The following is a 48,057-nucleotide window of genomic DNA, read 5'->3' as shown; positions in this document are numbered from 1 at the left end:
CCGGTAAGCACTTGAAATACATCTACGTGACCCACGGACATGGCGATCACTGGTTCGGCACTGAACAGATCCTCGAGCGGTTCCCAGGGGCCACTGTATATGCCACCGAAGGCACGATCCGGCTCATGCACCAGCAGGCCACTGTCGGACGCGAAAAGGTATATGACGTGACCGTGTTTGGCGAATGCGTGAGCGTCAACACGAAGACCACGCAACGGCACCTGGACTCAGACGTTGACCAGAAAAGAACCGTTCCATGTCTCAGTCGAATCAACAAAAACGGCCGTTTTCTGCCCTTCATGACTGACTGCTTTGGGTTACTGCCCGTCACGACAGGCAGCAATCGGCCGATTCTGTTGAAAAAGTCGGCCATGGTTTCTACGGCAGAAAAGTACGCGTTTGAGATTGAAAATCTTTAATTTGAGCAGAGGATTCCGCGCTCAGATTTCGCGTAGCAACGCGCAAAAAAGGCGTTTTCTGCGGTCAGTATGCAGGCAGTCTGGATGGACCGACTTTTTCAACACAATCGACCAGAAGCGGACATTCGCCTGCCGCTTTGATGTCCTGCTCCGGACTTTACTGGAGTTCCCTATATGGACTATCACTCAATTAGTTCGCTTCGCTGACCGAGCTTGGTTACAGTTGCGGGCAAAACTTAATCGTCATATTTATGAGGTTATATGCAAGCTGGAGACATAGTTGCCACAACAGGAAATCGCTTTATTCAGGTCTATACGATAAGCAATGCAGGTGAATGCCAATATATAAAACAACACAAAGCATCCTAATTAAAAGCTGATTAAATATTATTTTTATTTCCAACTTACCATTCGTCGTCACTCGAAAAAAAATTCAAACTTTTCAAAAGCGGGTGACTCTCAATAATACAGCCATAAAGGCTGCATATACATTTTCTGATTGATTGTTGATTGTTGATAGGAGATAGCAATGAACTATGAAGATCGCGATACCTATGGCATGTACAAAACCAACCTCCTACGAGATTCCGGCTCCGAGGAACAGGGGCCTGGGCCCGACCTGATGGGTGCAGACACGCTCATTGGAAATGATGTTTATAACCATAATGAAGAGGACTTGGGAGATATTAAGGAAATCATGCTGGATGTTCGCAGCGGTAGAGTGAGTTATGCCGTTCTATCCTTTGGTGGCTTTCTTGGCATGGGAGAAAAACTGTTTGCGGTACCTTGGAATGCATTGTCACTCGATACACTCAATAAGCGCTTCGTACTCAATATAGAGAAAGAGCGCTTGGAAAATGCACCAGGCTTTGACAAGGACAGTTGGCCTAATATGGCCGACAAGTCTTGGGCAACAGAAATCCATTCTTTCTATGGAACTAAACCTTTCGATTACGATACTGTCCAGAGACAAAGTATCGACAGGAGCTAACCGTCCCTATCCAAAACGAAGAGTGATGCGCGCCGAGCAAAACAACGACATGCTTAGGCTGGCGTTGGGGGTGCCAAACCCTAAGGCGCGCATTGCGGTGACAAATGGCTCTGTCGGCAGCAACAAGGGTTAGGGTGGATTCTGCTGACCGCCGCCGAATCCAAGGCTCGGTCCCAGCCAGCGCCAGTTCATAAAACGCACCACTGGCGTGCTCGCGCCTTGCGCCGTAGATGTTCGATACCGGTCTGTTCGATCCGATCATTCGCAAATTCATCAAGCTGATCAACGGCGACCCGATGAAGGCCGTGGTTTTTGCCGCGCTGCTGGCAGGTCTAGTATTCCTGGATGGTGACGTTCAATGACCTACATGATTACCGTCACCGCGATGCTGCCGTTGTTCAAGCGCCTGCGACTCGCCGTTATCACTCACCTGTGTGGTGATACTTGCGGCGAGCGTGACCAATCTGTTGCCGTGAGGCGGTCCACTGGCCCGTGCCGCAGCGTCCTTGCAGGTTGATACCTCCGAACTGTTTGTCCCGCTGATTCCGGTCATGGTGGTGGGCTTCCTGGGGGTTATGGCGCTGGCTTACTTCATCGGTATTCTTGAGCGTCAACGCTTGGGCACGCTGCGCTTATCGGTGGGCGCTGCCGCCACCGTGTTTGACGATGAGGCTGACGACGAAGGTCTGCCATCCATGTCAGATGAAAGTGCCGAACTGCGCCGTCCAAAGCTGTTCTGGTTAAACCCCTGTCTGACGGTGGGCTTGATGGCTGGTCTGGTAACAGAGGTGTTGCCACTCTCCATTTTGTTCATGGTCGCATTCTCCGATCAACTAACTGCACATGCATGATCAACGTCGCCGAATTTCTGCCCACGCGCCGACGGCCTTGAATCAGATCGCGATCTTCCTCGCGGCCGGCATCCTGGCAGGCATCCTGTCCGGAACGGGCATGGCCAATGCGATGCCAGCAAGCTTCCTGCCAATGCTGCCAGAGACCTGGGGCCCATACATGGCTCCGATCACTGCGGTGGCGAGTATTCCGGGCACCTTCTTCATGTCCAATGACGCCTTCTACTATGGTGCCCACTTAAATTTAAGTGCACACCATGTCTTGGCTTTGCGGGGCTTGGAAGGTGACTTGGCCGGACGGATACGCTTTACGCGAGAGTGGTGAGGTTTTGGGAAAAGCTTCCGTGAGGTAGCGCGTGCGCTTGACCAGGATTCTCAAGGTGAACTCTGCGGCACCGTCAGAGACAAGTCAGCTCAAACCTTTTTCGCGCTGTCAAGACTGGTGAAGGTTAGTCGACAGCCCCCATGTAGGCACTACCGCACCAACACTCTCAACGATCAGTACACCGAGCTGAAAATGCGGTCAGCAAAGGGAAAAATCCTTAACTGGACGACATTGCAGATGAACATACCCGGGCCCTACCAGCTTTCTTCGCTTCATAGAGTTGCTTGTCCGCAGCCTCTATCAACGTGTGAAATTCATGGTCGTCAGTGGGCGTCAATGTGGCGACGCCTAGAGAAAGAGTTACCACACGAGCTACATCAGATGCAGAATGCTCGATACCCAGCGCCCGAATATGCTCTTGCATTTTTTCTGCCAGTTGGACCGCTCCGCAAAGATCTGTATTGGGTAGGATGCAGGCAAACTCTTCGCCACCATACCGAGCGACCAGGTCGTAGGGGCGTCTAACCGTTTCAGACAATGCTTGGGCAACAGATTTCAAGCAGCCATCCCCAGCCTGGTGCCCATATTGGTCGTTGTAGCGTTTGAAAAAGTCAACATCCACCATGATGAGCGACAGCGGCTTTTGCTCTCGAAAGCACTGGCGCCAATCCGCCAATATGTCCTCATTGAATTTGCGTCGATTAGCCACTCCAGTAAGGCCATCCATTAATGCCATGGAACGCAGCAGATCGTTCTGTAGTTTCAGAGTCAGGTGTGTTCGCACACGGGCTCTGACAATGATTGGGTTGATGGGTTTGCTGATGAAATCCACCGCGCCAAGTTCCAGACCTAGTACCTCATCCGACTCCTGCTGCTGTGCGGTAATGAAAATGATAGGGATGTCCTGGGTCGCAGGGTCAGCCTTGAGTCGACGGCATACTTCATGCCCGTCCACGCCCTCCATAACCACGTCCAACAGAATCAGATCGGGTGATTGGGTCTGGCATACCGTGATCGCCTGCTCACCGCTGGTGGCCATGAACACATCACAGTCCTCACGAAACAACTCATGGAGTACCCGGATATTAATCGTTTGGTCGTCAACAATGAGGAGTTTTGGGCGGTTATGGGGATGTGGTAACCAGGTTTCCATCGATTGTTCCATCAGGCAGATCTCAACAGTTCACGACCAATCGGCATCGCAGCGGAAAAGTCTAGTGACTGCACCATGACAACCAGTTCGTCGAACTGTGGGCGCAGGGATGGCGGTGTTTTTGACGCCAATGCGTCTGCCAGCTCTATGGCTTGAAGGTTACCCGCGTCCAGCAATAGCAAAATCTCCTCAAGGGATTCTCGCCATTGCGTGAGCGACATCAATTCGGAGTCAACACAGACCTTTGCGCTCGGGCTCTGACCAAAGTCGACATTCATCTGCTCAAGGCTTTGTTGCAGTAATCTGCTCAATTCGTCAAACCATGTTGCGTCAGCAAAGAGGCTCGCTACAGACTCTGCATCGCCGTGTTTTAGTGTGTGCTCCAGGTCGCCGGCCAGTAGCGACACCGCCTTGGCACCCATGGTCCCGCTGCTGCCTTTAATGGAATGGAGCACGAAAGCGGCCCCCGATGCGTCTTGCCGCTGGATCTGATCGTGCAACCGGACAAGCTGTTTTTCTAGCTCCGGGCCAAAGTTACGCAGTACGTTGCGGATCAACTCGAGGTCACTGCCAAAACGATCAATGATCGATGCACGAGACTCGATGACGCCTTCTCCTATCTTGGCTTCCCTCAAGGCTAGAGATGCCTGGCTATCCTCGCGGCCCACCTGAAACAGCAGCGTTGCGACAAGTTGTTCCAGATCTATAGGCTTGCCGACATGCTCGTTCATCCCCCCAGCAAGACAGGCCTCACGGTCGGTATTGGAGGCATTGGCGGTCATCGCCACAATCGGCAGCGCTGCAAAGCGTGGATTCGATCGAATGCGACGGGTCGCCTCCAAGCCATCAATATCCGGCATCTGAATATCCATCAACACGGCGTCGAAGGGCACCTTCTCAGCCATCACCCTGCTCACACCTTCCAGCCCACCTTCAGCCAGCATCACCTGAGCGCCTTCCCCTGTCAGTAACTCATCGGCAACCTGCCGATTAAGCATGTTGTCTTCCACCACCAATAGCCGCAGCCCAGCCAGACGCTGCGGCCTGCCAGTTGACTTGGACGGGAGGGGCTGCGCAAGGCCTTTGCCGTTGAGTGCTCGCTGAACAGCGTCGGCTAACTGCTTAGGCGTGACAGGCTTGGTGAGAAACCCCACGAAGGGAGCGTCTCCCATCTCGCTTGCGTCGGCCAACACTTCACGGCCGTAAGCGGTAATCATAATGATCATTGGAGGAGGTACGCCGTTGCCCTGCTGATGGATCAATTGCGCAGCGCTCAGTCCATCCATATCGGACATCCGCCAGTCCATCAGTACCACGTCGTAGGCTTCGCCTCTCGCCTGGGCGTTTTTCACCCATTCCACAGCTTGCGTGCCACCACTCACGTGGTCGGCCTGCCACCCTAATGCATGAACGGTTCGCAACAGCAATTCACCCGCCATGGCGTTGTCGTCGACGACCAGTATCCGTATGGACACATCGACTCCAGGGCTGTCAGATCTCAGCAGCGAACTGGGCGCTACATCCAGGGTGATATCGAACCAGAAGCGGCTTCCCATACCCCGCTGGCTCTCCACCTGAAGTTCACCGCCCATCAAGCTGACCAACCGCTTACAGATCACCAAGCCCAGACCGGTGCCGCCAAAGCGGCGGGTGGTTGAAGCCTCGGCCTGAGTGAATCCTTCAAAAATGCGCTGAAGTTGCTCCGGGCTGATACCGATACCGGTATCAGAAACGGCGATGCGCAAGCTCACAGAGTTTTCCGTGCGCATCAGTTGCTCGACGCTGACCACGATCTGGCCTTCCAGGGTGAACTTGAGGGCGTTACCCGCCAGGTTGATCAGCACCTGTTGCAGCCGCAGGCTATCGCCGATCAGGTCGTTGGGTAGATTGGAGTCCAAGTCGAACATGACCTCGACTTCTTTCTCACCTTGGTTGCCGGCCAGCACTACGGAGAGGTCACGCATGAGCGGTTCGAGTTCGAACGGGTGCACGTCGAGTTGCAGCTTGCCGGCCTCAATCTTGGAGTAATCAAGGATGTCATTGAGCAAGCCCAGCAGGGATTTCGCAGCAGACTGTGCTTTGGTCACATAGTCGAGTTGACGACCATTCAGGTCAGTGTTCTGCACTAACTGCAACATGCCCAGCACGGCGTTCATCGGCGTGCGTATTTCATGGCTCATGTTGGCCAAGAAGGCAGACTTGGCCGCACTCGCGGTATCGGCCTGTTCCTTGGCGTAGAGCAGGTGTGACTCCAGCTCGCGTTGGGAGGTGATGTCCCGATTGATACCCGTCACACGCAGCGCCGCACCGCTCGGACTGCGTTCGACCTGCGCACCTGCCTGTATGAAGCGGATCTGGCCGTCCGGGCGGACGACACGGAAAATGGTGTCGTACACACCACTCCCCTCGACGGCGGCACTCAGCTTTTCAGCCGCTGACACCGCATCGTCGGGGTGAACTCGCGAATACCAGTGCTGATAACTCAGTCCATTATTGCGCAACGTCAGTGGCTGACCGTAGAACTCGAACATGCGGTCATTCCACTGCAAGGCATTGTCCGCCAACGTCCAGGACCAGACGCCCAGTTCGGCTACTTCAGCAGCCATCAGCAACTGATCATGAATCGCCATCAGTTCACTACGTTGTTTCTGTGTCGTCTCCAGGCTCGCCGCCAGCTCCCTTTCCGCCGCTTTACGTTCTGTGATGTCCACCGCGATGCCCAGGTAGCCGCTCAATTTCCCGTCGCCATCACGCATGGAGGTGACCACCAGCGTGACAGGAAACCGCGAGCCGTCCTTACGTATGTAAGTCCACTCCCGGGTTTCTGCACCTTCAAGCTCAGGTTTATGGGTCAACACACGGAAACCGTCGATGGCCTGAGCGTACTCCTCGCTCAGTTCAACGCCGCGAGCAGCGACTTCCTCTGGTACATGGATCGATTCAGGTGTGTGCTGACCCAGCAACTCATCGGCGTCATAACCCAACAAATGCTCGGCACCTTTGTTGAACACACGGATAACGCCATCGAGATCCGTCGCAATGATCGAAACCTCGGTGGCCGAGCGCAGCACAGTGCCCAACAACAGATTGAGATGCCGCAACTCGGAAGTTCGTTGCGCAACCTGTTCCTCCAGGTTGGAATTGAGTTCGAGAATTCGGGCCTCTGCTGCTTTTTTCGCCGAGATATCCCTTAACGTCTTGGAGGCGCCAATGACGCGACCACCCTCGCCATAAATCGGTGAAATGCTGGCGGAGACATCGATCAGCCGGCTATCTTTGCGACGGCGTTGAGTATCAAAGCTGGCGATACGCTCCCCGGCCCTTATGCGCGCAAGGATATGATCTTCCTCAGCGACACGCTCCTCAGGAACAACCAGACTGACCAGTGTCTGGCCCACAGCCTCCTCGGCGGTATAGCCAAAAAGGTGCTCGGCCCCTTTGTTCCAGTTGGTGACGATGCCATCGAGTGTTTTTCCGATAATGCCGTCGGCCGAACTTTCGACGATGGCAGCCAGTCTTGCCTGCTCGGCGAATATCTGCCGCCGGCGTTGACGGCTGACACTCACGACACTAGCCAGCGTAGCCAGAAGTAGAGTAAGCAAACCACCCATCAACAGGACGACCTTTGGTGAAACCTGATGCAGGCGCTGGATGAACAACGGGTGCGCGCTGAGTTCAACTTGCCATCGCCTCCCGTATACCTCGCGCTCCACCTGGTGGGTCATCAGCGTTTCATGGCTAGTCGAGTCGTCCGTGCTTTCATAAAACAGCTTCTCTCGCCCTGGGACGGTGATATCCCTCAGCCGCAGATGCACCGCCTCATTTTCTATGCGCAGGCCCCTCAGTACCTGCTCTGTCCGCAACACGACATAGCTCCAGCCAAACGCTGCGGCCTCTCGCTCAACAGCGGTCGCCGGTGTCTCTGCGCCGCGAAAGATGGGCATCAACACCAGGAAAGACTGCTGCGGTTTCCCTGTGTCCTGCACTAGAGTGATGGGCCCGGTAATCCGTACCCTACCGCTTTGTATCGAGGATTGGGCAGCCTCTCGCCGTGCGGTTTCCGACGCAATGTCCAAACCAATTGCAGCCTGGTTTCCCTCAGCCGGTGCGACATACTGGATAACGTAACGCTCGCCTGAATGGGGTGAGAGTTGACGAATGGAGAAATCGGCTTTGCCATCGGCCCGAGCGTATTTGAGAAACTCGCGTTCATCGCGCTCCGGTACTCGCCTGATAAAGCCCAAAGCACTTGCGCCGGGGAACTCGGCAGCGAGGTCGCGCGTTTGGTGATATTGGTCAAAAACTTCGCGGCTGATGCCATGCTCACCCGCTGTCAGCACCGCGCCACGAGCGCCACGCAATCCGTATTGGTAAAGACCGAGGCGAGTTAAAACCAACTCCGCGGCTTCCTCGGTGGCGGCGGCGATCGCTTCTTGAGCCTGCTGCTCGTTGATGCGTTCGAGGATCCAGCCACCCAGAATGCTTACCCCTAACCCCACCACCAGAGTGATGGTTACGCCCCAGCTCAATGCAAAAAACTTATGTTTTCTCACCCGCATTGTCCCATTACAGAAGACCTTCAAGCCTTCAATATTAAAATTAGAACCCTGTTGAGAGCGTCTGCAACTTAGTTCGTATGCATCACATTAACCCTGAACCCCGTGGATAAAAATGTGCATATTTGAGCCAAGGGAATAGGACGGAAATATAGATAAACGTCTTGTCGCACATTCCTTTGGCCCTCGCAAATCCCTTGTATTTAATAACAAAAAATCCTCGCCCGGCTTTTCGGCGGTGAGATGTCCTGTTGGTGTCCCCGAATGCGCTCAGGCCAGGCCCGCCAATCGTTGCAGTCTTTTGAGGTCCGCTTCAGGCTCTCCATTATTCATAGCAGCCCCAAGGCGCATGACCACTTGTTCGCGGCGTATCTGCATGGGAGGCAACGCATAGATCGCACCTATCAACTCACGCAGTGCTTGAGGGAGTCCCCAGGCGGCTTTCAACTTGATGGCAAAGGGGGCGGCGAAATCACGCAGGGCATGGGTGAGCAGTTCTTCATCCACCCTATGCCCCTGGCCCTCCCACTTCTGGATTTGGTAAAGCACACAAAGCTCGCCCATCCGGTGCAGCAACGCAGCACTCTGTAGTGGCGTCGGATCCAGCTTGCATCGTCGAGCCAGGAAAACAACCTGTTCAGCCAGACCCTCGGCATCATCCAGATAAGACTGCATGCAGGTCATCAGCACCCCATTGGTTTGGGTATTGGTCTGTCGCAGGGCCTGGCTTAACGCCAGATTCACACTGGTAAGCCCGCCCAATCGTTTAATGGCATCGATCAAACTGGTGCAGGGTTGGCCCACCCCGTGATACGCCGCGCTGTTGGCTGCCGCAATCAGATGAGCGCACAGCGCCGGATCATGCTGCCAATCCTGGACCAAATCGCGAATATCCAGCTGCTCTCCCCCATATCCACGCTGGAGTTTTTCCTTCACCTGAGCGAGTAACGGCAGATCCAGCCCATGGGTGGATAATCCACTGAGATAGTCGATCAGGTTTTCATCAATAACAGCGGGCACTTGCACAGCCGTATCGGCAGGAAGGAGCGCTTTGAGGCAATCAACGACACGCGACACTTGAAACGGCTTGGTAAAAAACGCGCTGATCCCGAGAGACTTGACTGCCAAGACACTTTCTCGATCGGAACGTCCGGTGATCATAATCAGCGGTATTTTCAGATCCTGTGCACGAATCGTTTGCAACAGGCTTACACCGCTGGCATCCGGTAGATTCCAGTCGGCCATGACCATCTGGTAGGCACTCTGCTGCCAGGCATACAAGGCACTGGCAACATCGCCAAAGCAATCGACTTGCGCCAGCGGACGGATGCTCAAAACCAGCTGTTCCAGAAGGTTTGCTATCCAGGGGTCATCATCCAGAATCATCACGCGCATTCGGTCACCGCACTGGATTGATGCACCATTTCGCAAGGCTTAGCGGCCCGGGCTTGTTGGACGACGAAGTAGAGGTCGCTGGCGTCAGGAGTGCAGTTCTGAACGAGCAATCGGAATTGAGTCACGGCGATATCCATTTCAATTTTGAGTGTGAAAACGCTCAAAACCGAATCTATTCCTCACCGGCGAACTAAACAAGCAAGCAAACAGCTCGCAGGTAAATAGGCAGGCGGGGATTCATGAATGCTGCGATAGCGGAATTGCTCGAGTGGTTCCGTCCTGCTGCTCCCTGCTCCCGGCCCCTAAAATATGCTGGATTCAAATGGTATTGCCTACCGGCCCGAGCGACACTCGACCCATTTTTTCCGAATGGTTATATTTCAACGCCCGAGGGATTGTTCTGACCCCTACTGAGGGGGCCGTGTCGAATGGACACAAATCATCCTGCTCCAGCATCAATTGACTCCCTTGAAAGGACAGGAAAGTGAATTTATCTTCAGGCCTTTCGTATTCAATTTGGAACCCCCGTCAGGCAGCACGACGCGCAGCACGTTTGCTTCTTTGGGGCCTTGCAGGTAGCGGAAGTACTCAATCCGGGTGAGGTGGTTGGACGTGATAATTCCTTCGTCAGGTGTGTATAAGCACCTTCGCGAACCATTGCTATGATTTCTGAGGACTTCAGCGCGTTCCGACCGCGATCAGCTCACCCAATGGCCAAGCAGGCCCGCGAGGCGATGGCGTCAGAAATGCTGTCGGTAGTGGCTGACCGCGGTTACTTCAAAAGCGAGGAAATCCTGGCTTGTCACGACGCTAATATCACCGCCTATGTGCCCAAGCCAATGACCTCAGCAGCCAAGCCGACGGGCGTTTTAACAATGATGCCTTCATCTACGACGCTTCAAAAAATGAATACATTTGTCCGGCTGGCCAGGCATTGATTTGGCGTTTCTCCAGCGTCTTTTTGACGTCAATGTCGATATTCACAATAAATCAAATCCGCGTTATGGAATTGAGAAGGGGTTGCTGGCGTTCTTCGAGAACTCGTTCGCGCAACGTATCGAGAAACAGTTTGAGCACCGGCGAGTCATCGTCTGCGCGGTAAGTGACGTACAACGGCACTTCCGGCAACGCTGGGGTCAGGCGGCGGAACACCAGGCCGGCTGGCGCCAGCTGCTCGATGGACGCTGGCAATAACGCCACACCGAAACCGGCTTGCACGAGGCTGAGCAAGGTTTGAACCTCGATCACCTGTTGGCGGATTTGTGGGGTAAAACCGGCCTTGATGCAGCACTGATAGAGAAAATCAGCAAATCGCGACTGCTTGAGTTCCAGCGCCACAAAAGGCTCCTGTGCCAAGTCCGCCGGCGCCAGGCTTTCGCATCGAGCCAAAGGATGATCGACAGGCATGACCACGCGAATCGGCTCGTAGATCAGCAGTTCATTGCGCAACTGCGGATCGTCATAGCCGACCCGGAACACACAGGCATCGATGCGTTTCTCCTTCAACGCCATGACCTGTGCCGCCGGCGTCATTTCATGCAGCCGCCAGGACAACTGAGGATAACGCTCGCGGAAGAGGTGTAAGGCCCGCGGCAGCACGCCAACCATCACCGAACTGATCATGCCGATTTCCAGCTCGCCCAACTGACCACGACCGGTCTGACGCGTCAGGTCCAGCGCGCGGTTCAGTTGTTCGAACACCAGCGGCGCCTGTTCCTTGAGCATCTGTCCGGCTGCCGTCAGCTCGACCCGGTGATGACTACGCTCGAACAGCGGCGTACCCAGTTCCTCTTCCAGCAGACGAATCTGCTGGCTCAGCGGCGGCTGACAGATGTGCAAGCGCGTGGCGGCCCGGCCAAAGTGCAACTCCTCGGCAAGGGCCATGAAATACCGCAGCAATCGCAAGTCCATGACGGCTATCCCAGGGTCAGTGGCGTCGAGCGCTGGCGCACACCAGTCAAGCTGAACAGCGCATTGGCGATGGCCGGGACCACCGACGGGCTGCCCAGTTCACCGACACCTCCAGGTTTGCTCGGCTCGCCGTCAAGTACCAGAATATCTATCGCCGGCATGTCCGACATCCGGGGCACCCGGTAATCATGGAAGTTACTCTGCACCACCCTGCCCTGTTTAATGTCCATGCGGTCGAACAGCGCGTGGCCGAGGCCCCACATCAAGCCGCCGTAGATCTGCTCTTCGACACCGCCCGGCGACACCGCCAAGCCGCAATCGACCACGCAGGTGAGCTTATCGACCTTGATCACACCGTCTTTTTTCGAAAGTCTGGCGACCACCGCGATGAAGCTGGTGTAACCCTGATTGGTGGCGATCCCCAAGGCTGTCCCTTCCGGCAATGGCTGGCCCCAACCGGCACGTTCGGCGGCGTTCTTCAGCACCGCGACGTGCCGGGGCCGGTCTTGCATGTTGGCCAGGCGAAAGGCCAACGAATCCTGTCCCGAGCTGTGGGCCAGTTCATCCATGAAACTTTCCACGGCAAACACATTGGGAATGAAACTCACGGAGCGATACCAGCCGCTGGGCACGTTGCTTTCGTGCCTGACCCAGACCAGGTCCAGATTCGCAGGACGATAAGCAAAGTCCCACGCGGTGATAGCCTCGGTAGTGCTGTAGTCCATGTGGTCGGGGCGTTCGAAATAGCCCGGCTCCCACTGCTCCGGCGAGGCGGGCGACACCGCATTGAGCTGCAACGCGGTCAACCGACCCTGAGCATCCAGCGCACCTTTGACTCGATGCAGAGTCGCCGGGTGCATGAACAGCGCACGCATTTCGTCTTCACGGCTGTTCATCAACTTGACTGGCACCTTGGCCTGCTGCGCCAGGTATGCCACTTCGAACAACCAGTACTTGGCCTCCCGCGCCCCGAAGCTGCCACCGGACACCAACTCGTTGATGGTGACCTTGTCCTTGGCGATCTTGCACACCGTTTGCGCAGCTTCCAGCGCCGAGGATGGCACTTGAACGCCGCCCCAGTAGGTAATGGCGTCATTCTTCACCTCGGCTGTAATGCAGATCGGCTCCAGCGGGTTCTGCACCTTGTACGGCATGCGATAGTCGGCTTCGAGCAGCTTCGCGGCTTTCGGCCATTGAGCGCTTACATCTCCCGCCGCCATGGCTGACACCCGTTGTGTGGTCTTGTCGTCAATGGCCGCCGCTTGGGCCGTCGCCAGTTTATCGCTGTCGAATCCGGCCAGGGGCGAGTCGCTCCATTGCACCTTGAGCAATTCGCGGCCCTGATGGGCGGCCCAGTAGTTGTCGGCCAGCACGGCAACCCCCTCCTGATTACCGCCCAGCACGTCAGGTCTGCCAGGAATCGCAATCACTTTCCGCACGCCCGGCACTTGCAGGGTAGCGCTGGAGTCCAACGCCAGCACTTTCGCACCAACCACTGGCGTGCGCTGAATCACCGCCACCAGCATCTCCGGCAATTCCACGTCGATACTGTACTTGAAGCGCCCGCAGACCTTGGCCGCCGCATCGCGCTTGTGCCGCAGTTTGCCGATGTACTTGAACTGCGCCGGGTCCTTCAGAGTGATCTTGGCGGGTGCCGGCAAATGCGCGGCGACACCCACCAATTCACCGTAACCAAGGCTGCGCCGACTGGCGGTATGCACCACGCGACCCTCTTTTGTGTTGCAACTGTCCGGGCTGACTTTCCACTGTTTGGCCGCCGCCGCAATCAACAGTGCGCGGGCCGTCGCGCCGGCCATCCGCAAGCGATCGTATTCCAGCGACACGCTGGTGCTGCCACCGGTGGAATAGACTTTCCAGATCGGATGAATGTAGACCTCGAAGAACGGATTTTCCGGGGTGATCACCTGCACCGTCATCGGGTTGACATCCAGCTCCTCAGCCACACAAGCAGCCAATGCAGTCTGGGTGCCGGTGCCGGAATCGTGCTTGTGCACCACCAGTTTCACCGTGCCGTCGGGCAGCACGCGAACCCAGGCGTTAGGCTCGAATTCAGCCGCAGGTGCAGGCACTTTTGGATCCGTCGCCGCTAAGCCCGTGGGCAGATAAAACGCAATCGCCAGACCGGACGCGACTGTGGCGGCTTGCTTGAGAAAAATGCGGCGCGGCAGTTCGACCTGAGTGTCGTCGATAAAAGACATCACGCCTCCTTCGGCGCAGCAGCCGCGCGCTTGATGGCTTTGTTGATTCGCCCGTAAGTGCCGCAGCGGCACAGGTTGCCGGACATGGCGTTACGGATTGAGTCATCGGTGACCGCCGCCCCGGTGTTGAGCAGCGCGGCGGCGGACATGATCTGACCGGATTGACAGTAACCGCATTGCGGGACATCTTCGGCAACCCAGGCCAGTTGCAGCGGATGCTGTTCGGTGGGCGACAAGCCTTCGATGGTGGTGATGCTGTGCCCCGCCACGGCGGCGACCGGCAGTTGACAGGAACGTACCGCGACACCGTCCAGGTGCACGGTACAGGCACCGCACAGGCCCATGCCGCAACCAAACTTGGTGCCGGTGAGTTTCAAGTGGTCTCGCAACACCCATAACAAGGGCATGGAGGGCGATGGCTCTACCAACTCGTGTCGTTCGCCGTTTACCGTGAATTCGATCATTGTCAGGCTCCAAGAGAGCGGCCCGTCTTTGTGCGGGCCTGGTGATCGGATTATTGGGAGCCTTGAGAAATCGGGCCAGCGACGATTTCTGCCATCCTGTGTAAGTAGGACTAACAGCATGTACAAGCGATACCCGTCGGTGCAGTCCATGAGTGCTTTCATCCAGGCGGCCCGCAGCGGCAGTTTCTCCAGCGCGGCGCGCAAACTCGACCTCACCCATAGCGCCATCAGCCAGCAGATCCGCAGCCTGGAAGACTTCATCGGCCAGCCCCTGTTCGTCCGCGAAGGCGGCGGCAGCAACCTCACCGATGCCGGGCAACTGTTCGCCAGCGTGCTGTCCGATGGGTTGGCGCAGATTGATCGGGCCCTGTCCTCGGTGAAAAACCGCAGCGTCGCGCAACGGTTGACGATCGATGTGGACAGCGAGTTGGCCCAGAGCTGGCTCAATCCACGGCTACCGGAATTGCTCGATTTATTGCCAGACCATGAAGTGGTATTGCTGTCGATGCCGCGGTCGGATCGCAGTTCGTTCGAGCGGGTGGACCTGGCATTGCGCTATGGATATGGCGATTGGGAAGACTGCGAGATGTCGCAGATTTGTGGCGATAGCGTCCGGGCCGTGGCATCGCCTGCGTTGCTGGAAAGGCATGGTTTGCAGGTGCCGATTACTCCCGCGCAGGTGCTGGAATTACCTTTGTTGGGGTACACGCGCCGGTCGTGGATTCCCTGGCTGGATGCCGCGGGAATGACCCCGACAGAGCCGGGGGCGCGAGTGGTTTTTGATAATGCGGCGAACCTGATTGCTGCCGCCGAGGCTGGGGTTGGCGCGGGACTGGTGCGCGGGTTGCTGGCGGCGGATGCGTTGCGTTCGGGGCGGTTGGTGGAACTGAACGACGCGAAGATTGCGGCGCATTACAACCTCTACGCGGTGTGGCCGCCGGGACAGGCCGAGCGGGTGGCGCCGGTGGTTGAGGTGATCAAGACGCTGGCTCTGCAAACACTGATCTGACGCCTTCGCGAGCAAGCCCGCTCCCACATCTGGAATGCGTTTCCCTGTGGGCGAGCCTGCTCGCGAAAAAGGTCCGCACATCCACCACAAAAACCTGCCCGATATCGAACACGTATCAACCCCTCGCCCAATTAATATTGTACGAATCCGATCCCCCCTTCCAATACTCCTTCCCAAGCAGCCAGCGTCCCGAGCCGGGTGCGACCAGGCGAGGGAATGCGCAGCAATGCGCATAGAAATGGCCGATTGCCCGGGACATGGCTGCTGCGAACCGCAAGGTTCCCTTCCCCGCTATCAGGAGATCGACTTCAATGATCATCGATATCAGTTGCTATCCCACCGACCTGGTGGACCTCGCCTGGAGGCATGACGGTGACCCGTTCACCGGCGAGCGTCTGCTGGAGATGATGGATGGCCCCTACATGGTCAACGGCAAACCTCGCCGCATCGACAAAGCCTTCATCCAGCCACCACAAGGCAACACCATTTACACCTGGACCGACGGCGACCTCACCGGACGCGAGTCCATCGATGCCTACATGGCTTACACGCTGAAGATGGTCCAGACCTACCCGGATCGCTTCATTGGCTGCTTCGTCTACAACCCGCGCTGCGGTGTGGAAAACGGCGTCGAGGCAATCGAGCGCTACGTCAAGGAACACGGCTTCAAGATGGTCCAGATGCAGGCCAACATGCACGCCTATCGCCCGGATCGCGCGCTGGACTGGGTCCGTCCGGCCTTCGAGAAATGCGCCGAGCTGGGCATCCCGGTCAAGCTGCACACCGGCGACGGGCCTTACAGCATTCCGTCGGAATGGGTGCCGATGATCAAGGAATTCCCCAACGTCGATTTCATCATGGCGCACTTCGGGGTGCAGACCGGCGGCGTCTATGTGTTCGAACCAATGCAGTGGGCGATGGAATTGCCCAACGTCTACTGCGAATCGGGCTGGTGCCTGCAATCGCGGATCGTCGAGTTCGCCAAGGTCCTGCCAACCCACAAGATCCTCTTCGGCACCGACACCCCGCCGAACGAGCCGGGCATGTGGCTGCGGTTGCTTGAAGTGCTCTGCCATGAGCCGCCCCAAGGACTGAACCTCGACGAGGACACTCTGGAGGAATACTTGGGCAACAACACCGCGCGGATGATCGGCCTCGAGCCAACCCCGCCGCCGCGTTCCGTGTCCGAAGCCGAGGCGCAACTCAAGCGCCCAGTCACCACCCAATTGGCCAGGAGCTGAACCGATGATTATCGATACCCATCTGCACCCCACCAACCTGGTCGATGAGGCCTGGCGCCACACCGGTGAACCGTTTACCGGCGAGCGCATGCTCAAGCTGATGGACGGCCCGTACATGATCAACGGCAAACCGCGCCGCATCGACATGGGTTTCATCCAGCCGCCACCGGGCAACACCGGTTATCGCGACGGCAACCGCCGGGGCCGCGAAGGCGTGCGCGACTACATGTCGTACATCGCCGAGCTGTGCATGAAGTACCCGGATCGGTTCATTGGCAACTTCAACTTCAACCCGCGCTGGGGACCGGAAAACGGTGCGGCGGAGCTGGAGTTCCACATCAAGGAATACGGCTTCAAGATGCTCAAGCTGCACGCCAACATGCACGGCTATCGCCCGGACCGCGCGCTCGATTGGCTGCGTCCGGCAATGAAGGTCTGCGCCAAGTACAACATCGTGGTGCTGATCCATACCGGCGACGGCCCGTACACCATCCCGACGATGTTCTACCCGATCATCCGGGAGTTCCCGATGGTCAACTTCATCATCGGTCACTTCGGCATCCAGACCGGCGGCAACTACTCGTTCGAAGCGTTCTGGATGGCCATGGACACGCCGAACGTGTACTGCGAATCCGGCTGGTGCTTCCAGTCGCGGATCGTCGAGTTCGCCAAGGAGCTGCCGCGCAACAAGATCGTCTTCGGCACCGACTCGCCACCGAACGAACCGGGCATGTGGCTGCGGGAACTGGAAGTGTTGTGTTCGCCGGCACCGCAGGGCTTGGGGATCGATGAGGATCACCTTGAGGACTACCTGGGCAACAACATCGCCCGGTTGTGCGGCATCGAACCGACACCGCCACCCAAGGACCTGATCGAGGCGGACATTCGTCTGACCACGACTTACCTGTAACAACCGAAGCTTTTCAGGCGTACAGAAGAACCGGCGTTCGATCGACCGGCAGGCCAACGGCTTGTCGATCGAGCGTCGCCCTCAGCCCTGCGCGCCTGCTTTTTACGAGGTGAAACCATGACCCTCTCTACGCTCGGCGACACCCAGGACTTCCACGATTTCATCGACGCCTATCGCCGGCAATACCCGGACGATGTGCTGACCGTTCACCAATCGCTTTCGGCAGACCAGGACGTCACCGCCCTGGTCGATGCCTTGGCCACCCAAGGTCGCGATCCGCTGCTGATCTGCGAAAAAGTCGGCACGCTCGGCGTGCCGGTGGCCACCAATCTGTTCGCTTCCCGGACCCGCATCGCGCGGATCTTCGGCGTCCCCCCGGCGCAGTTGCACGAGACTTTCCAGACCCGCGCCAATCATCCGATTGCGCCCCGCTACGTGGAAACCGGTCCGGTGCTGGATGAGATTTTCGAAGGCGAAGCCGTGGACCTGGCGCTGCTGCCGATGCTCAAGCACTTCGACAGTGATCGCGGACCGTACATCACCAACGCCATCATCATTGCCGAAGACCCGGTCACCGGCATCGCCAACATGAGCTATCACCGCTCGATGCGTCATGCCCGGCAGACTCTCGCCACCAGCCTGCATTCGCGCGGTCACCTGTGGCGCATGCTGCAAACCGCCCGCGAACGCGGCGAAGAATTGCACGTGGCGATGGTGGTCGGCGCACACCCGCTGTTTATGCTTGCCGCAGCAGCACGTTTACCGTTCGGCAGCGATGAACGCGAAGTGGCCGGCGGCCTGTTCGGCGCACCGTTGGAGCTGGTCAAAACACCGCGCTATGGCATCGGCGTACCGGCCTATGCCGAGTTCGTCCTGGAAGGCGCCATCGACCCGGCGGCCTATGCCGAGGAAGGTCCGTTCGGCGAGTTCAGCGGCTACTCCTCGGACCGTTCGACCAATAATGTGCTGCGGGTCGACACCCTGATGCGTCGCAAGGACGCCTGGCTGGTGGACGTGGTCGGCGGGCGTTACGCCGAACACCTGACCCTGGCGCGGCTGCCCCGGGAAGCGGAGATGAGCGAGAAACTCAAGGCACGCTTCCCCGCCGTCACCGCCGTGCACTACCCCAACTCCGGCACGCACTTTCATTGCTACGTGGCGCTGGATCAAAGCCGCGACGGTGAGGCGCGGCAGATCATGCTCGCCCTGCTCGGCTGGGACCCATACTTGAAAACCGTGATCGCGGTGGACAGCGACATCGACATCACCGACGACAGCCAAGTGCTGTGGGCGTTGGCCACGCACTTTCAGCCGCATCAGGATATGTTCGTCATCGACGGTTTGCCCGGCAGTCCGCTGGACCCCTCGTCCTCGGTCAACGGCACCACCTCGCGCATGGGGCTGGATGCCACGCGCGGTTCGGGATTCGACGGGATCAAGGCGCAACTGGATCAGGACGTGGTCGCGCGTGCACTCAATCTGCTGAAGAGTTATCCGTCATGAACCGCCAGCGCCTGGTGGTCGGCATCAGCGGCGCGTCGGGGTTCATCTACGGCGTGCGCCTGCTGGAATTGCTCGCCGAGTTGAACATCGAAAGCCACCTGATCATCAGCCGTGCCGCGCTGCTGACCATGGCCCATGAAACCGACTACAAACTGGCGGACGTCACCGCGCTGGCCAGCCACTACCACCGCGCCGACGACGTGGCCGCCGGGATCGCCAGCGGTTCGTTTCGCTGCCTGGGCATGGTGGTCGCGCCGTGCTCCATGCGCACATTGGCGGAGATTGCCACCGGCACCTCCTCGGGGCTGATCGGCCGCGCTGCCGACGTCACCTTGAAAGAACGCCGGACCTTGGTGTTGATGGCCCGGGAAACCCCGCTGACACTCGCCCACCTGCGCAATATGACCGCCGTCACCGAAATGGGCGGGATCATCGCCCCACCGGTGCCGGCCTTCTACGCCCGCCCGCAAACCCTTTCGCACATGGTCGATCACAGCCTCGGCCGTGTCCTCGACCTGTTCGGCCTCGACGCCGGGACCGCGCTGCGCTGGGGTGAACCCGGCCCATCGGCCACCGGCCATTTCGCAACAACAAAGGAGCTCGCATGAACAGCCCATTCAACGCCCCTGCCCCGAACCGCAAAATTCCCGTGACCATCCTTACCGGTTTCCTCGGCGCCGGCAAAACCACCCTGCTCAACTACATCCTCAAGGAGAACCACGGCCGCAAGATTGCCGTGATCGAAAACGAATTCGGCGAAGTCGGCATCGACGGCGACCTGGTGCTCAGCTCCGAGACCGAAGAAATCTACGAGATGGTCAACGGTTGCGTGTGCTGCACCGCCGAGGTGCGCGAGGACCTGGTGCGCATCGTCCGCGAACTGGTGGCACGCCCGGTGCGGCTGGATCACATTTTGATCGAAACCAGTGGTCTGGCCGATCCGTACCCGGTGGCGCAGAGCTTTTTTATCAACGACCCGATTGCCGATGAAGTGGAACTGGACGCCATCGTGACCATGGTCGACGCCAAGCACATCGCCCAGCATCTGGAAGACCTGCAACTGGATGGCGTCGATAACCAGGCGGTGGACCAGATCGTCTGTGCCGACCGGATCGTCATCAACAAGATCGACCTGGTCAGCGAGGACGAGGTGGAGGTGCTGCGCGGCAAGATCCGGGGTCTCAATGCCACCGCAGATCTGGTGACCTCCAGCTACGCCGAGATCGATCTGTCGAAGATCCTTGGTATCGGTGCTTTCGAGTCCACGCAAAAACTGATGGAAATCGGCTCGGAGCACGATCACCACGCCGATGAACATCATCACGATTTGGATCATGACCACGACCCCAGCGTGTCTTCAGTCGGCATCGCCGTGGACGGCGCGGTGAACCTGGGCGCGTTCCACCGCTGGATAAGCACGCTGCGCACCGAGCAGGCCGACAACCTTTACCGCATGAAAGGCGTGCTGGCGGTCGTGGATCAGGATCAGCGCTACGTGCTGCAAGGGGTGCACAGTCTCGTCGAGTTCCGTGCCTCCACCTCATGGGGCACGGAGCCACGCTCCAGCAAGATTGTGTTCATCGGCCGCGACCTGGACCGCGCGGCGTTGAACCAAGGCTTTGCCGCCTGCCTGGCAGGCTGAACAAGGCCCGGAGTCGGTGGATGGCGGCTCCGGGAACACAGTACGAAATGCCTGAGGCCAGGTGCAAAACCTGTGGGAGCGGGCTTGCTCGCGAATGCGGTGGGTCAGTCGACATCATCGTTGCCTGATCCACCGCTTTCGCGAGCAAGCCCGCTCCCACAGTGGACCGCAGTGTTCAATCCGTCGCGGCCTGGCATCAGAACGAATGCCCCTCTCTACAGCATAAAAACAGCAAGAGGTGATTCTCCATGTCGTCAGCCACTACCCCTTCCACGGTCCACCCGGTCGACCAGATTCTGCCGGTCCGCCAAATGCTCACCCTTGGCCTGCAACACATGGCCGTCTCATACATCGGCGCCATCGCCGTGCCGTTGATTGTCGCCAGCGCCCTGAAAATGTCCCAGGCCGACACCGTGGTGCTGATCAGCACCACGCTGTTCTGCTCCGGTATCGCCACTCTGTTGCAAACTGTCGGCTTCTGGAAATTCGGCGTGCGCCTGCCAATTCTGCAAGGCGTGGCGTTCAGCAGCGTCGGCCCGGTCATCGCCATCGGCACCAACCCGGAGGTGGGGTTCGCCGGGGTCTGCGGGGCGGTGATCGGCGCGGGGATCTTTACGATGCTCGTCGCGCCGTTCGTGGGCCGATTGCGCCGGTTTTTTCCGCCGGTGGTCACCGGTTGCATTGTCACAGTGATCGGTTTACAGCTGTTCCCGATTGCCTATGAGTGGGTCGGTGGTGGCCGCAATGCCAGCGATTTCGGGGCGCCGTCGTACTTGGCCGTCGCCGCCGTGGTGCTCGCGACCATTCTGTTGGTCAACCGCTATGGCAGCCCGCTGATGCGCAACATGGCGGTGCTGGTCGGGATGCTGGTGGGTGCGGGACTGGCTTACGGTCTGGGCATGGGCAGTTTTCACAGCGTGCAGGAATCGCCCTGGCTTACCGTGCCCTACCCGTTCTACTTCGGCCTGCCGACCTTCAGCCTGATCCCGATCGCGACCATGGTGGTGGTGATGATCGTGCAGATGGTCGAGTCCATGGGGCTGTTCGTGGCCATCGGCGACATCGTCGACAAACCGGTGGAAGAAAAACAGGTGATCAACGGCCTGCGGGCTAACGGACTGGCAAGCACCATCGCCGGGATGTTCGCAGCGTTTCCGTTCATTGCCTTCATGGAAAACGTCGGGCTGGTGATTCTGACTGGCGTGCGCAGCCGCTGGGTAGTGGCGATCAGCGGTTTGTTGATGTGTTCCGTGGCGCTGGTGCCAAAGGCCGGGGCGATCATCGCGTCGATGCCGAGCGCTGCCCTCGGGGGTGCCGGGATTGCCATGTTCGGTGTGGTCGCCGCAGCGGGCATTCAGACCCTGGCCAAAGTCGATTACGAGCGCAACCGCTTCAACGTGTTGATCGTCGGGTTCACCATCGCCGCCGCCCTGGTGCCGGTGCTGGCGCCGGCCCTGTTCAAGCAAATGCCTGAGTGGTCCCAGCCGTTCCTGCACAGCAGCGTGGTGATTGCCTGCCTGGTGTCGGTGCTGCTCAACGCGGCGCTCAACGGCGTCAGCGTTCCCGACAGCGCAGCCACCAAGCCCGCGTCCCACAGCCTCTGACTGGAGAAGCCCATGACTCAACTTCAAAACACCCTGATCAAGAATCCGCTGGCGGTGATGACCGGCCTGCGCGGCACGCGTGCACGGGCCGGTAGCGTCGATATCCGCATCGTCAACGGTCGCATTGCCGAAATGGCCGAGGGCTTGGTTGCGCAACCCGGTGAGCGAGTGATCGACGCCCGAAACTCGGTGGTCTATCCCGGCTGGATCAACACCCACCATCACCTGTTCCAGAACCTGCTCAAAGCCGTGCCCGAAGGTTTGAATCAAGACTTGCAAGGCTGGCTGGCGAGCGTGCCTTACCCGCGCCTCAACCGCTTTACACCACAACTGGCGCAGATCGCCGCGCGATTAGGCATTGCCGAACTGCTGTTGTCGGGGGTGACAACCTGCGCCGATCACCATTACCTCTATCACGCCAACGGCACAACCGAGACCGGCGACCTGCTGTTCGACACGGCTGACGCGTTCGGGATGCGTTTTGTGCTGTGCCGGGGCGGCGCACTGGAGTCCGCCAGCGCTCATCCGGGATTCTCGAAAACGGCGCTGCAACCGGAGACGCTGGAGCAGATGGTCGGTGACATCGAACGGCTCAAATCGCTGTACCACCAGGACACTCCGGATGCGATGCGTCGAGTGGTGGTGGCGCCGACGACGCCAACGTTCTCGCTGCCGCCCACCTTGCTGCGCGAGCTTGCGCACACCGCTCGCGGCCTCGGATTGCGCTTGCACACACACCTTTCGGAGACGCAGAACTACGTCAACTTTTGTCGCGAGAAATACAACTGCCTCCCGGTGGAATTCGTCGCCGAACACGAATGGCTCGGCCCCGACGTCTGGTTCGCCCACGCGGTGCATTTGCAGCCGGGGGAAATCCGCATGCTCGCGCAAACCGGCACCGGCATTTCTCATTGCCCGGTGAGCAACGCACGGCTGGGCAGCGGCGTCGCGCCGGTACCACAAATGTATGAGGCCGGGGTGCCGATATCGCTTGGGGTGGATGGCGTGGCGTCGAACGAGTCCGGGAGCATGGTCGGTGAAGCGCATACCGCGTGGCTGATCCATCGTGCGGAGCAAGGTGCGTCGGCCACCACGGCCGAAGACGTGATCCATTGGGGTACGGCCGGAGGCGCGCAGGTGTTGGGGCTGGGCTCGGTCGGCACGCTGGAAATAGGCCAGGCGGCGGATCTGGTGATCTATGGCCTCGATCATCCACGGTTCTTTGGCTTCCACGATATCGCGGTGGCGCCGGTGGTCGCGGGTGAGCCGATTGCCGTGCGGTACAGCATGGTCGGGGGGCGGCTGGTGGTTGACGACGGAGTGATTCCGGGACTGGACCTGGAGCGCATGCGCGCTGAAGCGTGGGAGGGGGTGCAGCAGTTGATGCATGTCGTCGACTGATTTAACCGCGCCCGCCCCCTATGTTGGAGCTGGTTTGCCAGCGATGACGGCCTGAAGGTCAGTGCCAGGTGCAAATGCCCCTCATCAGCAAGCCGGCTCCAACACGTTACACACCAACCTTCGGGAAACACACCATGTCCGGCCTCAACGACCTCCTCCAAGCCATTCAAACCAGCGCCCGGCAAGGCGAAGAAACCATCCTCGCCACCGTGGTCAAGGTCGAAGGTTCCGCCTACCGCCGTCCGGGCGCACGCATGCTCATCCCCCTCCACGGCCGAACCATCGGCACCGTCAGCGGCGGATGCCTGGAACAGGACCTGGCAAAAAAAGCCTGGTGGCTGACCGATTCTGGCGAGCCGGTGGTGCGCCGCTACAGCACCGGAGCCACCGAGGACGAAGACGACGAGCAAAGCGCCCTGACCTTCGGCCTCGGCTGCAACGGCACGGTTTTCGTCATGCTCGAACGCCTGCGCGCGAAAACCCCGTCATTGGCCATCGATCTGTTGCGGCAGGTGCGTGACAGCCTGCAACCGGCGGCCATGGCGACCATCATTGCCACGTCACGCCACACGTCAGTGCGGGTTGGCGATCGGGTGTTGTCGCACGCAAGCCCCGCGCTGCGCAATCGCGCACTCGACAGCAGCATCCGCAAAGACCTGCGCAAAACACTCACCGAGAAAAAATCCTCTCTGCGGCTCTACACCGACGCCCGTGGAGAAGTCGAAGTGTTCTTCGAATACGTGGCTCCGCCCCCGCGCCTGGTGATCTTCGGCGCCGGCCACGACGCCCAGCCACTGGTGCGCATGAGCAAACTGCTGGGCTGGCACGTCAGCGTGATCGACAGCCGCAGCCACTTTGCCCGCCCTGAACGCTTTCCGCAGGCCGATGCGGTCATCGTCGCGAACCTCGACGCCTCCATCGTCCTCGGACCGTTGATCGAGGGGGCCGCGGTGGCCGTCATGACTCACAGCTACCGCCAGGACCGACACTGGCTCGGCCAATTGCTGCAAGGCGCACCGGCCTACATCGGCCAACTCGGCCCCCGCGAGCGGACCGAGCGCTTGTTGACCGACATTCGCCAACATAATCCTGCCCCGAATGCATTGCTACAGCTGCACTACCCAATGGGCCTGGACCTTGGCGGCGATGCGCCCGAAAGCGTCGCGCTCTCGATTCTGGCGGAAATGACGGCGGCGTTGAATCTGCGTAACGGCGGGATGCTCATGCATCGGAGCAAACCGATTCATTACGTGGATTTGCTGGTGTGTGAAAAGTTGGAGGCAGCGGCAGCGGTCGATTGAGCTGGTTTCAAACGGCGACAGTTTCTCGGCACTTATAAAAAAGTCCCTCAAGCTGAAGTGGACGACTACTCAAGAAAATGAAGGATGCAGAACCGCACGTTTCTCGTTCGGCAGACCTTTGCCATCAGTACTCTGTTATTGACCACGGCCACTTCATTGCAAGCTGCCGACTGGAGCGATAACTCAATCAGTTACTGGTATGGCACCCACTTCGCTGAGCCGGGCATCGATGGCCCGATCGCCAAGCACATCGTTGAGTTCACTCACGTTGACGGATACAAATACAGCAGCAACTTCCTCGACGTGCAGGTGTTGTTTTCCGATAAAGACGATCCAGCCGACGGCGACGGCGACGGCGCTACCGAGGTGTATGCGATATATCACCATCAACTTTCACTGAATAAAATATCCGGCCAGGATTTCAAGTGGGGACCCATTCGGGACTGGTCACTTTCGGGTGGCGTCGACTGGAACACCAAAAACACTGCCTTCGCGCCGGCAAAACGCATGCTCGTCATCGGCCCGACGATCAATTTCAACGTGACAGGTTTTTGGGACTTCAGTTTGATGTACCGCTCCGAGCGCAACCACAATGGCTTGCCGTTCGCCCAGGAGCACGATATTCGCTTCAACGACACGTACTACCTGGAAACCGCCTGGGAGATTCCATTCCAGCTCGGCTCAGTACCGCTCAAGTTCAAGGGCTTTGCCAACTTCATCCCGCCCAAGGGCAAGGACGGCTTCGGGAACGACACCGTGAGCGAAACGCTCGTGCACGCCACATTACTTGTGGACGTGGGCGAGCTCACTTTCGGCAAGAAAGATACCTTCTTTGCCGGGGTGGGTTACGAATACTGGAAGAACAAGTTCGGTAACAACTCAGCCAACACACCTGGCACCGAGGCCAATACGCCGTTTCTGAATCTGGAATGGCATCTGTAATGCTCCAATCAGAAGGCACACCGTCTTACACGGACAGTTGCATTGAGCTTACCGACTCCATGGATAATGTCCGCACTAATGCGTGGGAGTTGATCCTACAACTTAGCCTCGGGCCGGAAGCCGGGCGGTGTGCTGACCGGACTCATACGGCTAAACCTCAATGAGGTCTGCGACAGGCAGCTACTGGCCATAAGCGGTGGGAACTCCTCCTCACCTCGGCATCTTGAGTGCCAGACTGAAGGTGCGAACCGCAGTCAACCGTGAGTAGGAGTCTACACATGAAGCTTATGCGCTTTGAGGTCGGTTTGGCCAAGAACGTGTTTCAGATTCACGGCGTGGATCGTCATGAGCAGCCGGTCTGGCAGCAGCGTTTACCTCGTGATCGCTGGCTTCAAACAGTGCTGGAGAAGATCGAGCCCGGCTGTGAGATCGGAATGGAAAGATGTGGCGGTGCGCACTATTGGGCGCCGCAGCTACAGGCACGTGGATTTCGGGTGAGGCTGATCGCGCCGCAGTTCGTCAAGCCATACGTCCAGAGCAACAGGAATGACACCAACGATGCCGAGGCAATCTGTGAGGCGATGAGCCGTCGCAGCATGCGCTTCGTCACCATCAAAACCATCGAACAACAGGATATTCAGGCGACGCATCGCATTCGGGCCGGCTTAATCGAACAGCGGACGGCCAAAGCCAATCAGATTCGTGGGCTGATCGCCGAGTACGATCTTGTTGCGCCGAAGGAATTACTGATGCTACGTCGCGCAATACCGTGCTGGCTAGAAGATGCAGATAACAGTTTGACGGCACGCTTTTGTCGTCTGCTGAATGGCTTGTGGGATGACCTGCGCGCACTTGATGAGCGCGTGAGCGAACTCGATGGCGAGATATCTGCGATCGCTGCAAGTGAGCCATCGGCCGTCCGTTTGCAACAGCTGCGTGGCGTCGGCCCGATGATTGCCACTGCGCTTGTTGCTGCCATCGGTGATACCAGTCAGTTTGCTAACGGCCGACAACTGGCCGCCTCGCTAAGGCTGACGCCAAAGCAACACAGCTCTGGCGGCAAGGATCGACTGCTTGGCATCAGTAAACGTGGGGATGCTTATCTGCGAACGCTGATGATCCACGGTGCGCGGTCGGTACTGCGCACGGCCAAGTCCAAAGACGATCGACTCAGCCGGTGGGTTGTCCGTTTAGCCGAGCGCTCACATCCCAACGTGGCCGCTATCGCACTGGCCAATAAAACCGCACGCATGGCTTGGGCGATGCTGCGCAACGGCACTGATTACCAACCGGATCGGACAGCGGCCTGACCCATTCATCCCAGGAGCCCCCCCTCGAAACGATGCCCACTGAATACTCGCTACCCGATGTTCTCGAACGTCTATACCAAACCAGCTTGCTTAGAGGCGGCCCTGATGGAGTTGACGTTGAGGATTGAGAGCCAAGGTGCGACGGATACTGGCGACAATGTCCGCGGCGCGCTTCACACGATCCGTGAGAACGCCCACTAGTGTCCGGTAAAAAACGAGGGGGGAGCTTGCTCCCCCTTGCTGTTGGCGGCTGTGAGGCATAATCGGACTTTTCAGACTCGATTTTGACTTATGTTTTCCAGCACCCGTTTAACCCAACTACTCAGTGCGATCCCGCGCCAGTTTTTCCAGCAATCCATCGAAACACACCAAGCTGATCGCTACGTCAAACGCTGCACGACCTGGCAATTGCTGGTGACACTGATCCGCGGCCATTTGACCCAAGCCTCAAGCCTGCGGTCCTTGGCGACCATCTCCGAAAATTTCGGCCCGCATAGCTACCATCTTAAAGCCGACCCTATTGCCCGCTCGACAATGTCCGATGCCTTGAACAAACGTGACTACCGGCCATTACAGGACCTTTGCGGGTACCTGATGAGCGCCGTCAGCCGCCAGCAGCGCAAGGAGATCGGGGCCATGGTTAGCCTGATTGACTCCACGTCGATCACCTTGCGCGGACCTCACTTCGATGGCTGGACAGCCGCGACGAAAACCCGCATCACCCAAGGCCTCAAAGTGCATGTCGGGCTGGATCTGGCGCAACTGGCCCCGGTGTACGTGAACATTACGCCTGCCAACGTCAACGACCTGAGCGATGCACTGGAAATGCCGATCCAGGCCGGCATGACGTATGTTTTCGACAAGGGCTACTGCGATTACAACTGGTGGCACGAGTTGCAGACCAAAGGTGCTTTTTTCGTCACCCGCCTGAAGAAAAACGCCAATATTAAAGTGCTGCATGAGCACTCGACCGTGACTGAGCAAAGCTCGGTCATGACCGATGAAGTCGTCCAGTTTGGTAAAAAGCATTTGACCGGCAAACGCCTGAACGACTACCGGGAAAAGTCGGTAAGACGCGTCGTGGTTGAGCGCGAGGGGCATGCGACGCCGTTAGTTCTGGTGACCAACGACTTCACGAGGACAGCTGAAGAAATCGCCTCTTTGTACAAAGATCGTTGGCAGATCGAGCTATTTTTCAAGTGGATCAAACAACATCTGAAGCTCAAACGCTTTTATGCCTACTCCGAAAATGCGGTGCGTTTGCAGATTTACAGTGCCTTTGATCAGCTATCTGTTACTGCAAATATTCCATCGTCGCTCAGGATTTACCGGCTCGTTGTTCGAGCTGACGGTTCGCATAGTTCATGTCCTGTTTGAACGGCCCGAAACCCCAGTATTGAGGGAGCGACGAAGGCAGGAGCGAGAAAAGTTGAAGGCTGCCCAAGGCAGCCTTCAACTATGAAACATGTTTACCGGACACTAGTGTGAGAACGCCGGATTCATCAAACAGGGCCTGGCCAAGCTGAGGGCCCAAGGCCCACTCTGATCAAGACGGCGCCGACGTCCCGCCTGCAACACCCTTTTGAGCATTTGCAAATACACTCCGGAGCCAGCACGCGCTGTTCGGCGCGGCGGATGAACCCGTACGATCCAGTTCGTCAGAAACAAACCCAAATCTATATGTTCGCGGGCAACATGGCATAATATGCCAACGATCGAAACCTGATTGCGCTGAGCTGGAGCCCACCCATGGCGACTCGAAACGTTGTTCTTACCCCTCACCAGGAACAGGTTATCCATGATCTGGTTCAGTCCGGTCGTTATCAGAATGCCAGCGAAGTGATGCGAGAAGGCTTGCGTCTATTGGAGCAGCGCGTCGCCGAAGAGGCGGCCAAAATTGAGGCACTGCGTCAGGCAACATCGATCGGCATCATGGACCTTGAGCACGGGCGCTTTACTCAGCTGAACGAAGGGGATCTGGAGCACTACCTCGAGGGGTTGAGCCTGGAGGCAACCATCCCCGCGAGGGAGAAACACTGAGCATGCCGCAGTATCGGATTTCCAACGCGGCGCGCGCCGATATTGTCGACATCCTCAGACTCTCTCAGACTCAGTTCGGCGATCGAGCACGCCAGCGCTACCAGGCGCTGATCCTCGCCGCGCTGCAAGATATCGCCGGCATGCCCTATCGCATTGGCAGCCACGACCGTGATGAGCTTGCACCGGGCCTTCGCAGCTATCACCTCATCCACTCACGCCAGCAGGCAAAACAACCCCATGGAACGGTCAAAAGTCCGCGCCATATCGTGTTCTATCGTGTGGCAAACGACGAAGTGATCGAGATCATCAGACTCCTTCATGACGCCATGGAGGTGCAGCTGCACCTGCCCAACGACTAATCACAGACCTGGCCCAAAGGGTTCACAGGCCATGAAGAGCGAATGTGAGGCACATCCCCCTTATCTCAACCTGAGCGGCCAGCGCTGTCAGCCGCTTCGGCAGCAAATTGAAGCGGGAGGCTGTGGCACGGCCGCACTATCGAGGCCGGCGGCCGGATTGGTCTCGAGCCCCGCCTCAACTATCGCGTATCGGAAAGTTGATTTAACCAGGTTCGACACTTCTCCGCCGCCGTCAGTGCACCACGACGTTCAATCTTGCACACCACCTCCAGCGCATCCTCAGACTCAACGCCTTGAATCACGTCAACGCTGAAAGACCGCTTCGAAGGTGTTTTCCGTTGCCAGGCGTAAGGCATTGCGCTCCTGTCGTCGATGGGCCCGCAGATCGATACCCCTGGCGATCAGAACCCTGGCAACATCACGCAGAGCGCGAGCCTCTCGTAGACTAATTTCAGGGTAGGTCCCGAGAGAAATACGGGGTTGCTTATCCGCCCAGGAAAAGCGGAAGTGCCAGCACTTGGTGCCTTTCGTATTCACGAAAAGGGCGAGACCGTCGTAGTCAGGGAGGGTGTAGTCCTTGGCACTGGGTTTGGCGTGTCGGACCGCGGTCTTGGTGAGAGCCATCGCACAATCTCCGTTTCGTATGAATGGAGGAGATTTGTACGGTTTGCGGTGAGACTGGCACCACGAAAAAACCGATCTGCCGAGCACCGGATTGATGTACTGGAAAATGCGCCCATTGGGGCTGGATCCGAGTGTTTTCAGGGGGCGCGGCAAAAGCCAAAGAAAGACTTTTCTTTGGACGAAAAAAATGGACCTCTTTCAGAGATCCATTTTTAATGCTTGGAGCGGGAAACGAGACTCGAACTCGCGACCCCGACCTTGGCAAGGTCGTGCTCTACCAACTGAGCTATTCCCGCGTCTTGGTGAGGCGCATTCTATAGAATCCAGATGCCCCGTCAACCCCTTGATTCAAAAAAGTTTATTTCTTTTCCACGTCGGTCTTCAGATGCGGCCAGGCAGCCCGCAAATATTGGACCATGGACCACAACGTCAGGCCCGCGGATATCAGCAGCAAGGCGTAACCCAGCAGCACCCAGAACGTGAAATCCGACGGATTGGCCAGCAGGATCACTAGCGCCAGCATTTGCGCGGCGGTCTTCCATTTACCCAGGTTCGACACCGCGACGTGAGCGCGGGCGCCGAGTTCGGCCATCCATTCGCGAAGTGCCGAGACGACAATCTCGCGACCGATGATCACGGCGGCCGGCAGTGTGAGCCACAGGTTGCCATGTTCTTGCACCAGCAATACCAGCGCAACAGCGACCATCAGCTTGTCAGCCACGGGATCGAGGAAAGCCCCGAACGGTGTGCTTTGTTCCAGTCGGCGAGCCAGATACCCATCCAGCCAGTCTGTGGCGGCGGCAAATGCGAAGACCGAGGCGGACGCCAGGTAGCTCCATTGATACGGCAGGTAGAACAGTAAAATGAAGATCGGAATGAGCAGGACGCGTAGTACGGTAATCAGATTAGGGATATTCATCGGCACAACTGGCTACGAGGTGAGGGGGGCATTCTACTCGCTGTGCAGATTGGCATAAATCAACTCTGCGAGCTTTTTACTGATGCCGGGTGCTTTGGCGATCTCTTCGATGCTGGCACGAGACAGCTCCTGCAATCCACCAAAATGTTTCAACAAATCGCGGCGACGGGTCGGTCCGACACCGGCAACGCCCTCCAGTGTAGACGTGCGGCGAGTTTTCCCACGACGGGCGCGGTGCCCGGTAATCGCGAAACGGTGAGCTTCGTCGCGTATCTGCTGGATCAAATGCAGCGCGGGGGAATCGCCGCGCAAGGTGAATTCGTGGGCAGCATCGTTCAGGTACAGGGTTTCGAAACCGGCCTTGCGCGTGGCGCCCTTGGCCACGCCCAGCAGAATAAGATCAGGCACGGCCAGTTCATTGAGCACGTCGCGGGCCATGGACAGCTGCCCCTTGCCACCGTCCACCAGCAAAATGTCCGGTAGCTTGCCCTCCCCGTCCTTCAGTTTGCTGAAGCGTCGGGTCAGGGCCTGGTGCATCGCGGCGTAGTCATCACCCGGAGTGACGCCTTCAATGTTGTAGCGACGATAGTCGGACTTGATCGGACCTTCGGGGCCGAACACCACGCAGGATGCCACGGTTGCTTCGCCGCTGGAGTGACTGATGTCGTAACACTCCAGGCGCTGTGGCGGTTCGTCCAGGTTCAGCACTTCTGCCAGCGCATCGAAACGTGCAGCAACGTGTTGACGGTTGGCCAGTCGCGCTCCCAGTGCCTGCTCGGCATTGGTGACCGCCAACTGTTGCCAGCGTGCTCGCGTACCACGAACCCGATGACTAATGGTCAATTCACGACCGCGCAGTTCATCGATGGCCGCGATCAGGGTCGGGAAGTCTTCGTGAACCACGTTGACGATCAGTTCGCTCGGCAAGTCGCGCTCAGGACTGCTGATGAAGTACTGGCCGAGAAACGCCGCCATGACTTCGGAAACGTCTTCTTCAATACCCACCTGCGGAAAGAAGTTCTTGCTCCCCAGCACCCGCCCGCCACGCACACTGATCAAATGAACGCAGGCACCACCCGGATTGACAAACGCCGCGATCACGTCGACATCGCCCGTCCCGCCCTCCATGCTTTGCTGGTCCTGGACCCGGCGCAGCAATGAAATCTGATCCCGCAACTCGGCCGCACGTTCGAACTCGAGGTTGATCGCCGCCTCTTCCATTCCTGCGGACAACTCATCCGTCAGCGCATTGCTGCGCCCCTCAAGGAACATCACCGAGTGCCGTACGTCTTCAGCGTATACCTCAGGCTCCACCAGCCCGACACAGGGCGCCTTGCAGCGTTTGATCTGGTATTGCAGGCAAGGACGGGTGCGGTTCTTGTAATAACTGTCTTCGCACTGACGAACGAAAAACGTCTTCTGCAGCAGGCTCAGGCTTTCGCGAATGGCGCCGGCGCTGGGATAAGGGCCGAAGTATTTGCCCTTGGCCTTTTTTGCACCGCGATGGATGCTCAAGCGTGGAAACTGGCCATCCGAGAGAAAGACGTAGGGGTAGGATTTATCGTCGCGCAGCAGGATGTTGTAGGGCGGACGCCACTCCTTGATCAGCGTCTGTTCAAGCAACAAGGCTTCGGTTTCATTGGCCGTAATCGTCGTTTCGACCTGAGCGATACGCGCGACCAACGCCGCGGTCTTGGGCGCAAGACCGGATTTGCGGAAGTAACTCGACAGACGATTCTTGAGGTTCTTGGCCTTGCCGACGTAGAGCAGGCGTGCCTCGCTGTCGAACATGCGATACACACCGGGACGCCCACTGACCGTCGACAGAAAGGCGCTTGGATCGAAGACTTCAGTCATTTTCAGAGGCTGGCATCGACCATGCCGTGACGAACCGCCAACAGCGTCAACTCGACATCGCTGCTGATCGAAAGCTTTTCGAAAATGCGGTAACGGTAAGTGTTCACGGTTTTTGGCGACAGACACAGTTTGTCGGAAATGATCTGGACCTTCTGACAGCCGACAATCATCAGCGCGATCTGGATTTCCCGCTCCGACAAGGCATCGAAAGGCGAATCATTGGTCGGCTGGAAGGATTTGATCGCCAGTTGCTGTGCAATTTGCGGGCTGATGTAGCGCTGCCCGGCAAACACCAGGCGGATGGCCTGGACCATTTCCGGCAATCCGGCACCCTTGGTCAGGTAGCCTGCGGCCCCTGCCTGCAACAACCGAGTCGGAAACGGATCTTCTTCGCACACGGTGACCGCGACGACTTTGATATCCGGATGACTGCGCAATAATTTGCGTGTGGCTTCAAGACCGCCGATGCCGGGCATCTTGACGTCCATCAGTACCACATCGGGTTTCAACTCACGCGCCTTGAGCAGGGATTCTTCGCCTGACTCAGCCTGGCCGACTACTTGCAGGCCATCGATGTCAGCCAGCATTCGTGTAATGCCTGTACGAACGAGATCATGATCATCGACTACTAGCACCCTAATCAAGCAGACACCTCGCGAAATGGTCTTATTGGGTTGCCGACACCTTAGCAAAAAGCAACTGGCAGACCTAGCGGCAAGCGTCATATAAAAAGTTTCAATACATCTTGAAAGGCTTGTCGTAAGCGTGTTTCAGCCAGGCGAGGCATCGATATCACGCTGCATTCTCAGGAAACACTCGTCCGTGCCGACCACCTTCAGGCCCTTTCTCGCATACAACGCTTGCGCGGGATTGTTTTCAAAAACCGTCAAACGCAATGCCGGACGCCGTTCCTTGCACGCCATGTCGAATACCTGATCAATCGCCCAGGAACCGACGCCCTGCCCTCGAAACGCTTCGAGGACGTGCAGTTCGCGGATGTACAGGGATTTGGCGTCACGACTCAGACTGAAAAAGCCCAACACGGTACTGCCACTTACAATCAACCAGTTCTCGCGCCCTGCCCAGCCAACATCGAACCCTTCGTCCTGCCACAGCAGATCGTGCTGAATGTAATAGCGGAGCATGTTGTTGCGGGTCAGTTCACGAGCGAAGTCGAGGTCCCGGGATGTCGCCGGACGTAATTCAAATACCATCACCCCAATGCAACCTCCACTAATTGCCCTTTCCAGCCGTCAGCGTTGCGTCGAGCAACGACCATCAGGTTACCGGTTCCGGGTGCGGCCGCAATCAGCGAGCCGTCCGACGCCCAGATTGCGCTGCGTCCAGCCGATTCCCAGCCACCCGTTGCACCGCCATGGTTGGCCATCAGCACCGCCATCGAATGAGCGCTGGCGTAGCCTTGCAACAACGCGGTATCCGGGGCGTAGCCGTTTTCCGTGATCAGCACGCCTGCCGCATAGAGATCCGCGCCCTGCTGGGCCGCCGCGGCGGCATGACTGGCGTGAGAGAAATCCGCACACACCGCCAACGCGACCGTATCGGCACCTATGGTCAGGGTCGAACCGCCGGTTCCCGGTGCAAATGCCACTTCCTCGCCTGGATGCAGATGTTGCTTGCTATAGATCCCGAGCGATCCATCAGCGCCCAACACCAGCGCCCCAATCAATACTGGCGAATCTTCCGACAGCCGAATCGGCATCCCGACGACAGTCGTCACACCGACTTCCCGCGCGAAATCCCGTAGCGGTTGCAGAACCTCGGCGTGAGGCGCAATGGCCAGCTCAGCCGCAAGTCCACGCTCGTACCCGGTCAGCGATAACTCCGGAAACACCAGCAATTGCACGCCGTGCTCCGCGGCAACTTGCATGAAGCGCTGATGCCGCACCATGTTTGCGGCAAGGTCACCGGCGATGGAGGTCGATTGAGCAGCGGCGATGATCAGTGGCGTCATGGTTCGTCCTTGTGACGTTGTACGTAAGCGGAACACAAAGTGTGTCACAACCGGTGACGCACTCAAGCGATAGAAAATGCCGTCGGTGATCGATAGCATTTTCTGATTGAATCCACGTACCGGCCTCGAGTAAGCTCGGCGCACTCATCGGAGATAAACCATGTTCAACGCCCTCTCACAGCTTCGTACCGTCAGCGCCCTGCGCTCGGTGTCGGCTGCCCGGGTGAATGACGTTTGTGCTCCGGTCAGCTTTTATTTTGGGTATTGGTTTAGCCACTGGCGCGCCTGATACCCACACGGCGCCCACTTTAAACGGGTCGCCACCAGAGAATTCTCAACCCCCGGTCGGCTTCCCGACCGGGGGTTTTGTTTTTTCAGCCCCGCACATTTTTAGCGACACACCAGACAACCAGAGGATTCAAAAATGAACTACGCCACTTATTACCGTTACGACAGTTTTACCGCCTGGCGATTTAGCAGCCTCCGCTCGGGACAGCCTGCCGCCTCCGATCGGTCACCCACAGGTGGCAAGCACACACACGCAGCCAATCCGGCCAATTGTCGAACACCCCAGTAGGGCCGAGTGCGCGGGAACGAACCCGCCGCCAGCCCAGGAAGCCCGAATATGAACTCGTCCGTCTCTGCACTGCCGCTGTCCACCTTGAGCCCTGCCAATGAAGCGCTGACCCAGCGTCTGCCCAGCTCATTGCAACTCAAACAGCAACTGCCACTCAGCAACGTCCTGAGCCAGCAAGTCGCCGCCCACCGCCAAGCGGTTCGCGCGATCCTCAACGGTGAAGACTCCCGTCTGCTGGTCATCGTCGGCCCCTGCTCGATTCACGATCCTCAGTCCGCCCTCGAATACGCCGGCAACCTCGCCCGCCTCGCCGCCGAGGTCAGTGATGAAATGCTGCTGGTGATGCGCGCCTACGTCGAAAAACCCCGCACCACCATCGGCTGGAAAGGCCTGGCCTACGATCCCCATCTGGATGGCAGCGATGACATGGCCGGCGGCTTGACGCTGTCCCGCGAGTTGATGCGCGAAATGCTCCGCCTGGGACTGCCGATTGCCACTGAACTGCTGCAACCGATGGCTGCCGGCTACTTCGACGACCTGCTGAGCTGGGTCGCCATTGGTGCTCGCACCACCGAATCGCAGATCCACCGTGAAATGGCCAGCGGCCTGAGCATGCCGGTCGGCTTCAAGAACGGCACCGATGGTGGTGTCGGTGTGGCCAGCGATGCCATGCGCTCCGCCGCCCATCCGCATCGCCATTTCGGTGTCGACAGCCAGGGTCATCCGGCAATCATTCAAACACCGGGCAATCCCGACACCCACCTGGTGCTGCGTGGCGGACACCGCGGGCCGAACTACGACCGCGACAGCGTCGCCCGGGTGAACAGTGATTTGACCAAACTGAAGATCCCGGCCCGGATCATGGTCGACTGCAGCCATGCCAACAGCGGCAAAGACCCGTTGCGTCAGCCAGCGGTGTTTAACGATGTGCTTGAACAGCGCCTGCAAGGTGATCGATCACTGATCGGCATGATGATCGAGAGCCATCTGTTCGAAGGCTGCCAACCGCTGAGCCCGTCCATGCGTTACGGCGTGTCAGTCACGGACGGCTGCCTTGGCTGGAGCGGGACGGAATCATTGTTGCGCCAGGCAGCCGACCGGCTCAGAGCGCAGAGCAGCGATCAACAATCGGCGTGAGCCATACCCTCTTTCAGTCCTCCTATCGAGGACTGGACGTCGGAATCGAGACACGATTAACAGGCAAAGGGTGTTCGCGGAGTAGGCCATCGCAGTAAAACTGCTCTGTTACAGATAAAAAGATGTCCAAATATTCCGACCAAGACCTCATGTACTTTCGAACTTTCGTACATTTTCTATGCCGTTTTCATCAGATTACAGCGGCTTTTTCATACAACGTCGAACAGCGGGTGTGCTTTAGAGTGAGCCCATCAACACACCTCTGAACGACTGCGAAAAAGGAAAGAACATGCTACGGAATGCAACTACTCAGTATCCGATCCTGTTGGTCCACGGGCTCTTCGGCTTCGATCGCATCGGCAAGGTCGAACTCTTCCATGACGTCAAGCAGGCCCTCAGGAGTGCAGGCGCAAGAGTGTTTATCCCGCACTTGTCGGCTACCCATAGCAATGAAGTCCGCGGCGACCAACTTCTGGCGCAGATCGAGCGGGTACTGGAAGGAACCGGTGCAAACAAAGTCAACCTGATCGGCCACAGCCAAGGCGCACTCGCTGCACGGTATGCGGCGGCGACAGCGCCGGAGGCAATCGCTTCGGTGACCTCCGTCAGCGGACCGAATCACGGCTCGGAACTGGCCGACTTCTTGCGCAAGGCGCTGACGCCCGGGCGCCTGCCGGAACATGTCGCCGCGACGGTTGCAACGTTGTTTGCAGACTTTCTGTCGTTGCTCAGCGGCCACCGTCACCTGCCGCAGAACGCCATCGCCGCTCTGAATGCCCTGACCACCGAAGGCGTAGGCGCGTTCAACGACAAGTACCCCCAGGGATTGCCGAAAACCTGGGGCGGCAAGGGTCGCGAACTGGTCGGCGGCGTACGTTATTACTCCTGGAGCGGCACCCTGCAGGGCGACATTCTCGACAAAGGGCTTGATGCACTGAGTCCGCTGCACGGGTTCCTCCGCGCCTTTTCCCGATACTTCACCACCGAACCCGAGCAGAACGACGGCCTGGTTGGCCGCTACAGCTCCCATTTGGGCAAAGTCATCCGGTCCGACTATCCGTTGGATCATCTGGACAGCCTCAGCCAGGCCGCCGGTCCGTTGCGCAAGGGCATCGACCCGATTGCCCTGTATGTGCAGCATGCGGAGCGTCTGAGAAATGCCGGTCTATAAAGGAATGCCAGCGATCTGTGCGAACTGGAGGGAACTTTGAGGAGAAATAGACCACTGAATCCGGTAGGCTCCGCACTTTACTGAACATTGAAAGGAGTATTTTTCCATGGCCAAAGCCACTGCCCGTCACATCCTCGTTGCCAGCGAAGCCAAGTGCAACGAATTGAAAGCCCAAATCGAAGGCGGCGCTGATTTCGCCGAAGTCGCCAAAACCAACTCCACTTGCCCTTCCAGCCGCCAGGGCGGTGATCTGGGTTCGTTCGGTCCAGGCCAGATGGTCAAGGAATTCGACGCCGTGGTCTTCAGCGCACCGATCAACGTGGTGCAAGGCCCGGTCAAGACCCAGTTCGGTTACCACCTGCTGGAAGTGACCAGCCGTCAGGACTGATCAACCTTTAAGTTTTCTGCACAGCGGCCCGCCTTTTGGTGGGCCGTTGTGTTTCGGATACGTGATACGGGTGGCAAGGGACGCGCCTCTAGCGTACAAATTGCGGTTATTGACCACCCGGCTCTAAGGCTGACAATGCGACTGGCTTTCCCTACTTTATTGTTCACGGCCGTGGCCCTGTTGTTGGGCGCCGCCGGTGTGAATGCAGCACCGCAACATGCATTGACCGTGTACGGTGAACCGGCGAAGTATCCTGCCGGCTTTAGTCATTTTGCCTACACAAACCCGCAAGCCCCCAAGGGTGGCACGATGCGCCGCTCGGCCGTCGAAATCGGTCATTTCGATCATATGTTGCCTTACATCGACAAAGGCATTGGCGTCACACAGATCGACGGCCTGCTTTACTCGCCTCTCGCCCAGCGTTCGCTGGACGAGCCATACACCGTGTACGGTCTGGTGGCACAGAAGATGGAGCGCTCGGACGACGGTTTGTTCCTGCGCTTCTACCTGAACCCCAAGGCCCGTTTTGCAGACGGCAAACCGATCACGGCCGAAGACGTTCGTTACACCTTCGACCTGTTGATGACCCAGGGCAGCCTGCGTTATCGCACTCAATTTGCCGATGTCAAAGGCGTCGAAGTGGAATCACCTCTGACGGTTCGGTTCGACTTTAAAAGTAATGAAAACCGTACCCTGCCCCTTGATATCGCGACCTTGCCGGTGTTTCCCGAGCATTGGTGGAAGACTCGCGACTTCGCCAATGGTGGCGGTTATGAGCCACCTTTGGGCAGTGGCCCCTACAGGGTGAGCAAAGTCGACTCCGGTCGCAGCATCACCTTCACGCGCAATGCCGATTGGTGGGGCAAGGATTTACCGGTCAGCCGCGGCCTCTACAACTTCGATCTTTTCAGCATCGAGTACTTCGGCGATACCGACGTCGCCCGCCAAGTCCTGCGCGGCGGTGCTTACGACTACAACCGCGAATTCTCCGCCACCGGTTTCTCCATTGGCTACGACAGCCCGGCCCTGAGCGACGGGCGCCTGCAAAAGGCGCATCTGGCAACCCAAGCCCCCCAACCGGCTCAGGGCTTTGTGTTCAACCTGCAAAACCCGCTGTTCCAGGACCGTCGAGTGCGTCAGGCGCTGGTCATGCTCTGGGATTTCGAGTGGAGCAACCGGCAGATGATGCGCGACATGTACATCCGCCAGCAGAGTTATTTTTCCAACACCGACCTCGCCGCCCGACAACTGCCGGACGCCGGCGAACTGGCGATTCTCGAACCGCTGCGCGGGCAGGTCCCCGACGAGGTGTTCACCCAGGTTTTCCAGGCACCGAAAACCGACGGCAGTGGCGTGATACGCGACAAACAGTTGCAGGCACTCGACTTGCTCGAACAGGCCGGCTGGAAACCCGATGGCGATCAACTGGTCAACGCCGAAGGCACGCCGCTGAGTTTCACTTTCCTGGTCAGCCAGAACGGCATGGACCGGTTGCTGCTGCCTTATAAGCGCACCCTGAAACAAATCGGCATCGACATGAACATCCGCCGCATCGACTCGTCCCAATACGTGAGTCGCCTGATGAGCCGCGACTACGACATGATCGTCACCGGCTACCCGGTCACGACGTCGCCCGGGGGCGAACTGCTCAATTACTTCGGCTCGGTCTCGGCCAACGACCCTGGCGCCAATAACTACATGGTGTTGAAAAATCCGGCGGTCGATACACTGATCGCCGGGCTGGTTCGCGCCACCACCCAACCCGAAATGCTGCACTACGCCCACGCGCTGGACCGGGTGCTGCAATGGAACTACTACTGGATTCCAAACTATTACCCGCCGGGCAGCTCCACCGTGTGGTGGAACCGTTTCGGCAGGCCCAACGAGCAAGCGAGCAATGACGAAGCCATCGAGAGCTGGTGGGAAATCAGCACCACACCGCTGACCAACCACCAGATGACCGCTGAGCAAATCAGCCGTGGCAAACCCGGAGGGCCGCACTGATGTGGGCTTACATACTGCGGCGTCTGCTGCTGATCATTCCGACGCTGGTGATCATTCTTCTGGTCAACTTCATCATCGTCCAGGCCGCGCCGGGCGGCCCGGTGGAACAGGCCATCGCGCACTTGCAAGGCATCGGCGGCGCGAGTGTCGGTGGCGGTTCCGGTGAACGCATGTCCGGCACCTCCCGATCCAGTCGCGGCCTCGACCCGCAACTGATCAAGGACATCGAAAAGCAATACGGCTTCGATAAGCCGGCGCACGAACGCCTGTGGCTGATGCTCACCAGTTACGCGCGCCTGGACTTCGGCAAGAGCTTTTTCCGTGGTGCGACCGTCACCGACCTGATCCTGGAAAAAATGCCGGTGACCATTTCCCTTGGGCTCTGGGCGACGCTGATCACCTACCTGGTGTCGATTCCCTTGGGCATCCGCAAGGCCGTGCACCACGGCAGCCACTTCGATATCTGGAGCAGCACCGCGATCGTCATCGGCTACGCCATGCCGGCGTTCCTGTTCGCGATGTTCCTGATCGTGGTATTCGCCGGTGGCACCTCGCTGAACTGGTTCCCGGTGCGCGGGCTGGTCTCGGACAACTTCGAATCGCTGTCGACCGTGGGCAAAATCGCCGATTACTTCTGGCACCTGGTATTGCCGGTGACCGCGCTGGTGATCGGCGGGTTCGCCACGCTAACCATTCTGACCAAGAACTCCTTCCTCAATGAAATCACGCGCCAGTACGTGGTCACCGCCCGCGCCAAGGGTCTGAGCGAACGCCGAGTGCTTTACGGTCACGTGTTTCGCAACGCCATGCTGCTGGTGGTCTCGGGGATTCCCCAGGCGTTCATCAGCGTATTTTTCGCCGGCTCCCTGCTGATTGAAGTGATCTTCTCCCTCGACGGCCTGGGTCGTATGAGCTACGAAGCCGCGGTTTCACGGGACTATCCGGTGGTATTCGGTTCGCTGTTCATCTTCACGCTGTTCGGTCTCTTGATAAAACTGGTCGGCGACCTCTGCTACACCCTCGTCGACCCGCGTATCGACTTCGCCGCGAGGAACGCCTGATGTTCAAGCTCTCGCCGTTAGGTCGTCGTCGTTTTGAGCGTTTCAAGAAAAACCGTCGTGGCTGGTGGTCGCTGTGGTTGTTTGTCGGCCTGTTCCTCTTGACTCTCGGTGGCGAACTGATCGCCAACGACAAACCGCTGATCGTCAGCTACCAGGGATCCCTCTACTTCCCGGCCCTGAAGCGTCATACCGAGCAGGAGTTTGGTGGGCAGCTGCCGTTCCAGGCGGACTACCGCAGCGACTATGTGCAGAAACTGATTCACCAGGACGGTGGCTGGATGCTGTTCCCGCCAATCCCCTTCAGCGACGACACGCCGAACTATGACCTCAATCAACCAGCGCCTAGCCCGCCGACGAAGGTCAACTGGCTGGGCACCGACGACCAGGCGCGAGACGTGTTGGCCCGAGTGATTTTCGGTGCGCGGGTGTCGATCCTGTTTGCCTTGATGCTGACCTTTGTCAGCGCACTGATCGGCATCGCTGCCGGCGCCCTGCAAGGCTATTACGGTGGCTGGGTCGACCTGATCGGTCAACGGTTGCTGGAGGTTTGGTCGGGGCTGCCGGTGCTGTACCTGCTGATCATCCTGTCGGGGTTCGTCGAGCCTAATTTCTGGTGGCTGCTGGGGATCATGGCGCTGTTTTCCTGGCTGGCCCTGGTGGACGTGGTTCGCGCCGAGTTCCTGCGCGGACGCAACCTGGAATACGTCAAAGCCGCCCGGGCGCTGGGCCTGACCGACCGCAAGGTTATCGTCCGGCACATCCTGCCCAACGCAATGAACGCGACGCTGAGTTATCTGCCGTTCATTCTGACCGGAGCGATCTCCACCCTCACAGCGCTGGACTTCCTCGGCTTCGGCATGCCTGCCGGCAGTGCATCGCTGGGCGAGTTGATCGGTCAAGGCAAGCAGAACCTGCAAGCGCCGTGGCTGGGATTAACGGCATTTTTTACCCTGGCGCTGATTCTTTCTTTACTGGTGTTTATCGGGGAGGCGTTACGTGACGCTTTCGATCCGAGATCATGACGCGGACTGTTGATATGAGTAACAACCTGATCGAAATCCGTGACCTCTGCGTCGCCTTCAGTGGCCAGGCCGTGGTGCGCAATCTGTGCCTGGACATCCGCCCCGGCGAATGCCTGGCGCTGGTGGGCGAGTCGGGCTGCGGCAAGTCGGTGACCGCTCACTCGATCCTGCAACTGCTGCCCGAGACCGGCACCGAAACCACGGGCAGTATTCGCTATCGAGGCCGCGAACTGGTCGGCGCTCCGGCCAAGGTGTTGCGAGAACTGCGGGGTAACCGCATCGCGATGATCTTCCAGGAGCCCATGACCTCGCTCAACCCATTGCACAGCATCGAAAAGCAGATCGGCGAAACCCTGCTGCTACACAAGGGGCTGGCCGGTAAAGCGGCGCAAGCGCGGATTCTCGAGTTACTGCATTTGGTCGGCATTCAGAAACCCAAAGAGCGGCTCAAGGCCTACCCCCATCAATTGTCCGGTGGCCAGCGGCAACGGGTGATGATCGCCATGGCCCTGGCCTGCGAACCGGAGCTGCTGATCGCCGACGAGCCGACCACAGCGCTGGACGTGACGGTGCAGCGCAAGATCCTGCTGCTGCTCAAATCCCTGCAACAGCGTCTCGGCATGTCGCTGCTGCTGATCAGCCACGACCTCAATCTGGTGCGCAGCATTGCCCAACGCGTCTGCGTGATGAAGGCCGGGGAAATCGTCGAGCAGGCACCTTGCGAAACGCTGTTTACCGAACCGAAACATCCTTACAGTTGCGTGCTGCTGAACGCCGAACCCGAAGGTGAAGCACTGCCCCGGGACGAGCGCGAGAACGTGCTGGAAGTGGACAATCTGCGCGTTCAGTTTGCTCTCGGTGGCGGGCTGTTTCAGCGCAAGACCTACCTGAATGCCGTGGACGGCATCAGCCTGAACATTCAACGCGGCAAGACGCTGGGCATTGTGGGCGAATCCGGTTCCGGCAAGTCGACGCTGGGTCAGGCGATCCTTCGCTTGCTCGATTCCGAAGGCAGCATTCGCTTTCAAGGTGAAGCGCTGGACGGCCTGACGCAAAAACAGCTGCGGCCGTGGCGCAAGAAAATGCAGGTGGTATTCCAGGACCCATTCGGCAGCCTCAGCCCGCGAATGTCCGTGGCGCAGATCATCAGCGAAGGCCTTGAGGTGCATAGCCAGTTGACGGCTGACGAATGCAAAGCCGAGGTAATTCGGGCGCTGGAAGAAGTCGGCCTCGACCCGCAAAGTCGTCATCGCTACCCGCATGAGTTTTCCGGTGGCCAACGCCAACGCATCGCCATCGCCCGGGCGCTGGTACTGAAACCGGCGCTGATCCTGCTGGACGAACCGACCTCGGCGCTGGATCGCACGGTGCAAAAACAAGTGGTCGCCCTGCTCCGCCAACTTCAGGAAAAACATGGCCTGACCTACCTGTTCATCAGCCACGACCTTGCAGTGGTGCGCGCACTGGCTCACGACATGATCGTGATCAAAGACGGCAAAGTGGTGGAAAGCGGTGCCAGCCACGACGTGTTCGATTCGCCACAGCATCCGTATACCAAGGAGCTGTTGGCGGCGGCGCATCCGCGATAGTCATAATCGCGCTATGCAGTTGGACCGCGTAACGGCCATCGTCGGAACGCCGCCCGGAGCAAGCTCGCTCCCACAGGAGATTTGTGAACGACATAGATCAAATGTGTGCGAGCTTGCTCGCGATGAGGCCCCCACAGACACTACACATTTTGGACATGACGCCCATGAACACCACCGAAAGCCTCAAGGACTATCAGCGCGTTCGCCTGCTGGCGATCCGTTCGTTGTTCGAGATCATCGAGCAGTCCAGCGAAGGTACGGTGATTGTCGACCGCGATGCGAACATCGTCTGGATGAACGAGCGCTATGCCCGACGCTTCGGCCTGGAATCGGCGGAAGTAGCGATCGGCAAGGCCTGCGAAAGTGTGATCCCCGGCAGTCTGTTGCGCGAGGTGGTACGCACGGGGCGGCCGATATTGCTCGACATGCAGGACACCCCCAAAGAACCACTGGTGGTGATGCGCCTGCCGATTCATGACGACGCCGGCGTGGTGATCGGCGCCATCGGGTTTGCGCTGTTCGACGAATTGCGCAGCCTCTCGCCGATGCTCAAGCGCTACATGAGCATGCAGGAAGAATTGGCCTCCACCCGCTCGCTGCTGCGAGCGCGGCAAACCAAGTACAACTTCGCGCACTTCATCGGCACCAGCGCCGCCAGCCTCGAAGTCAAACGCCGCGCCCGGCGCAGCGCGAGCGCCGAGTCTCCGGTGTTGCTGCTCGGTGAAACCGGCACCGGCAAAGAGCTGCTGGCCCAGGCGATCCACGGCGCTTCGCCGCGCGCGCACAAAGCCTTTGTCAGTATCAACAGCGCGGCGATTCCCGAATCGTTGCTGGAAGCGGAATTCTTCGGCACCGCGCCCGGCGCGTTTACCGGTGCTGATCGCAAAGGCCGCGCTGGCAAGTTGCAAATTGCTCAGGGCGGCACCCTGTTTCTCGATGAAATCGGCGACATGCCGCTGCCACTGCAAAGCAAATTGCTGAGGGTACTGCAGGAAAAAGAATTTGAGCCGGTGGGCTCCAACGAAGTGATCCAGAGCGATGTGCGGGTGATTGCCGCAACCTCCACGGATCTGGAAGCCGCGATAAAACGCGGCGAATTTCGCGCCGATCTTTATTACCGCCTTAACGTGCTGCCGATCCAGGTCCCGCCGCTGCGTGATCGACTTGATGACCTGCCAGCCCTCAGTGAAGCGATTCTGGAGGAGCTGCGCAGTCAGCACGAATTGAACCGCGAAGCCTTGGACCTGCTGGGTCAACATGCCTGGCCAGGGAATATTCGTGAACTGCGCAACGTACTCGAACGCGCCGCACTGCTCAGTGATGACTTAATGCTGAATGCCGCGGATATCCGCGCGGCGATTGGGACGTTCACTCCGGTAGAGCGCGTGGCGCCTGTAATGATTGAGCCGGTTGCGCATGAGACTTTCAGTGAGGCTCGGGAGCGGTTTGATCGGCAGTTGATTGAAAGCACCCTCGCGCAATGCGGCGGGAAGGTTGTTGAAGCGGCGGCGCGGTTGGGGCTTGGGCGGTCGACGCTGTACAAGAAAATGGTGGCGTTGGGGATTGCGGAGTCTCCATAAAGAGACATACATCTCCACTTGTAGACAGAGCATCGTCGGAACGCCGCCCGGAGCAAGCTCGCTGCCACATTTGACCGCATTCTTGCGCGCAACTCGGTCAACCTGTGGGAGCTTGCTCGCGATGAGGCCGGCATACCGATAAAAGTCTCAAACTAGAGACGCCCAACTAAAACCCAACTCAAACAATCTACATATATCCTTATATTTCAATAGCTTGCGTGTATGGCACGAAACTCGCTATAGCCCTCTCCCACAACAGTTCCACCCTACAAAAATAACAATCCAGGAGACACACCATGAGTGTGATCATTGCCTTGGCAGCCCTCACGCTGCTAATGCTCGCGGCTTACCGTGGCTACAGCGTTATCCTCTTTGCCCCGATTGCCGCCCTCGGCGCCGTGCTGCTCACCGACCCTTCCGCCGTCGCCCCCGCCTTCACCGGGGTGTTCATGGAGAAAATGGTCGGCTTCATCAAACTGTATTTCCCGGTATTCCTGCTCGGTGCAGTGTTCGGCAAGCTGATCGAGCTGTCGGGCTTTTCGCGCTCCATCGTCGCAGCGGCGATTCGCCTGCTCGGCACGAGTCAGGCGATGCTAGTGATCGTACTGGTCTGCGCCCTGCTGACTTACGGCGGCGTGTCGCTGTTCGTGGTGGTGTTCGCGGTCTACCCGTTTGCCGCTGAAATGTTCCGCCAGAGCAATATTCCCAAGCGACTCATCCCGGCGACCATCGCCCTCGGTGCCTTCTCGTTCACCATGGACGCCCTGCCCGGCACCCCGCAAATCCAGAACATCATCCCCAGCACCTTCTTCAACACCACCGCCTGGGCCGCGCCCTGGTTGGGCCTGATCGGCGCGATCTTCGTGGTCTGCGCCGGCATGCTGTTTCTCCAGCGTCAGCGCAACAAGGCGCAGCACGCCGGTGAAGGGTATGGCACCGATTTGCGCAACGAGCCGGAAACCGCTGCCGACATCAAACTGCCCAACCCGTGGATCGCCGTGTCGCCGCTGCTGGCCGTCGGCATCATGAACCTGCTGTTCACCCAGTGGATTCCGCAGTGGTATGGCAAGACCCACAGCCTCGCGCTGCCGGGCATGGCCGCGCCGGTGACCACCGACATCGCCAAGCTCACCGCGATCTGGGCGGTGCAGGCCGCCCTGCTGGTCGGCATCATCATGGTGTTGGTGTTCGGCTTCCAGGCGATTCGCGGCAAGTTGGCTGAAGGCAGTCGAAGCGCGGTCAGCGGTTCGTTGCTGGCGGCGATGAACACCGCATCGGAGTACGGCTTTGGTGCGGTGATCGCCTCCTTGCCGGGCTTCCTGGTATTGGCCGACTGGCTCAAGAGCATTCCCAATCCGCTGGTCAACGAAGCGATCACAGTGACCCTGCTGGCCGGCATTACCGGTTCGGCGTCGGGCGGTATGAGCATTGCGCTGGCGGCCATGGCCAATGACTTCATCGCAGCGGCCCACGCCGCCAACATCCCGCTGGAAGTGCTGCACCGGGTGGCCGCGATGGCCAGTGGCGGCATGGACACCCTGCCGCACAACGGCGCGGTGATTACCTTGCTGGCGGTCACCGGCCTGACCCACCGCGAAGCCTACAAAGACATTTTCTGTATTACGCTGATCAAGACCCTGGCGGTTTTTGTGGTGATCGGTACTTTCTACGCCACTGGCATTGTGTGAGGTATTCATGACGACTCTTTCGGGCAAGACTGCACTGGTCACCGGTTCCACCAGCGGTATCGGCCTGGGCATCGCCCTCAGCCTGGCCAAGGCTGGCGCCAACCTGATCCTCAACGGTTTCGGTGATGCGTCCAAAGTGATTGCCGAGGTCGAGCAATTCGGCGGCAAGGTCGGCCATCACCCGGCTGACGTGAGCAACCCTGAGCAGATCGCCGACATGATCGCCTACGCCGAGCGTGAGTTCGGCGGCGTGGACATCCTGGTCAACAACGCCGGTATTCAGCATGTGGCGCCGGTGGAAGAGTTCCCGGTGGAACGTTGGGATTCGATCATTGCGATCAACCTGTCGTCGGTGTTTCACAGCACTCGCCTAAGCCTGCCCGGCATGCGCGACAAGGGCTGGGGCCGGATCATCAACATCGCCTCGGTGCACGGTCAGGTCGGCTCGGTGGGCAAGGCGGCTTACGTGGCGGCCAAGCATGGCGTCATCGGTTTGACCAAGGTGGTCGGGCTGGAAACCGCCACCACCAACGTCACCTGCAACGCCATCTGCCCGGGTTGGGTGCTGACGCCACTGGTGCAGAAGCAGATTGATGACCGCATCGCCAAAGGGATCGACCCGCAACAGGCGCAACATGACTTGCTGGCCGAGAAACAGCCTTCTCTGGAGTTTGTGACGCCGCCACAATTGGGCGAACTGGNTGCTGTTTTTGTGCAGTGAGGCCGGTAGCCAGGTGCGTGGCGCGGCGTGGAATATTGATGGTGGGTGGTTGGCGCAGTGATCTGACGTTAGACCGCGTTATCGTTCATCGCGGGCAAGCCACGCTCCCACAGGTTTTTGTGGTTGGCGCTGGATTAGGGTTCGACACAAACCCTGTGGGAGCGTGGCTTGCCCGCGAATGGATCTGAAGATAGAAGAAGA

General features: G+C 58.5%; 40 protein-coding genes, 1 tRNA gene and 4 pseudogenes. 31 read left to right on the top strand and 14 right to left on the bottom strand.

Features of this window, described 5'->3' with window-relative positions; genetic code table 11:
• The 5 genes from E3W21_RS31400 to E3W21_RS31590 form a co-directional block, all read left to right on the top strand.
• A partial coding sequence (locus E3W21_RS31400; RefSeq protein ID WP_371927036.1) for an MBL fold metallo-hydrolase occupies nucleotides 1–419 on the top strand: 419 nt, incomplete at its 5' end.
• Nucleotides 420–948: 529 nt separating this feature from the next.
• The gene (locus tag E3W21_RS03660) at nucleotides 949–1,410 is read left to right on the top strand and encodes a PRC-barrel domain-containing protein (protein WP_134418501.1); all 462 of its coding nucleotides are present in this window, start codon (nucleotides 949–951) and stop codon (nucleotides 1,408–1,410) included.
• A gap of 230 nt (nucleotides 1,411–1,640) precedes the next feature.
• Nucleotides 1,641–1,772, top strand: coding sequence for a hypothetical protein (locus tag E3W21_RS31600; RefSeq protein ID WP_256657596.1), 132 nt, complete (start codon nucleotides 1,641–1,643; stop codon nucleotides 1,770–1,772).
• A gap of 144 nt (nucleotides 1,773–1,916) precedes the next feature.
• Nucleotides 1,917–2,261: a hypothetical protein gene (locus E3W21_RS31595; protein ID WP_256661492.1), complete on the top strand. Its 345-nt coding sequence runs from the start codon at nucleotides 1,917–1,919 to the stop codon at nucleotides 2,259–2,261.
• Nucleotides 2,254–2,586 (top strand): SLC13 family permease, encoded by a 333-nt coding sequence (locus E3W21_RS31590; protein ID WP_256661491.1) that lies wholly within the window; start codon nucleotides 2,254–2,256, stop codon nucleotides 2,584–2,586. The genes E3W21_RS31595 and E3W21_RS31590 overlap by 8 nt, the downstream gene beginning before the upstream one ends.
• Nucleotides 2,587–2,803: 217 nt before the next feature.
• On the opposite strand, the gene E3W21_RS03645 is transcribed toward E3W21_RS31590, so the two are convergent.
• From E3W21_RS03645 to E3W21_RS31585, 4 genes and pseudogenes are all read right to left on the bottom strand, one after another.
• Nucleotides 2,804–3,751 (bottom strand): diguanylate cyclase, encoded by a 948-nt coding sequence (locus E3W21_RS03645; protein WP_129443736.1) that lies wholly within the window; start codon nucleotides 3,749–3,751, stop codon nucleotides 2,804–2,806.
• Complete coding sequence (locus E3W21_RS03640) at nucleotides 3,751–8,298, bottom strand: PAS domain S-box protein (protein WP_134418499.1); 4,548 nt, start codon at nucleotides 8,296–8,298, stop codon at nucleotides 3,751–3,753. Before E3W21_RS03640 ends, E3W21_RS03645 begins: the two co-directional genes overlap by 1 nt.
• A 267-nt stretch (nucleotides 8,299–8,565) precedes the next feature.
• Complete coding sequence (locus tag E3W21_RS03635) at nucleotides 8,566–9,690, bottom strand: HDOD domain-containing protein (protein ID WP_134418498.1); 1,125 nt, start codon at nucleotides 9,688–9,690, stop codon at nucleotides 8,566–8,568.
• 441 nt (nucleotides 9,691–10,131) lie between these two features.
• Nucleotides 10,132–10,206 (bottom strand): annotated as a pseudogene (locus tag E3W21_RS31585) (VOC family protein); the annotation flags it as partial.
• A 159-nt stretch (nucleotides 10,207–10,365) separates the two neighbouring features.
• On the opposite strand from E3W21_RS31585, the pseudogene E3W21_RS03625 reads away from it, so the two are divergent.
• Nucleotides 10,366–10,648: pseudogene (locus E3W21_RS03625) on the top strand (IS5/IS1182 family transposase); the annotation flags it as partial.
• Nucleotides 10,649–10,680: 32 nt separating this feature from the next.
• On the opposite strand, the gene E3W21_RS03620 reads toward E3W21_RS03625, so the two are convergent.
• The 3 genes from E3W21_RS03620 to E3W21_RS03610 are packed head-to-tail and all read right to left on the bottom strand — an operon-like array spanning nucleotide 10,681 to nucleotide 14,284.
• On the bottom strand, nucleotides 10,681–11,601 hold the full coding sequence (locus E3W21_RS03620; protein ID WP_134418497.1) for a LysR substrate-binding domain-containing protein: 921 nt from the start codon (nucleotides 11,599–11,601) through the stop codon (nucleotides 10,681–10,683).
• A 5-nt stretch (nucleotides 11,602–11,606) separates the two neighbouring features.
• Nucleotides 11,607–13,820 (bottom strand): xanthine dehydrogenase family protein molybdopterin-binding subunit, encoded by a 2,214-nt coding sequence (locus E3W21_RS03615; protein WP_134418496.1) that lies wholly within the window; start codon nucleotides 13,818–13,820, stop codon nucleotides 11,607–11,609.
• Entirely contained in the window at nucleotides 13,820–14,284 is a 465-nt protein-coding gene (locus tag E3W21_RS03610; protein ID WP_129443731.1) for a (2Fe-2S)-binding protein, read from the bottom strand. The genes E3W21_RS03615 and E3W21_RS03610 overlap by 1 nt, the downstream gene beginning before the upstream one ends.
• Before the next feature lie 118 nt (nucleotides 14,285–14,402).
• On the opposite strand from E3W21_RS03610, the gene E3W21_RS03605 reads away from it, so the two are divergent.
• The 14 genes from E3W21_RS03605 to E3W21_RS03535 all read left to right on the top strand — a co-directional run bounded on the left by E3W21_RS03605 (nucleotide 14,403) and on the right by E3W21_RS03535 (nucleotide 29,546).
• Nucleotides 14,403–15,293 carry a LysR substrate-binding domain-containing protein gene (locus E3W21_RS03605; RefSeq protein ID WP_129443730.1) on the top strand — a complete coding sequence of 297 codons (891 nt, stop codon included), beginning with the start codon at nucleotides 14,403–14,405 and terminating at the stop codon, nucleotides 15,291–15,293.
• Between the two features lie 311 nt (nucleotides 15,294–15,604).
• A complete protein-coding gene (locus tag E3W21_RS03600) occupies nucleotides 15,605–16,534 on the top strand; it encodes an amidohydrolase family protein (RefSeq protein ID WP_090183042.1) in 930 nt (309 codons plus the stop codon).
• Nucleotides 16,535–16,538: 4 nt separating this feature from the next.
• Nucleotides 16,539–17,444 carry an amidohydrolase family protein gene (locus E3W21_RS03595; RefSeq protein ID WP_134418495.1) on the top strand — a complete coding sequence of 302 codons (906 nt, stop codon included), beginning with the start codon at nucleotides 16,539–16,541 and terminating at the stop codon, nucleotides 17,442–17,444.
• A gap of 117 nt (nucleotides 17,445–17,561) precedes the next feature.
• Nucleotides 17,562–18,947 (top strand): UbiD family decarboxylase, encoded by a 1,386-nt coding sequence (locus tag E3W21_RS03590; RefSeq protein ID WP_134418494.1) that lies wholly within the window; start codon nucleotides 17,562–17,564, stop codon nucleotides 18,945–18,947.
• Nucleotides 18,944–19,555 (top strand): UbiX family flavin prenyltransferase, encoded by a 612-nt coding sequence (locus E3W21_RS03585; protein ID WP_134418493.1) that lies wholly within the window; start codon nucleotides 18,944–18,946, stop codon nucleotides 19,553–19,555. The genes E3W21_RS03590 and E3W21_RS03585 overlap by 4 nt, the downstream gene beginning before the upstream one ends.
• On the top strand, nucleotides 19,552–20,589 hold the full coding sequence (locus tag E3W21_RS03580; RefSeq protein ID WP_129443726.1) for a GTP-binding protein: 1,038 nt from the start codon (nucleotides 19,552–19,554) through the stop codon (nucleotides 20,587–20,589). Before E3W21_RS03585 ends, E3W21_RS03580 begins: the two co-directional genes overlap by 4 nt.
• A 248-nt stretch (nucleotides 20,590–20,837) precedes the next feature.
• A complete protein-coding gene (locus E3W21_RS03570; protein WP_129443725.1) occupies nucleotides 20,838–22,193 on the top strand; it encodes a nucleobase:cation symporter-2 family protein in 1,356 nt (451 codons plus the stop codon).
• A gap of 12 nt (nucleotides 22,194–22,205) precedes the next feature.
• Nucleotides 22,206–23,594 (top strand): amidohydrolase family protein, encoded by a 1,389-nt coding sequence (locus E3W21_RS03565; RefSeq protein WP_134418492.1) that lies wholly within the window; start codon nucleotides 22,206–22,208, stop codon nucleotides 23,592–23,594.
• A 134-nt stretch (nucleotides 23,595–23,728) separates the two neighbouring features.
• A complete protein-coding gene (locus tag E3W21_RS03560; RefSeq protein WP_134418491.1) occupies nucleotides 23,729–24,895 on the top strand; it encodes an XdhC family protein in 1,167 nt (388 codons plus the stop codon).
• Between the two features lie 84 nt (nucleotides 24,896–24,979).
• The gene (locus E3W21_RS03555; protein ID WP_178084126.1) at nucleotides 24,980–25,837 is read left to right on the top strand and encodes a hypothetical protein; all 858 of its coding nucleotides are present in this window, start codon (nucleotides 24,980–24,982) and stop codon (nucleotides 25,835–25,837) included.
• Between the two features lie 278 nt (nucleotides 25,838–26,115).
• Nucleotides 26,116–27,147: an IS110 family transposase gene (locus E3W21_RS03550; protein WP_134418489.1), complete on the top strand. Its 1,032-nt coding sequence runs from the start codon at nucleotides 26,116–26,118 to the stop codon at nucleotides 27,145–27,147.
• 291 nt (nucleotides 27,148–27,438) lie between these two features.
• Nucleotides 27,439–28,524, top strand: coding sequence for an IS4 family transposase (locus E3W21_RS03545; protein WP_256661488.1), 1,086 nt, complete (start codon nucleotides 27,439–27,441; stop codon nucleotides 28,522–28,524).
• A 372-nt stretch (nucleotides 28,525–28,896) separates the two neighbouring features.
• Nucleotides 28,897–29,187, top strand: coding sequence for a type II toxin-antitoxin system ParD family antitoxin (locus E3W21_RS03540; protein ID WP_129443720.1), 291 nt, complete (start codon nucleotides 28,897–28,899; stop codon nucleotides 29,185–29,187).
• A gap of 2 nt (nucleotides 29,188–29,189) precedes the next feature.
• Nucleotides 29,190–29,546, top strand: coding sequence for a type II toxin-antitoxin system RelE/ParE family toxin (locus E3W21_RS03535; protein ID WP_129443719.1), 357 nt, complete (start codon nucleotides 29,190–29,192; stop codon nucleotides 29,544–29,546).
• Nucleotides 29,547–29,660: 114 nt separating this feature from the next.
• On the opposite strand, the pseudogene E3W21_RS32255 reads toward E3W21_RS03535, so the two are convergent.
• From E3W21_RS32255 to E3W21_RS03500, 7 genes and pseudogenes are all read right to left on the bottom strand, one after another.
• Nucleotides 29,661–30,170 (bottom strand): annotated as a pseudogene (locus tag E3W21_RS32255) (tyrosine-type recombinase/integrase); the annotation flags it as partial.
• Between the two features lie 220 nt (nucleotides 30,171–30,390).
• Nucleotides 30,391–30,466, bottom strand: a tRNA-Gly gene (locus E3W21_RS03525).
• Nucleotides 30,467–30,528: 62 nt separating this feature from the next.
• Entirely contained in the window at nucleotides 30,529–31,089 is a 561-nt protein-coding gene (gene pgsA, locus E3W21_RS03520; protein WP_008150904.1) for a CDP-diacylglycerol--glycerol-3-phosphate 3-phosphatidyltransferase, read from the bottom strand.
• A 33-nt stretch (nucleotides 31,090–31,122) separates the two neighbouring features.
• On the bottom strand, nucleotides 31,123–32,946 hold the full coding sequence (gene uvrC, locus E3W21_RS03515; protein ID WP_056741535.1) for an excinuclease ABC subunit UvrC: 1,824 nt from the start codon (nucleotides 32,944–32,946) through the stop codon (nucleotides 31,123–31,125).
• 2 nt (nucleotides 32,947–32,948) lie between these two features.
• The gene (gene uvrY, locus E3W21_RS03510) at nucleotides 32,949–33,590 is read right to left on the bottom strand and encodes a UvrY/SirA/GacA family response regulator transcription factor (RefSeq protein ID WP_008015884.1); all 642 of its coding nucleotides are present in this window, start codon (nucleotides 33,588–33,590) and stop codon (nucleotides 32,949–32,951) included.
• Between the two features lie 126 nt (nucleotides 33,591–33,716).
• Nucleotides 33,717–34,160 carry an N-acetyltransferase gene (locus E3W21_RS03505; protein ID WP_134418476.1) on the bottom strand — a complete coding sequence of 148 codons (444 nt, stop codon included), beginning with the start codon at nucleotides 34,158–34,160 and terminating at the stop codon, nucleotides 33,717–33,719.
• Nucleotides 34,160–34,918, bottom strand: a complete 759-nt coding sequence (locus E3W21_RS03500; protein WP_129443714.1) for a carbon-nitrogen hydrolase family protein — start codon at nucleotides 34,916–34,918, stop codon at nucleotides 34,160–34,162. Before E3W21_RS03500 ends, E3W21_RS03505 begins: the two co-directional genes overlap by 1 nt.
• Before the next feature lie 160 nt (nucleotides 34,919–35,078).
• Between E3W21_RS03500 and E3W21_RS31580 the strand changes: the two genes are divergently transcribed.
• The 11 genes and pseudogenes from E3W21_RS31580 (at nucleotide 35,079) to hbdH (ending at nucleotide 47,917) form a co-directional block, all read left to right on the top strand.
• Entirely contained in the window at nucleotides 35,079–35,207 is a 129-nt protein-coding gene (locus E3W21_RS31580) for a hypothetical protein (RefSeq protein ID WP_256661486.1), read from the top strand.
• Between the two features lie 336 nt (nucleotides 35,208–35,543).
• On the top strand, nucleotides 35,544–36,632 hold the full coding sequence (locus E3W21_RS03495; protein WP_129443712.1) for a 3-deoxy-7-phosphoheptulonate synthase: 1,089 nt from the start codon (nucleotides 35,544–35,546) through the stop codon (nucleotides 36,630–36,632).
• 289 nt (nucleotides 36,633–36,921) lie between these two features.
• A complete protein-coding gene (locus E3W21_RS03490) occupies nucleotides 36,922–37,803 on the top strand; it encodes a triacylglycerol lipase (protein WP_134418469.1) in 882 nt (293 codons plus the stop codon).
• A 106-nt stretch (nucleotides 37,804–37,909) separates the two neighbouring features.
• Entirely contained in the window at nucleotides 37,910–38,191 is a 282-nt protein-coding gene (locus E3W21_RS03485) for a peptidylprolyl isomerase (protein ID WP_129443708.1), read from the top strand.
• A gap of 135 nt (nucleotides 38,192–38,326) precedes the next feature.
• The gene (locus E3W21_RS03480; RefSeq protein ID WP_134418462.1) at nucleotides 38,327–40,195 is read left to right on the top strand and encodes an extracellular solute-binding protein; all 1,869 of its coding nucleotides are present in this window, start codon (nucleotides 38,327–38,329) and stop codon (nucleotides 40,193–40,195) included.
• Entirely contained in the window at nucleotides 40,195–41,256 is a 1,062-nt protein-coding gene (locus E3W21_RS03475; RefSeq protein WP_123368175.1) for a microcin C ABC transporter permease YejB, read from the top strand. Before E3W21_RS03480 ends, E3W21_RS03475 begins: the two co-directional genes overlap by 1 nt.
• Nucleotides 41,256–42,278: an ABC transporter permease gene (locus tag E3W21_RS03470; protein ID WP_046048461.1), complete on the top strand. Its 1,023-nt coding sequence runs from the start codon at nucleotides 41,256–41,258 to the stop codon at nucleotides 42,276–42,278. Before E3W21_RS03475 ends, E3W21_RS03470 begins: the two co-directional genes overlap by 1 nt.
• A 14-nt stretch (nucleotides 42,279–42,292) precedes the next feature.
• Nucleotides 42,293–43,867, top strand: a complete 1,575-nt coding sequence (locus tag E3W21_RS03465) for an ABC transporter ATP-binding protein (protein ID WP_134418455.1) — start codon at nucleotides 42,293–42,295, stop codon at nucleotides 43,865–43,867.
• 164 nt (nucleotides 43,868–44,031) lie between these two features.
• Nucleotides 44,032–45,447: a sigma-54-dependent Fis family transcriptional regulator gene (locus E3W21_RS03460; RefSeq protein WP_134418449.1), complete on the top strand. Its 1,416-nt coding sequence runs from the start codon at nucleotides 44,032–44,034 to the stop codon at nucleotides 45,445–45,447.
• A 296-nt stretch (nucleotides 45,448–45,743) separates the two neighbouring features.
• The gene (locus E3W21_RS03455; RefSeq protein ID WP_046048463.1) at nucleotides 45,744–47,135 is read left to right on the top strand and encodes a GntP family permease; all 1,392 of its coding nucleotides are present in this window, start codon (nucleotides 45,744–45,746) and stop codon (nucleotides 47,133–47,135) included.
• A 7-nt stretch (nucleotides 47,136–47,142) separates the two neighbouring features.
• Nucleotides 47,143–47,917: pseudogene (gene hbdH / locus E3W21_RS03450) on the top strand (3-hydroxybutyrate dehydrogenase).
• Nucleotides 47,918–48,057 lie beyond the last annotated feature (140 nt).

It is taken from the genome of Pseudomonas sp. F01002, from assembly GCF_004402115.1.
GTDB lineage: Bacteria > Pseudomonadota > Gammaproteobacteria > Pseudomonadales > Pseudomonadaceae > Aquipseudomonas > Aquipseudomonas frigoris.
The sequence above is the reverse complement of the archived record's forward strand: the minus strand, read 5'-3'. Positions and strand labels throughout refer to the sequence as shown.

What these genes read in the sequence shown, in the direction of transcription:
- uvrC (WP_056741535.1), bottom strand. Translation starts at nt 32,946, where the DNA reads ATGACTGAAGTCTTCGATCCAAGCGCCTTTCTGTCGACGGTCAGTGGG.
- E3W21_RS03540 (WP_129443720.1), top strand. Translation starts at nt 28,897, where the DNA reads ATGGCGACTCGAAACGTTGTTCTTACCCCTCACCAGGAACAGGTTATC.
- E3W21_RS03660 (WP_134418501.1), top strand. Translation starts at nt 949, where the DNA reads ATGAACTATGAAGATCGCGATACCTATGGCATGTACAAAACCAACCTC.
- E3W21_RS03555 (WP_178084126.1), top strand. Translation starts at nt 24,980, where the DNA reads ATGCAGAACCGCACGTTTCTCGTTCGGCAGACCTTTGCCATCAGTACT.
- E3W21_RS03560 (WP_134418491.1), top strand. Translation starts at nt 23,729, where the DNA reads ATGTCCGGCCTCAACGACCTCCTCCAAGCCATTCAAACCAGCGCCCGG.
- E3W21_RS03545 (WP_256661488.1), top strand. Translation starts at nt 27,439, where the DNA reads ATGTTTTCCAGCACCCGTTTAACCCAACTACTCAGTGCGATCCCGCGC.
- E3W21_RS03495 (WP_129443712.1), top strand. Translation starts at nt 35,544, where the DNA reads ATGAACTCGTCCGTCTCTGCACTGCCGCTGTCCACCTTGAGCCCTGCC.
- E3W21_RS03455 (WP_046048463.1), top strand. Translation starts at nt 45,744, where the DNA reads ATGAGTGTGATCATTGCCTTGGCAGCCCTCACGCTGCTAATGCTCGCG.
- E3W21_RS03600 (WP_090183042.1), top strand. Translation starts at nt 15,605, where the DNA reads ATGATCATCGATATCAGTTGCTATCCCACCGACCTGGTGGACCTCGCC.
- E3W21_RS03585 (WP_134418493.1), top strand. Translation starts at nt 18,944, where the DNA reads ATGAACCGCCAGCGCCTGGTGGTCGGCATCAGCGGCGCGTCGGGGTTC.
- E3W21_RS31600 (WP_256657596.1), top strand. Translation starts at nt 1,641, where the DNA reads ATGTTCGATACCGGTCTGTTCGATCCGATCATTCGCAAATTCATCAAG.
- E3W21_RS03590 (WP_134418494.1), top strand. Translation starts at nt 17,562, where the DNA reads ATGACCCTCTCTACGCTCGGCGACACCCAGGACTTCCACGATTTCATC.
- E3W21_RS31590 (WP_256661491.1), top strand. Translation starts at nt 2,254, where the DNA reads ATGCATGATCAACGTCGCCGAATTTCTGCCCACGCGCCGACGGCCTTG.
- E3W21_RS03480 (WP_134418462.1), top strand. Translation starts at nt 38,327, where the DNA reads ATGCGACTGGCTTTCCCTACTTTATTGTTCACGGCCGTGGCCCTGTTG.
- pgsA (WP_008150904.1), bottom strand. Translation starts at nt 31,089, where the DNA reads ATGAATATCCCTAATCTGATTACCGTACTACGCGTCCTGCTCATTCCG.
- E3W21_RS03615 (WP_134418496.1), bottom strand. Translation starts at nt 13,820, where the DNA reads ATGTCTTTTATCGACGACACTCAGGTCGAACTGCCGCGCCGCATTTTT.
- E3W21_RS03580 (WP_129443726.1), top strand. Translation starts at nt 19,552, where the DNA reads ATGAACAGCCCATTCAACGCCCCTGCCCCGAACCGCAAAATTCCCGTG.
- E3W21_RS03490 (WP_134418469.1), top strand. Translation starts at nt 36,922, where the DNA reads ATGCTACGGAATGCAACTACTCAGTATCCGATCCTGTTGGTCCACGGG.
- E3W21_RS03610 (WP_129443731.1), bottom strand. Translation starts at nt 14,284, where the DNA reads ATGATCGAATTCACGGTAAACGGCGAACGACACGAGTTGGTAGAGCCA.
- E3W21_RS03500 (WP_129443714.1), bottom strand. Translation starts at nt 34,918, where the DNA reads ATGACGCCACTGATCATCGCCGCTGCTCAATCGACCTCCATCGCCGGT.
- E3W21_RS03550 (WP_134418489.1), top strand. Translation starts at nt 26,116, where the DNA reads ATGAAGCTTATGCGCTTTGAGGTCGGTTTGGCCAAGAACGTGTTTCAG.
- E3W21_RS03605 (WP_129443730.1), top strand. Translation starts at nt 14,403, where the DNA reads ATGTACAAGCGATACCCGTCGGTGCAGTCCATGAGTGCTTTCATCCAG.
- E3W21_RS03505 (WP_134418476.1), bottom strand. Translation starts at nt 34,160, where the DNA reads ATGGTATTTGAATTACGTCCGGCGACATCCCGGGACCTCGACTTCGCT.
- E3W21_RS03470 (WP_046048461.1), top strand. Translation starts at nt 41,256, where the DNA reads ATGTTCAAGCTCTCGCCGTTAGGTCGTCGTCGTTTTGAGCGTTTCAAG.
- E3W21_RS03570 (WP_129443725.1), top strand. Translation starts at nt 20,838, where the DNA reads ATGTCGTCAGCCACTACCCCTTCCACGGTCCACCCGGTCGACCAGATT.
- E3W21_RS03465 (WP_134418455.1), top strand. Translation starts at nt 42,293, where the DNA reads ATGAGTAACAACCTGATCGAAATCCGTGACCTCTGCGTCGCCTTCAGT.
- E3W21_RS03485 (WP_129443708.1), top strand. Translation starts at nt 37,910, where the DNA reads ATGGCCAAAGCCACTGCCCGTCACATCCTCGTTGCCAGCGAAGCCAAG.
- E3W21_RS03640 (WP_134418499.1), bottom strand. Translation starts at nt 8,298, where the DNA reads ATGCGGGTGAGAAAACATAAGTTTTTTGCATTGAGCTGGGGCGTAACC.
- E3W21_RS03535 (WP_129443719.1), top strand. Translation starts at nt 29,190, where the DNA reads ATGCCGCAGTATCGGATTTCCAACGCGGCGCGCGCCGATATTGTCGAC.
- E3W21_RS03595 (WP_134418495.1), top strand. Translation starts at nt 16,539, where the DNA reads ATGATTATCGATACCCATCTGCACCCCACCAACCTGGTCGATGAGGCC.
- E3W21_RS03645 (WP_129443736.1), bottom strand. Translation starts at nt 3,751, where the DNA reads ATGGAACAATCGATGGAAACCTGGTTACCACATCCCCATAACCGCCCA.
- E3W21_RS31580 (WP_256661486.1), top strand. Translation starts at nt 35,079, where the DNA reads ATGTTCAACGCCCTCTCACAGCTTCGTACCGTCAGCGCCCTGCGCTCG.
- E3W21_RS03460 (WP_134418449.1), top strand. Translation starts at nt 44,032, where the DNA reads ATGAACACCACCGAAAGCCTCAAGGACTATCAGCGCGTTCGCCTGCTG.
- E3W21_RS03635 (WP_134418498.1), bottom strand. Translation starts at nt 9,690, where the DNA reads ATGCGCGTGATGATTCTGGATGATGACCCCTGGATAGCAAACCTTCTG.
- E3W21_RS03620 (WP_134418497.1), bottom strand. Translation starts at nt 11,601, where the DNA reads ATGGACTTGCGATTGCTGCGGTATTTCATGGCCCTTGCCGAGGAGTTG.
- E3W21_RS03475 (WP_123368175.1), top strand. Translation starts at nt 40,195, where the DNA reads ATGTGGGCTTACATACTGCGGCGTCTGCTGCTGATCATTCCGACGCTG.
- E3W21_RS03565 (WP_134418492.1), top strand. Translation starts at nt 22,206, where the DNA reads ATGACTCAACTTCAAAACACCCTGATCAAGAATCCGCTGGCGGTGATG.